Source organism: Beijerinckiaceae bacterium, assembly GCA_004564215.1.
GTDB lineage: Bacteria > Pseudomonadota > Alphaproteobacteria > Rhizobiales > Beijerinckiaceae > Methylocapsa.
Map to the genome: position 1 here is coordinate 2,518,114 of CP024846.1, position 57,671 is coordinate 2,575,784.

The 57,671-nt window shown below is 58.2% G+C and carries 46 protein-coding genes, 1 tRNA gene and 2 pseudogenes (2 of these 49 only partly in view); 24 read left to right on the forward strand and 25 right to left on the reverse strand.

Going from position 1 to position 57,671, the window contains the following annotated elements; all coding sequences use genetic code 11:
• Both CU048_11930 and CU048_11935 read right to left on the reverse strand, forming a co-directional pair.
• Nucleotides 1-1,303: the 5' portion of an MATE family efflux transporter gene (locus CU048_11930; protein QBR71861.1), read on the reverse strand. The gene continues 158 nt to the left of window position 1, outside the view; only the first 1,303 of its 1,461 coding nucleotides appear in the window; it begins with the start codon at nucleotides 1,301-1,303; the stop codon falls past the left edge of the window.
• Nucleotides 1,300-2,427 (reverse strand): N-acetyltransferase, encoded by a 1,128-nt coding sequence (locus tag CU048_11935; protein QBR71862.1) that lies wholly within the window; start codon nucleotides 2,425-2,427, stop codon nucleotides 1,300-1,302. Before CU048_11935 ends, CU048_11930 begins: the two co-directional genes overlap by 4 nt.
• Nucleotides 2,428-2,794: 367 nt before the next feature.
• Here CU048_11935 and CU048_11940 point away from each other — a divergent pair, with 367 nt between their 5' ends.
• The 5 genes from CU048_11940 (at nucleotide 2,795) to CU048_11960 (ending at nucleotide 12,564) form a co-directional block, all read left to right on the forward strand.
• The gene (locus CU048_11940) at nucleotides 2,795-6,856 is read left to right on the forward strand and encodes a non-ribosomal peptide synthetase (GenBank protein ID QBR72893.1); all 4,062 of its coding nucleotides are present in this window, start codon (nucleotides 2,795-2,797) and stop codon (nucleotides 6,854-6,856) included.
• Nucleotides 6,853-8,175: a lysine 6-monooxygenase gene (locus CU048_11945; GenBank protein QBR71863.1), complete on the forward strand. Its 1,323-nt coding sequence runs from the start codon at nucleotides 6,853-6,855 to the stop codon at nucleotides 8,173-8,175. The genes CU048_11940 and CU048_11945 overlap by 4 nt, the downstream gene beginning before the upstream one ends.
• Before the next feature lie 276 nt (nucleotides 8,176-8,451).
• Entirely contained in the window at nucleotides 8,452-9,357 is a 906-nt protein-coding gene (locus CU048_11950) for an outer membrane protein assembly factor BamD (protein QBR71864.1), read from the forward strand.
• 158 nt (nucleotides 9,358-9,515) lie between these two features.
• Entirely contained in the window at nucleotides 9,516-11,180 is a 1,665-nt protein-coding gene (gene recN, locus CU048_11955) for a DNA repair protein RecN (protein ID QBR71865.1), read from the forward strand.
• 76 nt (nucleotides 11,181-11,256) lie between these two features.
• On the forward strand, nucleotides 11,257-12,564 hold the full coding sequence (locus CU048_11960; protein ID QBR72894.1) for a nicotinate phosphoribosyltransferase: 1,308 nt from the start codon (nucleotides 11,257-11,259) through the stop codon (nucleotides 12,562-12,564).
• Between the two features lie 20 nt (nucleotides 12,565-12,584).
• Here the strand turns inward: CU048_11960 and CU048_11965 are convergent, their stop codons facing one another.
• From CU048_11965 to CU048_12005, 9 genes are all read right to left on the reverse strand, one after another.
• A complete protein-coding gene (locus tag CU048_11965) occupies nucleotides 12,585-14,111 on the reverse strand; it encodes a pyridine nucleotide-disulfide oxidoreductase (GenBank protein QBR71866.1) in 1,527 nt (508 codons plus the stop codon).
• A gap of 197 nt (nucleotides 14,112-14,308) precedes the next feature.
• A complete protein-coding gene (locus tag CU048_11970; protein QBR71867.1) occupies nucleotides 14,309-15,310 on the reverse strand; it encodes an adenosine kinase in 1,002 nt (333 codons plus the stop codon).
• A 478-nt stretch (nucleotides 15,311-15,788) separates the two neighbouring features.
• Nucleotides 15,789-16,784: a cysteine synthase A gene (cysK, locus tag CU048_11975; protein QBR72895.1), complete on the reverse strand. Its 996-nt coding sequence runs from the start codon at nucleotides 16,782-16,784 to the stop codon at nucleotides 15,789-15,791.
• Between the two features lie 260 nt (nucleotides 16,785-17,044).
• On the reverse strand, nucleotides 17,045-17,680 hold the full coding sequence (locus CU048_11980; protein ID QBR71868.1) for a peroxiredoxin: 636 nt from the start codon (nucleotides 17,678-17,680) through the stop codon (nucleotides 17,045-17,047).
• 165 nt (nucleotides 17,681-17,845) lie between these two features.
• Entirely contained in the window at nucleotides 17,846-19,159 is a 1,314-nt protein-coding gene (locus CU048_11985; GenBank protein ID QBR71869.1) for an O-acetylhomoserine aminocarboxypropyltransferase, read from the reverse strand.
• Nucleotides 19,160-19,249: 90 nt separating this feature from the next.
• A complete protein-coding gene (gene cysE / locus CU048_11990; GenBank protein QBR71870.1) occupies nucleotides 19,250-20,110 on the reverse strand; it encodes a serine O-acetyltransferase in 861 nt (286 codons plus the stop codon).
• A 205-nt stretch (nucleotides 20,111-20,315) separates the two neighbouring features.
• Nucleotides 20,316-22,616, reverse strand: coding sequence for a DUF3772 domain-containing protein (locus CU048_11995; protein ID QBR71871.1), 2,301 nt, complete (start codon nucleotides 22,614-22,616; stop codon nucleotides 20,316-20,318).
• Between the two features lie 451 nt (nucleotides 22,617-23,067).
• Complete coding sequence (locus tag CU048_12000; GenBank protein QBR71872.1) at nucleotides 23,068-24,195, reverse strand: lysine-2,3-aminomutase-like protein; 1,128 nt, start codon at nucleotides 24,193-24,195, stop codon at nucleotides 23,068-23,070.
• Nucleotides 24,192-25,256: an EF-P lysine aminoacylase GenX gene (locus CU048_12005; protein QBR71873.1), complete on the reverse strand. Its 1,065-nt coding sequence runs from the start codon at nucleotides 25,254-25,256 to the stop codon at nucleotides 24,192-24,194. Before CU048_12005 ends, CU048_12000 begins: the two co-directional genes overlap by 4 nt.
• Before the next feature lie 187 nt (nucleotides 25,257-25,443).
• On the opposite strand from CU048_12005, the gene efp reads away from it, so the two are divergent.
• The 3 genes from efp to CU048_12020 all read left to right on the forward strand — a co-directional run bounded on the left by efp (nucleotide 25,444) and on the right by CU048_12020 (nucleotide 27,241).
• Complete coding sequence (efp, locus tag CU048_12010; protein QBR71874.1) at nucleotides 25,444-26,013, forward strand: elongation factor P; 570 nt, start codon at nucleotides 25,444-25,446, stop codon at nucleotides 26,011-26,013.
• Nucleotides 26,014-26,171: 158 nt separating this feature from the next.
• Complete coding sequence (locus CU048_12015; protein QBR71875.1) at nucleotides 26,172-26,594, forward strand: hypothetical protein; 423 nt, start codon at nucleotides 26,172-26,174, stop codon at nucleotides 26,592-26,594.
• 422 nt (nucleotides 26,595-27,016) lie between these two features.
• The gene (locus CU048_12020; protein QBR71876.1) at nucleotides 27,017-27,241 is read left to right on the forward strand and encodes a hypothetical protein; all 225 of its coding nucleotides are present in this window, start codon (nucleotides 27,017-27,019) and stop codon (nucleotides 27,239-27,241) included.
• Between the two features lie 118 nt (nucleotides 27,242-27,359).
• On the opposite strand, the gene CU048_12025 is transcribed toward CU048_12020, so the two are convergent.
• Entirely contained in the window at nucleotides 27,360-27,665 is a 306-nt protein-coding gene (locus tag CU048_12025) for a BolA family transcriptional regulator (protein ID QBR72896.1), read from the reverse strand.
• A 117-nt stretch (nucleotides 27,666-27,782) separates the two neighbouring features.
• Between CU048_12025 and CU048_12030 the strand changes: the two genes are divergently transcribed.
• The 4 genes and pseudogenes from CU048_12030 to CU048_12045 all read left to right on the forward strand — a co-directional run bounded on the left by CU048_12030 (nucleotide 27,783) and on the right by CU048_12045 (nucleotide 32,662).
• The gene (locus tag CU048_12030) at nucleotides 27,783-28,388 is read left to right on the forward strand and encodes a molecular chaperone DnaJ (GenBank protein QBR71877.1); all 606 of its coding nucleotides are present in this window, start codon (nucleotides 27,783-27,785) and stop codon (nucleotides 28,386-28,388) included.
• A 120-nt stretch (nucleotides 28,389-28,508) separates the two neighbouring features.
• A complete protein-coding gene (gene cobS / locus CU048_12035; GenBank protein QBR71878.1) occupies nucleotides 28,509-29,498 on the forward strand; it encodes a cobaltochelatase subunit CobS in 990 nt (329 codons plus the stop codon).
• Between the two features lie 37 nt (nucleotides 29,499-29,535).
• Nucleotides 29,536-31,485 carry a cobaltochelatase subunit CobT gene (cobT, locus tag CU048_12040; GenBank protein ID QBR71879.1) on the forward strand — a complete coding sequence of 650 codons (1,950 nt, stop codon included), beginning with the start codon at nucleotides 29,536-29,538 and terminating at the stop codon, nucleotides 31,483-31,485.
• A 217-nt stretch (nucleotides 31,486-31,702) separates the two neighbouring features.
• Nucleotides 31,703-32,662: pseudogene (locus CU048_12045) on the forward strand (amidohydrolase).
• Nucleotides 32,663-32,675: 13 nt separating this feature from the next.
• On the opposite strand, the gene CU048_12050 reads toward CU048_12045, so the two are convergent.
• The 5 genes and pseudogenes from CU048_12050 to CU048_12070 all read right to left on the reverse strand — a co-directional run bounded on the left by CU048_12050 (nucleotide 32,676) and on the right by CU048_12070 (nucleotide 40,880).
• Nucleotides 32,676-34,469 (reverse strand): arylsulfatase, encoded by a 1,794-nt coding sequence (locus CU048_12050; GenBank protein QBR71880.1) that lies wholly within the window; start codon nucleotides 34,467-34,469, stop codon nucleotides 32,676-32,678.
• Nucleotides 34,470-34,577: 108 nt separating this feature from the next.
• Nucleotides 34,578-35,090: pseudogene (locus CU048_12055) on the reverse strand (hypothetical protein).
• Between the two features lie 328 nt (nucleotides 35,091-35,418).
• Nucleotides 35,419-36,372 carry a preprotein translocase subunit Tim44 gene (locus CU048_12060; protein ID QBR71881.1) on the reverse strand — a complete coding sequence of 318 codons (954 nt, stop codon included), beginning with the start codon at nucleotides 36,370-36,372 and terminating at the stop codon, nucleotides 35,419-35,421.
• An 89-nt stretch (nucleotides 36,373-36,461) separates the two neighbouring features.
• Complete coding sequence (locus CU048_12065; protein QBR71882.1) at nucleotides 36,462-38,471, reverse strand: hypothetical protein; 2,010 nt, start codon at nucleotides 38,469-38,471, stop codon at nucleotides 36,462-36,464.
• Nucleotides 38,472-38,555: 84 nt separating this feature from the next.
• Nucleotides 38,556-40,880, reverse strand: coding sequence for a hypothetical protein (locus CU048_12070; protein ID QBR71883.1), 2,325 nt, complete (start codon nucleotides 40,878-40,880; stop codon nucleotides 38,556-38,558).
• A gap of 38 nt (nucleotides 40,881-40,918) precedes the next feature.
• On the opposite strand from CU048_12070, the gene CU048_12075 reads away from it, so the two are divergent.
• From CU048_12075 to CU048_12095, 5 genes are all read left to right on the forward strand, one after another.
• A complete protein-coding gene (locus CU048_12075) occupies nucleotides 40,919-41,443 on the forward strand; it encodes a beta-hydroxydecanoyl-ACP dehydratase (protein QBR71884.1) in 525 nt (174 codons plus the stop codon).
• A gap of 80 nt (nucleotides 41,444-41,523) precedes the next feature.
• A complete protein-coding gene (locus tag CU048_12080; GenBank protein QBR71885.1) occupies nucleotides 41,524-42,747 on the forward strand; it encodes a beta-ketoacyl-[acyl-carrier-protein] synthase I in 1,224 nt (407 codons plus the stop codon).
• A 31-nt stretch (nucleotides 42,748-42,778) separates the two neighbouring features.
• Nucleotides 42,779-43,573 carry an enoyl-[acyl-carrier-protein] reductase FabI gene (locus CU048_12085; GenBank protein QBR72897.1) on the forward strand — a complete coding sequence of 265 codons (795 nt, stop codon included), beginning with the start codon at nucleotides 42,779-42,781 and terminating at the stop codon, nucleotides 43,571-43,573.
• A 103-nt stretch (nucleotides 43,574-43,676) separates the two neighbouring features.
• Nucleotides 43,677-43,766: transfer RNA gene (locus CU048_12090), tRNA-Ser, on the forward strand.
• Between the two features lie 167 nt (nucleotides 43,767-43,933).
• Nucleotides 43,934-45,139 (forward strand): integrase, encoded by a 1,206-nt coding sequence (locus CU048_12095; protein ID QBR71886.1) that lies wholly within the window; start codon nucleotides 43,934-43,936, stop codon nucleotides 45,137-45,139.
• Nucleotides 45,140-45,158: 19 nt separating this feature from the next.
• Here the strand turns inward: CU048_12095 and higA are convergent, their stop codons facing one another.
• The gene (gene higA / locus CU048_12100) at nucleotides 45,159-45,449 is read right to left on the reverse strand and encodes an addiction module antidote protein, HigA family (protein QBR71887.1); all 291 of its coding nucleotides are present in this window, start codon (nucleotides 45,447-45,449) and stop codon (nucleotides 45,159-45,161) included.
• A gap of 13 nt (nucleotides 45,450-45,462) precedes the next feature.
• Entirely contained in the window at nucleotides 45,463-45,744 is a 282-nt protein-coding gene (locus CU048_12105) for a plasmid maintenance system killer protein (protein ID QBR71888.1), read from the reverse strand.
• A gap of 278 nt (nucleotides 45,745-46,022) precedes the next feature.
• Between CU048_12105 and CU048_12110 the strand changes: the two genes are divergently transcribed.
• Both CU048_12110 and CU048_12115 read left to right on the forward strand, forming a co-directional pair.
• Nucleotides 46,023-46,217 carry an excisionase gene (locus CU048_12110; protein ID QBR71889.1) on the forward strand — a complete coding sequence of 65 codons (195 nt, stop codon included), beginning with the start codon at nucleotides 46,023-46,025 and terminating at the stop codon, nucleotides 46,215-46,217.
• 53 nt (nucleotides 46,218-46,270) lie between these two features.
• A complete protein-coding gene (locus CU048_12115; GenBank protein ID QBR71890.1) occupies nucleotides 46,271-46,873 on the forward strand; it encodes a hypothetical protein in 603 nt (200 codons plus the stop codon).
• Nucleotides 46,874-47,196: 323 nt separating this feature from the next.
• Here the strand turns inward: CU048_12115 and CU048_12120 are convergent, their stop codons facing one another.
• Nucleotides 47,197-47,382, reverse strand: coding sequence for a hypothetical protein (locus tag CU048_12120; protein ID QBR71891.1), 186 nt, complete (start codon nucleotides 47,380-47,382; stop codon nucleotides 47,197-47,199).
• Here CU048_12120 and CU048_12125 point away from each other — a divergent pair.
• From CU048_12125 to CU048_12140, 4 genes are all read left to right on the forward strand, one after another.
• Nucleotides 47,382-48,275 carry a hypothetical protein gene (locus CU048_12125; GenBank protein QBR71892.1) on the forward strand — a complete coding sequence of 298 codons (894 nt, stop codon included), beginning with the start codon at nucleotides 47,382-47,384 and terminating at the stop codon, nucleotides 48,273-48,275. The genes CU048_12120 and CU048_12125 overlap by 1 nt on opposite strands.
• Nucleotides 48,276-48,280: 5 nt before the next feature.
• Nucleotides 48,281-49,513 carry an AAA family ATPase gene (locus tag CU048_12130; GenBank protein QBR71893.1) on the forward strand — a complete coding sequence of 411 codons (1,233 nt, stop codon included), beginning with the start codon at nucleotides 48,281-48,283 and terminating at the stop codon, nucleotides 49,511-49,513.
• Nucleotides 49,514-50,275: 762 nt separating this feature from the next.
• Entirely contained in the window at nucleotides 50,276-50,557 is a 282-nt protein-coding gene (locus CU048_12135) for a hypothetical protein (protein QBR71894.1), read from the forward strand.
• 687 nt (nucleotides 50,558-51,244) lie between these two features.
• Entirely contained in the window at nucleotides 51,245-52,657 is a 1,413-nt protein-coding gene (locus CU048_12140) for a hypothetical protein (protein ID QBR71895.1), read from the forward strand.
• Nucleotides 52,658-52,695: 38 nt separating this feature from the next.
• Here the strand turns inward: CU048_12140 and CU048_12145 are convergent, their stop codons facing one another.
• Both CU048_12145 and CU048_12150 read right to left on the reverse strand, forming a co-directional pair.
• Nucleotides 52,696-53,661 (reverse strand): hypothetical protein, encoded by a 966-nt coding sequence (locus CU048_12145; protein QBR71896.1) that lies wholly within the window; start codon nucleotides 53,659-53,661, stop codon nucleotides 52,696-52,698.
• A gap of 363 nt (nucleotides 53,662-54,024) precedes the next feature.
• A complete protein-coding gene (locus CU048_12150; GenBank protein ID QBR71897.1) occupies nucleotides 54,025-54,501 on the reverse strand; it encodes a hypothetical protein in 477 nt (158 codons plus the stop codon).
• Nucleotides 54,502-55,152: 651 nt separating this feature from the next.
• On the opposite strand from CU048_12150, the gene CU048_12155 reads away from it, so the two are divergent.
• Nucleotides 55,153-55,578 (forward strand): hypothetical protein, encoded by a 426-nt coding sequence (locus tag CU048_12155; protein ID QBR71898.1) that lies wholly within the window; start codon nucleotides 55,153-55,155, stop codon nucleotides 55,576-55,578.
• 334 nt (nucleotides 55,579-55,912) lie between these two features.
• On the opposite strand, the gene CU048_12160 is transcribed toward CU048_12155, so the two are convergent.
• The 3 genes from CU048_12160 to CU048_12170 all read right to left on the reverse strand — a co-directional run.
• Nucleotides 55,913-56,290, reverse strand: coding sequence for a hypothetical protein (locus tag CU048_12160; protein ID QBR71899.1), 378 nt, complete (start codon nucleotides 56,288-56,290; stop codon nucleotides 55,913-55,915).
• A 281-nt stretch (nucleotides 56,291-56,571) separates the two neighbouring features.
• The gene (locus CU048_12165; protein ID QBR71900.1) at nucleotides 56,572-57,465 is read right to left on the reverse strand and encodes a hypothetical protein; all 894 of its coding nucleotides are present in this window, start codon (nucleotides 57,463-57,465) and stop codon (nucleotides 56,572-56,574) included.
• A 2-nt stretch (nucleotides 57,466-57,467) separates the two neighbouring features.
• Nucleotides 57,468-57,671 carry the 3' end of a hypothetical protein gene (locus CU048_12170; GenBank protein ID QBR71901.1) on the reverse strand. The gene runs 282 nt beyond the window's last position, so the window shows 204 of its 486 coding nt (coding positions 283-486); its start codon lies beyond the right edge, outside the window; the stop codon is at nucleotides 57,468-57,470.

Below are 57,671 nucleotides of genomic sequence, written 5' to 3' on the forward strand. Positions count from 1 at the left end.
GCCCCCAGAGACGAGGGAGAATGAGCAGCGGCGGAATGAGCAGATAGCCTTGCGGAGCAAGGCTTACGATGGCCGCCGACCGTCCCTTGTCGAGCGACTGCAAGAGCACCAGAACCACGAGTTGCAACCCGGTCAGGCCGAAAAACAAATGGAAAGCTATGACCGCCTGAGTCCCCAGCGCAAGTACGGACGGATCTTTTGTGAACAGCCCGACAATGGCATGCGAGAACGTCAGGATCACAACCGAATGTGCAACCGCGAATGCGGTGGTGACAAGAAGCATGAATCGGGTCGCCGACAGCACGCGCAGCGGAGCTTTCGCGCCCCAGGCATAACTGAGCACGGCCTGCGCGCCGATGCAGAAACCGACCAGCGGGAGTTCGCCCAGCGTGAACACCCGCAGCGCAATGCCGATGGCGGCGATTGCGGCTTCGCCACCATAGGCGCCAGCGGTCCGGTAGATCAGCGTGAAGGTAATCGCAGATAGAGCGGTGGTGAGCGTCGCCGGCAGTCCGACGCTGAAGATGGGGCGCAGGATCGCCACCGTCGGGCGGAACAGACGCCAGTGAACCCGAAGATTGCCGGCGGATTTTTTGAAATAGAGAGCAAAGGCGGCGAGCGCCGCAAGCTGCGAGGTCATCGTGGCGAGCGCCGCGCCGGAAACGCCCAGATTGCAGCCGAAGATGAAGATCGGGTCGAGAATGATGTTCAGCGTAAACCCTCCGATCAAGGTCCACATGCTGAAGCGCGTATTGCCCTCGGATATGACGATGAAATCGCAAAGGATCTGTAGAAGCGTGAAGGCGCAGCCGAAGGCCAGGACTCCGACATAGTCCTGAGCCGGCGGCAAAATGGCCGGGGTTGCTCCGAATAGGCGGAGAAGCGGCGTCAGCCATATAAGCAAACCGACCGTGCAGGCGACGCCGACCAGTCCAGCGAGCCCCAAACCGATGGTTGCCGTGGAATTGGCCTCGTCCGTATTGCCCGCGCCGAGGTGGCGTCCGATCGACGCGGCACAGCCGACCCCCAAACCATGGCCGATCGCCGAAATAAAAAGGAAAATCGGAAAGACCACGCTGACGGCGGCGACCGCCTCCGGCCCGACGTTTCCGATGAAGGCCGCGTTGACGACATGGTGCAACGCATGGATCGACAAGCCGCAAACCGACGGCAGCGCGAGCCGCATGATAAGCGAAAACAGCCGCGGATCCGCAAGATCGCTCGGCTTCAGAAGCGATTCTTCGAAGTCCGGTGTGACCGGTGCCGGAACCGGATCTTCAAGTGTCGACAAGGGGGCATTCATGAAACCGCCACCTGCTCGCCTTGGAAACTGCGCTCCGGAGAGGTCGAAGGCGCCTCCAGCTTCTCGGCACCCCTCTCGTTGGGAATCCACAATCGGTCGCCGAAATAGCGTTCGCGCAGCAACATCACCAAGAGCGCTCTTTTGTGCGGAAAATCGAAATGCTTGATCTTGGCGAATCCCGACCTTTCGAGATTACGAATCTGCTGGGCGTGAGCGGCGCTCGGCTCTCCGACGATCCGCTGCGTGCGGGGATCGTCGAGAAACATGAAATGCATCAGGGACGGCAGCCAGGCGGTGATCCACGCCTTGCCTCGAAAGGCAGGCTCGCCCACGGCCACATGCCATCCACGGTCATAGTCGTCGGCGTCATAGTAGGGGCCGAGCCGGTTTTCCTTTGCCCAATAGATTTCGAAATAGGCAAAAGGCTGATCGTCGAAGCACCCGATCAAGGGAAGCATATGCGAGTCGGCGATACGCTTCTGGAGATAGGCGCGGTGGCGATCGAGATCGCCACCTTCCTCCCAAATTTTGTCGACCTGGGGATCGTTCATCCATTTATTAAAGCATTCGAGATCGGCTGTCGGATCCAAAGCGCGAAACGATAAGACCTGGTCGAGCCAAGGAATGAAGCGGGCATAAACCAATCCCTTGGGCTTTTGCGGGCGCAAAGGGTGGCGCTTGCCCTCCGTCATCACATGAATCTGCGGAAACACCACGCCGGCTGGCTTGGCGAGCCAGGGCGCGGGCAGCTGCCAAAACATTTCCGGAGCGACTTCGAGATCTTTGCCGCGATCGAGGGCGATCCCTGCCGCGATCAGATTCGCGCGGAGGCCTGGCATGGCATCGATCTGGAGGCGCAGGCTTTTGAGATCAGGGTCGCGCGCAAATAGCGCCTCGATGGCCGCCAGCAGAATATTTTCGGTTTCGGGGTTCGGCGTGTCCGCCGGCCTTCCGATGGAGACGAGTGTTGTTGGCTTATGATCGAGACGAAATGCCGCAACTTCCCGATCGGCTTTTCTGATCGACAGCGAATCCGGCGCAACAGTCACAGACAACTTGCCTACCGCATCGGTGTTGAAAGCTGAAAATGCGTGGTCACAAGAGGTTTGTTGCGCAAGATACATCCATTACTCCGCTTCCGGCCAGATAAATGCGGCCAAGACGATTAGAGGCTTTCGATTCGGCGAGGTTTGCCACCCGCCGAACGAAGCTCTCCTTGGCTAAGACGAATGGAAAGGCCCGCGATTTAGCACCGCCGGCGATTTTCAGAACAGCAACGCCTTTTGCCATCGCCGCTAAATTTTGTGGACGCTCGTCCGTCCCACAAAGGAAGCCATCGCGTGAGCGCATCGGATCGACCGTCTCCTTTTTAAGGCATTGGGTACGTTCGATGACATTGTCGCAAAGCGGCGCAACTCCGCGCTGCTTTCCGAGATCTCGAAGGAAACCGATTCATTGGCGGGGGAGAGTGTTGTGAATATCCCAGTACCCATGAGTTCAGCCGAACCGGCGGCAACGCCGCTTTCAGCGGCTGGCCATCCGCTCACGCTGGCCCAGCGGCGGATCTGGTCGCTCGCGCAAATCGGCAATGACCATGTCATGCACCGCTATTCATTGAACCTGCGGTTGCAAGGTCCTCTGGATGTCAATGTTCTCATGCGGGCGATACGGCTCATCGGCGAGCGTCATGGCGGATTGCGCATGCGCTTCCTGCGCTCCGCCGGTGGGCACGTCGATCAGCAGATCGATGGTCTCGCGACGCTTGCGGCGAAGTTGGTGGATCTCAGTGCCATAGAGCCGGCGCGCCGGGAGGCCGAGGCTACCCGTCTGATGCAGGCCAATGAATCGTTCGACCTCGCGGATGATCTACCGACTCGGGTCCGCATTCTGCGGCTTTCGAATGACGAGCATATCTTCGCGATGACCGTCCATCCCATTGTTTGCGATGCGGCTTCGCTGCGCATTCTCGGGCATGACCTCATTGAAATTTACGCGGCCCTCGCCCATCACCGGGTGCCCGAGCTGCCGGCGCTCTCCGACGACGCGATGCAGGCGGCTGCGGAGCAAACTTGGCTTCGTTCCGAGGCGGCACGCAAGAGGTTGGACTTTTGGTGCGATCTGCTCCCCGCAGCACAGGAGTCCGCGGTTTTTCCGGTGCGGACGATGGATGGCCGGGTCCGCACGGGGGAGCGCGGCATCCACGGTTTTAGCCTGGGAGCAGAGCTCAGCGCGGGATTACGGCGCTTGGAGCGTCGCACAAACTCGCCGCTGTCCAGCTTGCTTTTGACCGGCTTCAACGTGTTGCTTCGCCGCTACGACGATAAGCCCGAGTTCACCCTCGGCGTGGTCGTCGAGAACCGCACCGAAGCCAATCGGCAAAGCATGTTCGGGCGTTTCGAGGATATCGTTCCGGTCGTGACCCGCCTGACGACCGATATGAGTTTCTTTCAGGCCATTGAGCAGGTTTCCGCAAAACTGGAAGAATCCCTGTCCCATCAGGTCCCTTTCGAGCGGCTCGCGCAGGAAATCTCGGATCGGGATGGCGAAGCGGGCAAGACTTTTATCCGGGCCTTGTACGAGCACCGGCCGCCCTTGATCGACCTGGCGCGCTCCGATGTGGGGTTGCGGGTCGAGAGCATCAAAGCCAATGGGCTGCGCGGCGATGCCGATATTGTCGTCCAGACCTCCGAGAATATGGACAGGGAGATCGAAGGCACCATCGGCTTCTCCAAGGATATGTTCGACGGCAAGACGATCGAACAGGCCATGGTGCATTTCGTCAGAATCCTCGAAGCCGCCGCCGCCGACCCCCGAATTCTGATCCGTGACATCGCGCTGCTCGACGCGGAGGAACTCGATTTTCTGTCCGCGCCCTATCCCGATGGCGAGACGGACGATGATCGTCCGATCCACCAGCTCATTGCGGAGCAGGCGCGCCGCCGTCCAAATGCCCCCGCCATTTTCCAAGGCGATTTCTCTTGGTCCCACGACCGGCTGGAGAAAACCGCAAATCGACTTGCGCACCGTTTGCGTGCTGTAGGGGTGGGCCCCGAGGTTTGTGTCGGCGTTGCATTGCGGCGATCGCCGGAGGCAATCGCTTCGATTCTCGCTGTCCTTAAGGCTGGCGGCGCCTTCGTTCCGATCGATCCGGATCATCCGTCGGCGCGCAACCATCATGTCCTGAATGATGCAGGCGCACGGGTGATCGTCACCCAAAGCGGGCTGCGTCAAGCTTTGCCTCACGGCTTCAGCGGTTTGATCTTGGAACTCGATCAAATCGAACTCGATGGCGAGCCCGACGTTGCGCCCGAAATCGACATTGCGCAGGACCAGCTTGCCTATGTGATTTACACCTCCGGCTCGACGGGGGTTCCCAAGGGCGTTGCGGTTGAGCATGGCCCGTTGACGAGGCACTGCCAAAGCACCGCACGTATTTACGAAATGGAGTCCCAATCCTGCGAGTTGGCGTTCCTGCCCTTCAGTTCGGACGGCGGCCATGAACGCTGGATTGTTCCGCTGCTGGTTGGCGGCGCCGTCGTGCTCCCGGATCGCCTTTGGACGCCCGAAGAGACCTTTGCCGCGATGCGCCGGTATGGCGTCAATAATGCCAGTTTTCCGACAGCCTATCTGCAGCAATTGGCGGAATGGGCGGCGGCGACCGGCGATGCTCCGCCGCTTCGGCTTTATTCGTTTGGCGGCGAGGGCCTGGCGCAAAAGACCTTCGACCTCTTGTCGAGCGCGCTCAAGACCAAATGGCTGATCAACGGCTATGGTCCGACCGAAACCATCATGACGCCCATGGCTTGGAAGGCGCCAGCGGGCGCACGCTTCGAAGGCATTTATGCACCGATCGGACGCCCGGTCGGCCGCCGAAGAATTTACGTGCTCGACAAGGATCTCAACCCGGTTCCGATCGGTGTGACCGGCGAGCTGTTCCTGGGCGGTGACGGGGTCGCCCGAGGCTATGTCGGAAATCCGGCACTTACCGCCGACCGTTTCATCAAGGACCCCTTTGATAACGGAGGGGGCAGGCTCTACCGCTCGGGCGATCTCGCGCGGTGGAGAGAGGATGGCTCGGTTGAATTCGTGGGCCGGATCGATCATCAGATCAAGCTTCGCGGCTATCGCATCGAATTGGGAGAAATCGAGGCCGCGCTTGGTGCGGCTCCCAACGTCGGCACTTGCGTCGTCCTGCTGCGCGCCGACGAGGGTCGCGCGCCAGCCCTTGTCGGCTATGTGGTGGCCTCGGATGGAGCGGCGCTCGATCCGCTCGAACTGCGCCGACATCTTGCTCGCCAATTGCCCGAATATATGGTCCCCGCCGCCATCGTCGTGCTCGACCGGCTTCCGCTCACCGCCAATTCGAAACTGGATCGCGCGGCGCTGCCTTCTCCGCTTGCCTTCACGGCTGACCTCGAACCGCCGAAGACAAAGCGGGAGGAGGAACTCGCGTTGATCTGGCGCGAGGTTCTGGGCCTCCCAGCGGTTGGGGTGAACCAGAATTTCTTCGAAATCGGCGGCCATTCGATCGCGGCGCTGCGAATTCTGAGCCGCATCAAATTGCTGAATCCGTCGAGTGATATCGGGATCGCCGATCTATTTAATCATCAAGACATAAGGTCCCTGGCTCCGGTGATCGATCGGAAACGGGAAGGACCGGTGACCGCACAGGTCGTTCGGCTGCGCGCGCGCGGCGAGCGGCCGATGCTTTACTGCTTCCCCGGTCTGCTCGTCAGCACCCGCGAATATATGCGGCTTGTCGACTACCTCGGTCCAGATCAGCCGGCGACCGGCTTTCTTTGCTATTCGCTGTCGGAAGAGAAGAAGATCGACGCCTCGGTCGAAGAAATCACCGCCCATTATGTCGAGCGCATTCGGGCCGAGAGCAAGGGACAACCCTGTTTCTTTCTGGGTTGGTCTTGGGGCGGACTTCTCGCCTATGAAGCGGCGCGCATGCTGAACCATGACGTCGACGTGCGCATGATCGGCATGGTCGACGTCTGCGACATGGACACCGACTTCGCGGTCGGTGCGATTCCTCGATTTGTTCCCGGCGAACGCGAGGACCTTAACTGCCGCATTCTGAACTGGTTGGAACACACCAAGATGCGCTCCGATTGGGACCGGCTTCTCAATTCCATGGATGCGCAGGCCTTCGACCAGTTCCTGCGGTTCGTCGGCAACAGCGAGGAAGATCTGCCCGTTGACGGCCCTGACATTGGCAGTCGCGAACACACATTTTGGGTACTGATCGATAATGCGCTGATCTTTCGCCGCTATCACATGAAGCCGTTTGATTGCCCAATCCGTTCCTGGGCTGCCGAAGACTCCTTGAACCGGGGTCTGAACCTGATCGACTGGCGCAGTCTTTCCCGCGACGCGGGAGCTGCGGAAATCGTCGCCGGCACGACTCATCTTCACATTATCGGGGCGTCGGCTTTTCACGCCCGGTTGGCGCTTCGCATGGACGAGGCGCTCGAGAAATTGCGTCCGGGTTCAACCAAATCAAGGACCGGAGACGTTCCACAGATCATGGAGTTTGGCCACCAATGAATGAAAACACTCTTGATCTCGCGGGAATCGGGATCGGACCTTTCAATCTCAGTCTTGCGGCTCATCTCGACGCCATACCCGATGTGAAGGCTCGCTTCTTCGATCAGCGGGAACGTTTAGATTGGCACCCAGGGCTGATGTTGCCGGATGTCGAGCTGCAAAACTCGTTTCTCAAGGATCTCGTTACGGCGACCCATCCCACCAGCCGATGGTCCTTCCTCTCCTATCTCGTCGCCCACAAGCGATTTTATAAATTCATGAATGCCGATTTCGGGGCGGCACCGCGAAAGGAATTCGCAAAATATCTCGAATGGACGGCCAACGGATTGAGTCAATTGCAATTCAATGCGCGGGTCAAAGAGATTTCATTCGGTCGGACCGCGTTCACGGTCAGGTTGGATGACCAAACCTATTCGGCGCAACATGTGGCGCTCGGCATCGGCCACGTGCCCTATGTTCCGACCTGGGCGGGTCCGCTGCTGGGAAACAATTGTTTCCATTCGTCGCAAACGACAGATCGTCTGCCCGACATGTCGGGCGACCGGGTTGTCGTGATCGGTGGCGGCCAAAGCGGCGCCGAAGTTCTTCTCCATCTCATGTCCTTGGGGGCTCGGGCGCCAAAAGAAATCAAATGGATCAGCAGACGGCAGAACTTCGAACCGCTGGACGCCACCTGCTTCACCAATGAACTTTTTACGCCGGAATATGTCGATTGCTTCCGGCGCCTCGGCGAGGAGCGCAGGCAAGGTCTGCTTTTTCACCACAAGCTTGCCAGCGACGGCGCCTCGGCGTCGACGCTGCGGGCGATCTACCAGCGGCTTTATACGTTGCGCCATTTGGACCAGAGCGACATGGATGTCACTTTGCTTCCCCATCGCGATGTGATTCAGGTCGACCGCCACAAGGACGAGTTCAAATTGGTCATGCGCAATGGTTTCGACGGCGGCATTGAAATCGCTTTTGCCAATGCAATCGTCCTGGCCACCGGATACGCCTTCAAGGTACCGGAGTTCCTGGCGCCGCTGAACGACAGGATCGGGTTCGACCGCGCCGGCAATTTTGTGCTGGCCGACGATTTCTCGGTAAAATGGGATGGGCCTCGCAATAATCATATCTTTGCGCTGAATGCCGGCCGCCACAGCTACGGGATTGCCGAGCCGCAATTAAGCCTCATGGCCTGGCGTAGCGCTGTCATCGTCAACGCTCTGTTGCGCCGGCAGCATTTCGATCTGGATATGCCGCCCTCCATGATCCGTTGGGCGACGAGCGAAGATGGCCGCGCCAAAGCCCTGGAGTCGAGCCTCCTGATTGCCGGCTGACCGGCCGGGCGGCTGGCAAAAGTACTCTGACGGCTCGTCCGCCGGGCGCAATCATGGCTAAAATCGGGCAGGGCGCCTTGCGCCTTGCGCCTTGCTCGATTCTTTGTGTGGCCCCATTTACGCCCTCACCGTCGGGGCACCTCCGAGGAGGAAATTAAGAAATTCTCGCCACATTAATGCTTTTTTGCGAACCCACACGGATGCTGGCGCAAGGGCGATGGTTGCGATAAAACTATCGCGAGTATTGGCTTTGCTGGCAATGGACGGGCTAGGCGCATGAACGATGTCTGGGGAAACACGGATGGGGCGCGGCAGGGTGCTGCGGTCGGTCTGCTGTCGCGGCTTGCAGTGACAGCGGCTCTGACCCTGTCGGTCGCGGCGTGTTCATCGGTGGATTCGCTCAATCCGTTCAATTTGTTTGGCGGTGAAAAATACGAAACCAAGATCGTGCCGGACGTGCCGGCGGACGATCTTTACAATCAGGCCCTCGCCCGGCTGCAATCCAAGGATTATGACGGCGCGGCCAAGAAATTCACCGAACTGGAAAAGCAATATCCTTATTCGCAATGGCAAAGGAAGGCGGTCTTGATGGCCACCTTTAGCCAATATCAAAATGGCAGTTACGACGACGCCATTGCCTCGGCGAAACGCTATATTGGGCTGTTTCCCTCCTCGCCGGACACGCCCTATGCCTATTATCTTGAAGGCATGTCCTACTACAATCAGATTCCCGACATAAGCCGCGATCAGGAACGGGCGGCCAAGGCCGCCGAAATATTCAGTCAGCTTATCGAGAAATATCCGAAGTCCGAATACGTCGAGGATGCCCGCTATAAGCTTCAAGTGGCCCGCGATCAGCTCGCCGGAAAAGAGATGCTCATCGGACGTTATTATCTCAACCAGAATAATTATGCCGCGGCGATCAATCGGTTTCGCGAAGTCCTTTTTAAATACCAGACAACCCGGCATGCCGAAGAAGCTTTGATGCGGCTGACCGAGGCCTATATGTCTCTGGGTATTACCAACGAAGCTCAGACCGCTGCCGCCGTTCTGGGCCATAATTTCCCGGACTCGATCTGGTACAAGGACGCCTATTCGCTGTTGCAGAAGGGCGGGCTGGAGCCAAACGAGGACCATGGCTCGTGGATTTCGAAGGCATTCCACAAAATGGGCCTTGGCTAGAGAGCTTCGGCCAACGGTCTTGGTCGTGGAATAAGGCTATCGGGGCCTTTACGAACATTGGATGGCGGCGTTTAGTCGGAGTGCTTTTCTGCAACCCTAGAACATGACAGAGTTCTGGCCGCGCCATTTCCGGGCGCACCGGGGAGCACATCAACCCCATGCTCGTCCAACTGTCCATTCGTGACATCGTTCTGATCGACAAGCTCGATCTCGAATTCGACCGGGGCCTCACAATTTTGACCGGCGAGACCGGGGCAGGTAAATCGATTTTACTCGATGCGTTTTCGCTGGCGCTCGGCGCCCGGGGCGACGGCGGTCTGGTTCGTCACGGCGCGGCCCAAGGTGAGGTCAGCGCTGTCTTCGAGCTTGCGGCGGACCATGCCGCGATTTCGGCCGCGAGAGCGCAGGACATCGAATCGGACGGCACACTCATTTTGCGACGTTTGCAATTGGCCGACGGCCGCAGCCGCGCCTTCGTCAATGATCGACGGGTGACCCTGCAAGCGCTGTGCGCGATCACCCGCGAATTGGTCGAAATCCATGGGCAGCACGACGACCGGGCGTTCGTCAATCCGGCGATCCATCGACAATTGGTCGACGCCTATGGGGGCTTGAGTTCCGAACTCTCTGAAGTGCGCGCCGCCTTTGCGCTTGTGCGCGATATCAGCTCGCAGCGCCAGCGGGAACAGGCGCGGATAGAGAAAGTGCGTGCGGATGCCGACTATCTGCGGCACGCCTTCGCCGAACTTACCAAGCTTGGGGTGCAGCCGGGGGAAGAAACCGAGCTTGCCGAGCGCCGATCCACCATGATGCAGGCGGAAAAGGTCGTTGGTGAACTCCGGGATGTTCATGGCACGGTCATCGGCGAAGCTTCGCCGATGCCGGCCCTGTCGGCGGCGCTGCGCCGGCTTGAACGGCGACAGTCTCAGGCCCCCGGTCTCATCGCACCCGCCGCCGAGGCGCTCGAAGCGGCGCTCGGGGCTCTCGATCTTGCCGGACAAGCGCTCGAGCAGGCCTTGCGGGATGCGGATTTCGATCCGCGCGAATTGGAGCAGACCGAAGAGAGATTGTTCGCCTTGCGCGCCGCCGGGCGCAAATTCGCGGTTCCCGTTGATGAGCTTCCGCTCCTTGTCGAAAAATTCGCCGCCGAACTGGCCGAACTCGATGCCGGAGAAGCAAGGCTTCTGCAATTGACGCGGGACCTCGAAGCCGCGCAAAGCGCCTATGCCTCCGCGGCGCGCCTGATGTCGAAGGCCCGCGCCAAAGCAGCCAAAGCGCTTGAGGCCGCCGTCAACGCGGAATTAGGCCCCTTAAAACTCGACGGCGCACGATTTACGACCCAAATTCGCATGGAATCCGAAGGGCCCGACGGAATCGATCAGGTCGAGTTCTGGGTGCAAACCAACCCCGGCACAAAGCCGGGTCCTTTGATGAAGATCGCCTCGGGCGGCGAACTCGCGCGTTTCATGCTGGCCTTGAAAGTCGTCCTGGCCGATCGGGGGTCGGCTCCGACTCTCGTCTTCGACGAAATCGACACCGGGGTAGGCGGTGCGGTGGCCGACGCGATTGGCCAGCGGCTGGCAAGACTGGCGTCGCGGGTCCAGGTGCTCGCCGTGACCCATGCTCCGCAAGTTGCCGCGCGCGCGCTCGGCCATTTCCGCATCATCAAAGACGCGGCCGACCAGGGCCGCCGTGTCGCGACACGAGTCACGATTTTGCAACAGGACGCAAGGCGCGAAGAAATTGCCCGCATGCTGGCCGGTGCGACGATCACCGACGAGGCACGGGCGGCCGCCGCGCGCCTCCTGGAGAGTGCGCGATGACATCGGATCGCTGTTCGTTCGTGGTGAGAAGTCCTGGCCCGCGTCCGCGCCGGCAAACGCTGCGGACAAGGGCTGCATGATCACGGACCTATCCACCCGGGTCTATAATCATTCGTTCCGGATCGATCCGATCATCCGCACTTTGCTCGATACGGATTTCTACAAGCTCTTAATGCTGCAAATGATCTGGCGGCTTAAGCCTGAGACGCGGGTGACCTTCGGGCTCACGAACCGGTCGCCTTCGATCAAGCTCGCGGAAAATATTGACGAAAGCGAGCTTGTCGCTCAGCTCGATCATGCGCGGAGCCTGCGCTTTCAGAAGAACGAGCTGATTTGGCTCGCCGGCAACAGTTTTTACGGCAAGACCAAAATCTTCGAACCGGGCTTTATCGACTATCTCGCGTCGTTTCGGCTGCCCCCCTATCGACTTCACCGGCGTGACGGCGATTTTGAACTTTGCTTCGAAGGCCTTTGGCGGGAAACCACCATGTGGGAAATTCCCGCGCTGGCGATCTTGAACGAATTGCGGGCGCGTTCGGCCATGCGAAAAATGAGCCGTTTCGAACTCGACATTCTTTATGCGCGCGCCAAGGCGAAGTTGTGGGCCAAGGTCGAGAGATTACGGGTCTTGGCTCGCGAAGGACCGCTGCGGCTGTCGGACTTCGGGACTCGCCGGCGCCATGGTTTCTTGTGGCAGCGCTGGTGCGTGGAAGCGCTGCAGGAAGGGCTCCAGGAAAACTTCATCGGAACGTCCAATGTTAAGCTTGCCATGGACCTCGGTCTTGAGGCGATCGGCACCAATGCGCATGAATTGCCCATGGCCTATGCGGCGCTGGCCGACGATGACGTGGCGCTTCGTCATGCGCCTTTCCATGTTCTCGAGGATTGGGCCAAGCTCTATGAGGGCAATCTCCTCATTCTATTGCCCGATACATTCGGGACGACCAATTTTCTCGCCAGCGCGCCGGATTGGACCGCCGATTGGACCGGCGCGCGGCCGGATTCAAAGCCGCCGATCGAAGCGGCGGAGGAATTGATCGCCTGGTGGAAACACAAGGGCCGAGATCCGACGACCAAGCTCATCATTCTTTCCGATGCCATGACCATCGACTCGATCGAGGCTTCGGTCCGCCATTTGCGCGGCCGGGCGCAGGTCTCGATCGGATGGGGAACCAACCTCACAAACGACTTTGCGGGCTGCGTACCCTATGGCGCGGGAGCCGATTTAGCACCGCCCTCCCTCGTCTGCAAAGTAACGGAAGTTGAAGGCCGTCCGGCGGTCAAACTTTCCGATAATCCGAGCAAGTTCTTGGGGCAAAGGGACGAGATCACGCGCTACGAGCGGGTGTTTGCCTATCGGCCCGGTTTGGCACGGCCCGCCTAGACCCAGCCGGCCGCAACCTCTTATTTTGTCCGTTCGAGCTCCACCTCCGCGCGAAGGCTTTCGAGATCGCGGCCGAGGGTAACGACAGCCAATTTCTTGCCGTCTTGAAAATAGCTGATCGCGCAGTCGCGGGCCTCAAGGCTTCCGTCAATTTCCAGCCTGTCCCATCGTTCGGCGTGGCCGACATAGGCAAGTGTAAGATCATATTGTTCGGTCCAGAAAAAGGGGACCGCCTCGAAAGCTTCCCGCGCGCCAAGGATATTGCGCGCGGCGGCTTGCCCTTGTCGCTCGGCGACAACGAAATGTTCGATGCGGATGCTTTGCCCGGTGTGTGGGTCGGGCCAGCGTGCAATGTCTCCCGCCGCGAAGACGCCGGGCACACTCGTCTCAAGATATTCGCTTACGGTTACTCCGCGGTCGGTCGCGAGCCCGGCCTGTTCAGCCAGTCCGATGCTCGGACGCACACCGACGCCGACAACGACGAGATCGGCCTCGAGCCGTTCTCCATTCTTCAGCGTGACGTCGTTTTTGGAGATGGACGTCACCGTGGTGCCGAGGTGGAATTTGACTCCATGCTCCTCATGCAATCGCCGAATGAATTTCCCGGCCTCCGCCCCCAGGACCCGCTCCATCGGAACAGCCTCGGGTGCAACGACTTCGACTTCGATATTTCGCGCCCTGAGGGAAGCTGCCACTTCGAGGCCGATAAAGCTCGCGCCAATCACCACAGCCCGCTTGGAATCCTGGATTTTGGCGATGATCGCGCGGCTGTCGGCGAGCGTGCGCAGATAACGGACATGCGCAAGATCGCCGCCTGGGATGTCGAGCCGAACCGGTTCGGCGCCGGTGGCGAGCAGCAACGCATCGTAAGCATATTCTCGTCCATCGGCGAGCCGCAGCCTCCGGTTTCCGGCATCGAGGGCGGTGACGCGCGCGCCGAGTTCCAGATTAATGTCATGCTCCTTGTAGAATTCCGGCGAGCGCAGCGGAATCCAGTCTTCTTCTGCCGAGCCCGCGAGAAAGCCTTTCGACAGGTTCGGGCGATCGTAAGGCCCGCAATCATCGGCGCTCAAGATCGTGATGATGCCGCGGTAGCCCCCTTTTCGGAGTGTTTCCGCTGCGGCATTGCCCGCGGCGCCGCCACCGACAATGGCGATCGCCTCGGGGAGGTGACCTTTCACCGGCGCCGAGCTGGATGCCGGGTGTTCAAGCTTTTCTCGAACAAAAATCCTGCCGCCTTGGCGCTCGACCCGCCAGCATGAGACCGGGTTCAGGGCAGGGGCCCGAAGCGCTTCGCCAGTGCGGAGGCTGAAACAGGCATGATGCCAAGGGCATCGCAAAGTGTCGCCGACCAGAAGCCCTTCGGCGAGAGGCGCTCCATAATGGGTGCAGACGGCTCCAATCGCGAACACCTCTTCCCCGAGGCGCGCCAATAACACGGGCTCGTCTTCGATATGTCCCGCGAGAATTGCGCCGTCGGCGAGATCCTCGTCTCCAATCCCCTCCCGAAAATCCGGACCCATTGAGTTGGCGGACTCCGCGCTCATGAACGGCTCCCTCGTTCGCTGCTTCGGGTTTGCAAGCCCGAAGCCGCACCCCCGGGCCATCTTTTGAGGTGATGGTTCCCCGAAGTTTAGACGTTCGCCGGGCTCAATGGTTCCATCGAGCCCGGCGCGGGACGCCCCGCGCAGGTTTCGCTTGCTGCGGACAAGTCAGGGATTTTGATGCGCGAGGGCACGAAAACTCAGAGCGCCAGGCCGTTTTGCGCGGCGAGTTGCCTGAGGTCGGCGATCGGCCGCGCCCCGATGTGCTGGATGATCTCCGCCGCGGCGAGGGCGCCGAGCCTCGCGCAGGTTTCAAGCGACTTGTTTTTGCTGAGTCCGGAAAGAAATCCGGCCGCGAAAAGATCGCCCGCGCCGGTTGTATCGACAACCCGCTCGACCGGGAAAGCAGGAACCGCGATCATTTCGTCGGGCGTTACAATCAGCGATCCCCGTTCGGATCGCGTGACGACCCCGAGGATGTTTTCTGCGCGCAATTGGGCCGCCGCGGTATCGAAATCGGCGGTCTGGTAAAGCGAGTGCAATTCGCTCTCATTGGCGAACAGGATTTGCACCGAGCCGGAGCGAATAAGGCCCAAGAATTCGTCCCGGTATCGGTCGACGCAGAAGGAATCGGAGAGTGTCAAAGCGACCTTGCGCCCAGCGGCTCGCGCGATTTTGGCGGCCTTGACGAAGGCTGCCTTGGCGGCGGGCGGATCCCACAAATAGCCTTCCAAATAGACGATGGAGGACTGCTTCACGAGGTCTTCCTCGACATCCGCTTCGGTCAAGTCCTGGCAGGCGCCCAAGAATGTGTTCATCGTTCGTTGACCGTCAGGTGTCACGAGAACGAGACAGCGGGCACTGGCCGCCCCATCCGCGGCGAAGCTGGTCGAAAACGCGACCTTGGCCGCACGGATGTCATGCGCGAAAGCCGAGCCTGCCGCATCGCCCTTCACTTTGCCTATGAAGGCGGCAGAACACCCAAGGCCCGCGGCGCCGATAATCGTATTGGCGGCGGATCCTCCCGACACGATCGTCGCAGGCCCCATCGCCTTATAAAGGGCCTCGGCGCGAGCTTCGTCGATCAAAGTCATGGCGCCTTTGGTCAATCCCTGCGCTGCCAGGAAATCGTCGTCGGTCGTGCTGATGACATCGACGATGGCGTTGCCGAGACCAAGGACGTCAAATTTTAGAGATGGCATAAGATTCCCCCAAAAGCGGCGAAGATTGGCAAACCGCTCTCACCTGCAACGAGGCGCGCAATCCGCGCTCGTTTGTATGCGGGTTCAAAATACCGACGCAAGGGGGAATAGGGGAGAAACGAGGCTCGGCTCGGGGAAGGGATGAGCCGAATGAGGCATGCGCCAGGAAATGGAACTTGCAAGTCGATAGAGCGACCGGAAACAGCGAAGCTCAACGCTGTTTCCCCGACCGCCAAGGGTCAATCCAAGACTCGAACTAGCGGCGGCGGTTGGCGCGCACCCGGACAGGCTGGACCGCAGAGCGCGGTTTATGGAAGACAAGGCCGAGGAGTCCGACAACCGCGACACCGAGCAAGGCAAGTTCCGACATAGGAGAACCTCCGATTTGGTCTCAAGGCCCATGCAACATCCAGGCCAATATCACGGCTCGGCGGCATATGATCTAAACCAGCTGTCCTTGGAAAGGTTCCAGCCGGCTTCAAAGCCCTTCGAACAAGGCCGTAGAAAGATAGCGCTCGGCAAAAGAGGGGATGATGAGCACGATATTTTTGCCTTCGAACTCCGGACGCAGGCCGACTTCCACCGCGGCGGCGACGGCGGCTCCCGACGATATTCCGACCGGGATGCCTTCCAAACGCGCAACCAGGCGCGCCGTGTCGAAGGATGTCTGATTGCCGACGGTCACAACCTCGTCAATCAACGACCGGTCCAGGATCGAGGGAATGAAACCCGCGCCGATCCCCTGGATCTTGTGAGGCCCAGGCTGGCCGCCCGAAAGCACAGGCGAATCTTCCGGTTCCACCGCGATGATCTTGAGGCTTGGCCGCCGAGGCTTCAAAACTTGCGCCACGCCGGTAATGGTCCCGCCGGTGCCGACGCCGGAGACGAACACATCGATTTCGCCCTGGGTATCGTTCCAGATTTCCTCGGCGGTCGTGAGGCGATGGATTTCCGGATTGGCGGGGTTTTCGAATTGTCTTGGGATAACCGCGCCGGGCGTCGATTCGGCAAGTTCCTGCGCCTTGGCGATCGCGCCTTTCATGCCCTGGGGCGCCGGGGTGAGGACCAGTTCGGCACCCAGCAGCGCCAACATCTTGCGGCGCTCAATCGACATGGATTCGGGCATCACCAGAATGAGCTTATATCCTCGCGCGGCCGCAACGAACGCCAGCGCGATGCCGGTATTGCCGGAGGTCGGCTCGATGAGCGTGGATTTGCCGGGAGAAATCTTGCCGGCGGCTTCCATGACCGTAATCATGTGGACGCCGATACGGTCCTTCACGCTTGCAATCGGGTTGAAGAATTCGAGCTTGGCGAGCAGGTTGGCCTTGACGCCCTTCGCCTCGGCGATTTTCTTCAACCGTACCAGCGGGGTCTCGCCGATCGTGTCGGTGATGGAGTCATAGATACGGCCGCGTCCCGGTTTCGGCGCGGCATCGGGGGTATGTGCATGCTTGGCGGCTGTTTGGGCCATGACCATTCCTCAAGATAGGAGGCTCGGGGATTATCCGAACCAAGTTCGATCGCATCCTCAGCCGTCGCGTGGAAGACCCCGACAAGGACCTTCCCGCGATCATAATCCAGTATCGCGATCAAGCAAGTGAGGAATTGGACGAGCTTTGATCGGAAACGCGGAGAAAACCCTTTAGCAATGGCTCTGAACAGGACCGCGATTCAGGCGCGATCCTGTCGTCTTTCACAGAGTCTCGACCAAAGTCCCGGGCTGACCTCGATTTAGTCACGCGGTTGCGGCACGATCCGAAGATAGGGCCGAGGCGCCTTCCAACCGTTTGGATATTTCTTCTTGGCGTCGTCATCCGAGACTGCCGGGACAATAATTACGTCCTCGCCAGCCTTCCAATTGACCGGTGTCGCGACTTGATGCTTCGAGGTGAGCTGAAGGGAATCGATCACCCGCAGCACTTCGTCGAAGTTGCGTCCGGTGCTCGCCGGATAGGTGAGCGTCAGTTTGATTTTCTTGTCCGGCCCGATCACGAACACCGAGCGTACAGTCAGCGTGTCGCTCGCGTTGGGATGGATCATGCCATAGAGATTGGCGACCTTGCGGTCCGGGTCGGCGATTAGGGGAAAATTGAGCGCGTAGCCTTGCGTCTCTTTGATGTCGTTCGCCCATTTCTCGTGGCTGTCGACGGGATCGACGCTAAGCCCCAAAACCTTGACATTGCGTTTGTCGAATTCGGGTTTCAGTTTTGCCGTGTATCCAAGCTCTGTCGTACAGACCGGCGTAAAGTTCTTTGGATGGGAGAACAGAACCACCCAGGAATCGCCGGCCCATTTATGAAAGCTGATGTGCCCCTCAGTCGTGTCGGCTTCGAAATCGGGAGCGGTATCGCCAAGTTGAAGTGTCATGTGAATTCTCCAGAACATTAACTGCGGTTCGGCGCCGGCAGTTTTTCTTGTACGTAGGAAGGTGTTGCACCCGGCGCGGAGTTTATGCGTCCGCGCCAGGGGTTAGAAGGTCTTTTTTCGACTCCCTATTCTCATGGCTTTCGTCGAAACTCCGGGAGACCCAAATTATGCGGCGCGGGCGAGACCGCCCACAGCTGCCAGGGCCTTATCAATATCGGCGATGATGTCGTCGATATGCTCAATGCCGATCGAGAGCCGCACATATCCCTCCGAGACACCGGTTGCGAGCTGCTCCTCGGCGGAGAGCTGAGAATGTGTCGTTGTGGCGGGATGAATGGCGAGGCTTCGCGAATCGCCAATATTGGCTACGTGATAAAAGAGCTCGAGGCTGTCGATAAACGTCCGGCCCGCGGCGGCTCCGCCGAGCAGTTCGAAGCCGACGAGACCCCCATAACCGCCCGAAAGATATTTGTCGGCGCGCTCGCGGGTTACGCCGGCCTGCAGCGAGGGGTAAATCACTTTCGTGACTTCCGGCCTCTTCAATAGATGCCGTGCGACCGCGTCGGCGTTTTTGGAATGGCGTTCGATCCGCAGAGCCAGCGTCTCAATGCCTTGCAAGATCAGGAAGGCATTGAAAGGAGCCAGCGGCGCGCCGAGATCTCGCAGCAGCGTGGTGCGTGCCTTGATAATATAGGCGACGGGACCCAGCGGCTTGACCGCCTCTGTCCAAATCGCGCCGTGATAGCTCGGATCGGGCGTATTCAGGGCTGGCTGGCGTTCTTTGTGTTGCTCCCAGTCGAAATTGCCGCCGTCGACAATCAGGCCGCCGATCGAATTGCCGTGGCCGCCAAGATATTTTGTTGCCGAATAGACGACGATCGCCGCGCCATGTTCGAGCGGACGGCACAGGATCGGCGAAGCCGTATTGTCGACAATAAGCGGAATGCCGAATTCGCGGCCAATGGCGGCCACTTCGGCGATCGGAAAGACATTAAGCTTCGGATTGGGCAGGGTTTCGGCGTAATAGGCGCGGGTGCGCGCGTCCGTCGCGCGGCGGAAAGCGGCAGGGTCGAGCGGATCGACGAAGCGAACTTCGATTCCCTGATCCTTGAGAGTGTTGGCGAAAAGATTCCACGTCCCGCCATAAAGATCGGTCGAACTTACGATGTTGTCGCCGACACGCGCGAGATTTTGCACGGAAAAGGCAGACGCGGCCTGGCCGGAGGCGAGCGCCAGCGCGGCAACGCCGCCTTCGAGCGCCGCAACCCTCTGTTCGAGAACATCCACGGTCGGATTCCCGATACGGGTGTAAATATTACCGAGTTCCTTCAATGCGAAGAGATCGGCCGCATGTTGGGTATCGCGGAACTGATAGGAAGTCGTTTGATAGATGGGAACGGCAACAGCCCCGGTCGTCGGATCGGCACGCCACCCGGCGTGCAGCGCAAGAGTTTCCGGATTTCTGGTCTTGGCTGTCATCGCCTTGTCTCCTCAATAATTTCACTTGAATCTAACGCGCGGCCGACGCGTTGCAAGAACGGTCGCGGCCTCGTCAGGGTGGGTGGCGGGTCAGATCGTGTAAGTGAAGGAATCATAAGCGAGTTGGCTTAGGATTTGATTCATGGTGCGGGCGGGTTCGGCGCAACCGGCGCTTCCCACCGCGCGGGCCGGAACTCCCGCCATCGTCGTGTTGGGCGGCACCGAATGCAGGACAACGGAGCCCGCGGCAATCCGCGAGCAAGCGCCGATTTCAATATTGCCGAGAATTTTCGCGCCGGCGCCGATCATCACCCCGCTCCTCACCTTCGGGTGCCGGTCGCCTCTTTCATTGCCGGTGCCTCCAAGCGTCACATTCTGCAGGATCGAAACATTGTCGTCGATGACGCTGGTCGCGCCGACGACAAGCCCCGTGGCATGATCGAGGAAGATGCCCCTGCCGAATTGAGCCGCCGGATTGATGTCGGTTTGAAACACGTCCGACGAACGGCTTTGCAAATAAAGTGCAAAGTCAGTGCGGTTATTGGTCCATAGCCAATGTGCGAGGCGGTGCGTTTGAATGGCATGAAACCCTTTGAAGAAAAGGAATGGCTCGATCAGCCGCTCACACGCCGGATCCCGATCAAGAACGGCCATAATATCAAACCGGAAGGCTTCGCCTATGGCCGGGTCGTTGGCGAGCGCTTGAGCAAACACGTCATGAATTAAATAGGCCGGGACGATCTCATTGCCGAGCCGTATTGAAATCCGGTGGGAGACCGCGTCCTCGAAGCTCGAACGGTTCAAGATCGAATTGACAAAAAGCGGCGCCATGACCGGTTCGCTCGAAAAGGCGTCTTCGGCCTCCTGGCGGAGCCGCGCCCAAAGCGCCGCGGAAGGGTCCAACGAAGCTTTTGAAGCTTGGTATTGATCGAGATGGGTGACCACTGACATTCGGTTATTCCGTCAGGCGCGATGGGTCCGCCGCGGAATCTGTCCCGCGTGGCCAAGATTATAGTTGATAAAATTAGTGGAGAAAAGAATTTTTGTGGGCGCGGCTCCGTTTGTCCGCGATGCGCTTCAGCGCTGCTCTACGGCGTCAAGCGCGGCAGATCGGCGGCGTGGCCTTTGAGGCAGGCCGCACCGCCCACGCCAGATCCTATGCGGCGCCGCGTTTATCCGCCATCGATCCAATCGGCTTCAAGAAGCTTCCCAATTGCTCGAAGCCGGCAATCTCGATTTTGGTGGCCTCCGGTCCCGGCGTGTCCAGGAATTTCTCTTCCTTGAACCGTTTGAAAATCGCGAAATGCAGATCGCTTCGGACCCGGAACATGGTTTCCACATCGCTGACGAAGGCGGTGAGTTCGAAATTGAGCGCACTCGCCGACATGGCCGCGAACAGCACTTGCGGGGCGGGAATCTTCAACACGAACTCATGCGCCTTCGCGACCGCGACAAGAACCTCGCGAACTTTTTCCGGATCCGCGCAGCCAGCAACGGTCAGCGGAATCACGAGCCTTCCGGTCCGGTCATTGCGCACAAGGTTTTTGACGACCCCGGTTACAAGGCTCGAATTCGGTATGATGACTTGCGAACGGTCGAAAGTCTCGATCTCCGTTGAACGGACATTGATCCGGCGGACAAAACCTTGGTCGGTGCCAACGACGATCCAGTCGCCGACCCGCACGGCGCGTTCCCACAAAAGAATAAGACCCGATACGAAATTATTGACGATCGATTGAAGGCCAAAACCGATACCGACCGACAAGGCACCCGCGACAATGGCGAGTTTTTCGAAATTGAGGCCCAGATAGCTCAGCGCCAGGCCGGTGGCGACCATGAAGCCGACATAGCCGAGACTCGTCCGGATCGAATTGCGGAGGCCAAGGTCGAACTTTAAACGCGGCAGCAGCTTGGAATCCATCCATTGCAGCACCGCATGAAAAATCGCGAAGGCGCCCGCAAAAATGCCAATGGCGATGATGATGCTGACCGGAGAAATCGTGATGTCGCCCACCTTGAAGCCAAAGAAGGCGGCGCGAAGATCAATCGGGACATCGCTGGATTGCAAGCCCCAAGGCGCCAAAACCAGGGCCGTGGCGACGACGAAAAGCGCCAGCCGCACAATGCCCGCGACCAGCACGCCGACAAGTTCCAGCGAGTTCCGTTGGAGGCCGATGCTGGTGACGAGCCGCTGGCCCAGGCGCGTGGTCGGGGTTAGGCCGCGACCGATCGCTTCGTCGACCAATATGATCGACATGTACAATATGCAGCCGACGGCACCGACCCAAAACAATTGATCGACCAGGAAGCTCGCAAAAGCGGCATAGCCGATCAGAACCGAGATGACGATGACGACGGCGACCGCCCAGATCGCGACGCGCAGGAGTCCGAACCAGTCGCGCTGACTGGCGACCTGCGGGCCAAGACAATCGTCGGCACTGATGGCACTGCCCCATCGCCATAACTCGATGCCGAGAACCAGCGCCGCGATGATCGCGGTGGACCCACGCATCGCGACGGCCAACGGCAAGGAAGCGCCGAGGATTTCATTGAGACTTTCAAACAGGCTCGTCATCGAGACAATGAACGCAAGTGCGATCGCCGCGCGAACAATGCCCGCCGCGACATCATCCGGGGCCTTCGGGAGTCGCCAATTGGGCCGGTTGGGGGCCAAAAGGCCGCGCGCTATTCCAATGGCCACGGCAATCCGAATGATCGATGTCCCGACCTCCTGGACGAATGGTTGCAACTGCGCATTGGAAAGGGCAAAGGCCTGGAAAATCAGGCCGATGACGAAAACGATCGCGACAGCGGGAACCGCGATGACCAAAGCAACCCACCACGCGCCGAGAATTTTGTGAAACTGGCTTGGTCCCACCACTTCGGGGTCGCGGACGAGGACGCGCCGCGAGAGCCACAGGAGCGGCAGACACAGCAAAACGATCAGGGCGGGGACGCCTAACAAGACCAGCGTCCGATACCCATCGAGGCGTTTGTTGAGGCCGGCGACCCATTCGCCGAAGATTGCTTTCGCGGCCGCGGCGTCCACGGGGGCTTCGCGCCCGACATTGGTCCAAAGGGTCGGATTGGCGATGCTCATGGCCCGCGCGAAAAGGGAGCGGGTAAATAGAGCGCGGCGCCGCGCGGTAATGTTGGCGCTGGTCTGATCGGCCTGTACCGCGAGAAGGCGGCCGCGTTTCAACAGTTCATCGGTGTCATTATAGAGCTTTTGATGGTCAGCTCGTGCGGCCGTGACCGCCGGGCTTTCGGGCGGCGCTTGGTCGTCCGGTTTGGGGCCGAGCTGATCGAGCTGGGTCTTGATGCTCTCGAGCAGGGGCCCCAGGCGGTCGAGCGCCCCGCTGAGGTCGGCCGAAATCGGATCGATCTGCTGGCGCAAGGACTGGAGGTCGACGTCCGTCAGATTCGGGGCTTCGAGGCTTTGTTCGATTTGTCGCAAACCAACGCTGAGCTTTTCCAGCTCCGGGCCGATCGGCGTTTGTTCCGGGAGGGGATCGGCGGGCGGCGGCGGAGCGGGGGGCCGGCAACCTCTAAGACTTGCCCGTCCGGCGCGGCTTGCTCTTGAACCGGCGGGGTTTTTTGCGCGGCCGGGGTAGAGCCCTGTTTCTGGACTTGCGCCGGTTTTGCCGAGGGTTCTGCCTTGACAGGCGTGCTGGCCGCCATTGAAAGCAGGGCTATAAAAGCGATCGGACAGGCAAAATATTTTAACAATGCTTCCCCCGGACTGAGCCTAAGGTGATCAGGCAATCCCCTCATGATCCGGAAAAATGCAACGAAATCATGTCCAAGATTTTGTTTATGCGCGACTTTTGACCGTCGTCGGCGGGTTGCGTCGGGGCCCGATCGATCTCAAACTTTGAATCTCACATAAAAATTACCAAATCCCTTATTTAACAACGGGATCTGGTTTCCTCGGCTTGATCGGTATCAAGCATCCGCTCGGGACGCGCCGGTGCAACCGGCTTTTTGGGCGGATAAGGGTGAGAGCGGCCGCTGTAATCGACGACGCGGTAGCTCTGCCCGTTTGCGGTTTCCGTCAGATAATTCGGGCCAATCGGGGACTTGCCGTGACCGCCGGGAATATCAAGCACATATTCCGGCTGGCAAACGCCCGACACGCGGCCTCGCAATTGCCGCATCAGATCGCGTCCTTTCGCGATGGGCACCCGAAAATGCGCGGTTCCCGGCGCAAGATCGAGCTGATGCAGATAATAGGGCTTGATTCTGGCCTCCACGAAGGCGCGCATGAGATGGGTCAGAGTCTCAATGTCATCATTTACGCCGGCCAGCAGCACGCTCTGGCTGAGCAGAGGAATTCCTGCATCCGCCAGCCGCGCGCAGGCTGCCCGCGCGGGTGTGGAAAGCTCCCTCGGATGATTGGCGTGCAAGGCAACGTAGACTGTTTTGCCGGAAGACCGCAGACAGTCGATAAGCCGGGCGGTGATTTTGCCGGGGTCGACAATCGGCACGCGGGTGTGCAGGCGGATGACCTTGACGTGGTCGATCGTTTCCAGCCTTGCCAAAATATCGGTGAGCCGGCGCGTTGACATCGTCAAGGGATCGCCGCCGGTCAAAATTACCTCCCAGATCTCGCTATGGTCCGCGATATAGGCGATGGCGGTCGCGAGCGCCTTCGGAGCAAGATAGGCTGGGCTATTCGGTCCGACGACCGAGCGGCGGAAGCAAAACCGGCAGTAGACCGGACAGATATGCAGCAATTTTAGGAGAACGCGGTCCGGGTAGCGGTGGACAACCCCTTCGACCGGTGTGAAGGCCATGTCGCCAATCGGATCGGCCCTTTCGTCCGGCTGCACGGCGAGTTCGGCCACATCCGGAATAAACTGACGGGCGATCGGATCATCGGGATCGGCGGCATCGATCAGGCCCGCGACGGATTCCGTGAGAGCAATGGCATAGGCTTTTGAAACAAGCTCGATCGATGCCCTCTTTGGCTCGGGGAGGAGGCCCGCGGCGATAAGATCGGCGGCACTCCGTAGGGTTCCCGAAGATTTCTTCATTTCGGCAGGGCGCCCTGCGCGACTGGGGTCCATATCACCTGTTCAATGTGGGCAGCGCCGGTGGCGAGCATGACCAGCCTGTCGAACCCGAGCGCAATCCCGCTTGCAGCCGGCATGATCGTCAGCGCTTGCAGAAAATCTTCGTCGATCGGATAGGCTTCGCCATAAATCCTGCGCCGTTCAGCCATTTCGACCTCGAAACGTCGGCGTTGTTCGGCGGCGTCTGTCAGTTCCCCGAACCCGTTGGCGAGTTCGACGCCGCAGGCATAAAGCTCAAATCTTTCTGCGAACCGCCGGTCCTCCTGCAATCTCGCGAGGGCCGCCTCGCTTGCCGGATAATCCATGAGGATCGTCGGGCGGCCATGGCCGAGATTCGGCTCGATCTTCTCGGACAGAATTTTGCTGAAGACATCCGACCAACTGTCGTCTTCGGTGGTTCGGATTCCATGGGCCCGCGCCCCTGTGGCCAGGGCATTGCGGTCGGCTTCGGATCCGGAGAGCGTGGCAATAAGATCGATTCCCGCATATTGGTCGAAGGCCTCCGCGACCGTCAGAATTTCCGGTTCCTCGAAGGGATCGGCGATATGACCGCCAAAGCGCAGGTCGCGACTGCCGGCGGCGGCAACGGTGCGTGCAAGAAGCCCGGCACAATCCTCGATCAGTCTCTGGTAGGGCTCGCCCGCACGATACCATTCGAGCATGGTGAATTCCGGATGGTGAAGCCGGCCCCTCTCGCGGTTCCTGAAAACATGCGCGAAGCTGAAAATCCGCTCCTCGCCGGCGGCCAGCAATTTCTTGGCCGCGAATTCGGGCGAGGCATGGAGGTAGAGCTTGGTTGCGGCACCGCTTGCATCGACGAATTCGGTGCCGAAGGCGCTGATATGGGTTTGGTTCCCGGGCGAAACCTGAAGAATCGCCGGATCGACCTCCAAGAAGTGCTCGGAGTTGAAGAATCCGCGCGCGGCCTCGACCATCTTGGCACGGCTTTTCAGAAAGGGACGCCGGTCCCGGTGAACATGAGGGTGCCACCAGGGCGAGGGTTCGGGCGGGAGCTTGCTCATTTGTCCTGTTTCACTCGATCTGCGCCTTGGAAGGGCCCACGTTGTTTGTCTTGACGCTTCCGTTTCCGCGCGCCAAGGGTCGATCCGCGAAAATGCTCTGGCGAAACGCCGCAAGATGGCTATTGTGCCGCCCGTCATCAATTTGCAAGCCAGCGCTTCAAGTTACTAATCGTATAGAGGAAAGCCAGTGAAAGTCATCGCCAGTTCAATTCGGAAAGGAAACATTATCGAGAGGGACGACGGTCAACTCTATGTCGTGCTGACCGCGGAGAGTTTTCATCCGGGCAAAGGCACGCCGACCACCCAGATCGATATGCGGCGCCTGTCCGACGGTGTGAAAACGACCGATCGCTACAAGACCACTGAACAAGTCGAACGCGCTTATGTCGAGGATGCGAATTTCAGTTATTTGTATCAGGATGCCGACGGCTACACCTTTATGAACTCGGACAGTTACGATCAGATCATCGTGCCCGCGGAGGTCATCGGGGACCAGTCGGTCTATTTGCAAGAGGGCATGAATTGCGTGTTGTCGATCTTTAACGGCGTCGCCGTCGGGATCCAGCTTCCCGCCAGGGTAACGCTCGAAGTTGTCGAGACCGAGCCCGCGATGAAGGGCCAAACCGCATCGTCTTCTTACAAGCCTGCAAAGCTATCGAACGGTGCCAGGGTCATGGTGCCCCCGCATATTTCTCCAGGCACACGGATTATCGTACAGACCGAAGACGGGTCTTACGTGGAACGTGCCAAGGATTGAAATCCGCCCGCCGGCAGGCTTGGCAGCTGGTGTTCGCGCACTCATTTTTTGATCTTTGCCGATTCCTTTCATTCAACCCCAGTGGAGGAACCAAGATATACCGGCGACGTTTGCGAGCCGACCCCAACGTGGTGTCGCAACATTAAAGGAGACCTCTTATGTTGAAGACGCTCGCCTTGTCCGCCTCGGTTCTCGCTCTCGCCGGCGGCCTAGCTTTCGCAGAAACCACGATGACCAAAGATCCGCATACCGGCCGCTCGGTTGTGACAAATCCGTCGTCGTCGCTGTCGACCAACCGCTGGCTCGCATCCGACGTCTATAAGGCGGATGTATATGATGCTTCCGAACATAAGATTGGCGACATCGTCGATTTGATGATCGACAACAATGGCAACGTTACGTCGGCCATCATCGGCGTCGGCGGGTTCCTGGGCGTCGGTGAAAAGGACGTCGCGATTCCCTTCAAGGAGCTGAAGGTTTCGACCCGCAATGGCAAGGATTGGCTGGTCCTTAATCGCACGAAGGAAGATTTGAAGGCCGCGCCTGCCTACGACAAGAAGATGGGCACAAACAAGATGTGATCTGGGGGAATGAAGGCCGCGATCGGAGCGGCTTCAGCTCTCCCTTGATCTTGGCAGGTCAGCCCTTCCTGCGCTTTCTCTCCCCTTTTAAGCACAAACTCCGGAGAGCTCGGCTCTCCGGAGCCCGCCGGCCAAGCCTGTTCCGGGCAAGTTCGGGGTGGAATTATGTCGCGGGAACAAAATGGAAGATCGAGAGTTCAGGCGTCGTAGGGGATCCTCTGCGAATTGCCTGATTTGGTCGCGCTCGGAGGCGATGAGTGAACAATAGATTACGCCCCAGTCCCGTGATCGTTAGTCCGATCTTAACTATAAGCGACGACCAAGCAAGAGCTTAACAGAGTAGTTTTTAAGGGTTTAACCTGGAAGTAAGTAAAATCAGGTCTAATTATCGCTTGGTCCGGCAGCATTAAAGTACAAATACCATGAACGCCAACCCCAATGCTCACGGCTTTTTCGACGGCTCGTTTTCCCGCCTTGAAAGCAGGTTCGAGAAGGTCGACACGGGGACCTTTGTGGAGCGTTCTGTCCAGGCGCAGTTCGGGCGCAGCTTGCGAAAGCTTTATCCTTTGCCTTCGGTGCACTCCGAGCCCAACGAGGTGCATATTTTGCTGCAAAAAATCCAAGCAAAGCTCGGGGAAAATTTCTAAACTCCCTTCTTAGGAAGTGAATTCCCCGACGTGGCGCGTCCTGATGACGCCTTGCTCCGAGGGTGCGGCTTCCGATTTCCGGCGAATTGATCCCTCTCAGAGACCAGAAGACTTGCTCCTATTCGCCGGGGGCCTTCGCCTCAATCGCCAATGCATGGATTCCGGCATTGAATTCTGGCGCCAAGAGCTCGTTGATGGCACGATGGCGATCGACCCGGCTCTTGCCTCGGAAGGCTTCCGCTATCACCTTAACATGAAAGTGGGTCTCGCCGGAGTGGTCGGCTGTGCCGTGGCGCGTGACAACATGCGCATGTCCGGCATGTTTGTCTGACTCATCCTTAATTTCGATCGATTCTGGGGAAAAAGCGGCTTGTAATTTTGCCTTGATGCGATCGCTCATTGTCGTCTTGCTCTGATCCTTCATGTCAAGGTCGCCTTCGAAAAAAAATCTCGCCCGGTTCATCAGCCCAAGCAGGTCAATTATTATTTTAACGCTTCGATTCGCTTGCGGCTATCCCAAAGACATTCATAATGCGGGGCTATGAATTTAAACTCACGTCTCTTCGACCGCATCAGGGTCAAGTCAAAACAAAAAGAGCCGCAGCGCCAGCAATGGATACGCTGCGAGCATCCAGGCTGTAGCGAAGCGGGCGAGTTTCGCGCGCCAAAAGGCCGCCTGCGGGAAGGCCAGTATTTTTGCTTTTGCCTTGACCATGTCCGCGAATACAACGCTTCTTATAATTATTTCAACGGGATGACTGCCGAAGCGATGGCCGATTATCAGCGCGACGCACTGGTTGGCCATCGACCGACTTGGTCGATGGGCGCCAATCGCGGCGCGAAGAATTTTCGGGAAGAGGGTGACGATCCGTCGCATTCGGGCGATCCACTTGCGATGTTCGCGGCAAACGGTCGGCCTTATTCTAGGGAAGAACCTCGCAGGCCCCGCTACGGGCTCGCGGCGATGAAAGCCCTGGATCAGTTGGGCCTCGACGACAGTGTGGACATGGTCGCGATCAAGGCCCGTTACAAGGATTTGGTGAAGCGCCTTCATCCCGACGCCAATGCCGGCGACCGGTCGAACGAAGATAAATTGCGCGAGATCATCCGCGCCTACAATTACCTGAAGTCAGTGAAGCCTGCCTAGGGAGTTCGCGGTGCCCGTCGATTTTCAGGGCATTTTTGGAAGCTTTCGCGAACGACAGCTTGACGGCCGCCGACCAAGCCTAAAAAGTTCGGCCGGCATGGAGGACGAATGCAAGGTATTATGATCGACGAAGGCGCCGCCGTTGGCGGCCTGCCCGACATGAAGATTTCGGTGCGCCAGGTTTTTGGCATCGATACCGATTTGGAGGTGCCGGCCTATTCGAGCGCCGATCCGCACGTGCCCGACCTCGACCCGGATTATTTGTTTGATCATGACACGACGCTCGCCATCCTGGCGGGCTTCGCAAAAAATCGCCGCGTCATGATCACCGGCTTTCACGGAACCGGCAAATCAACGCATGTCGAACAGGTTGCGGCGCGGCTGAATTGGCCTTGCGTGCGGATCAATCTCGACAGCCACGTTTCGCGTGTGGATCTGATCGGCAAGGATGCCATTGTCGTCAAGGACGGTATGCAGGTGACGGAATTCAGGGATGGGATTCTGCCCTGGGCCTTGCAGAACAATGTCGCCCTTTGTTTCGATGAATATGATGCGGGCCGCCCCGACGTGATGTTCGTCATCCAGCGTGTCCTCGAAGTGTCCGGCCGTCTCACTTTGCTCGACCAGAGCCGGGTGATCAGGCCGCATCCGGCCTTCCGGCTGTTTTCGACGACCAACACGATTGGCCTCGGCGACACCTCTGGGCTCTATCACGGAACCCAGCAGATCAACCAGGGGCAGATGGACCGCTGGTCCATCGTCACGACGCTGAATTATCTGCCGCACGACAAGGAAGTGGACATTGTCCTGGCCAAGGTGAAGCGGTTCCAGGCCAATAAGGAAGGCCGCGATACGATCAATAAAATGGTTCGCGTCGCCGATCTGACCCGCAACGCTTTCATTGCAGGCGACCTGTCGACCGTGATGAGCCCGCGCACGGTGATCACCTGGGCGGAAAATACCGAAATCTTTGCCGACGTCGGCTTTGCCTTCCGGCTGACTTTTCTCAACAAATGCGATGAATTGGAGCGTACCCTCGTTGCGGAGTTCTATCAGCGCTGCTTCGGCAAGGAACTTCCAGAGAGCGCGATCAACGTCGTGATGAGCTGAGCCGATCGGCGCAGATGAGGGTGCAATAGGTGTTGCCTTGACCGGCTCGAACCAAAAGCCACCGGGCAAATCGCCGGCCGCGCAGGAGCCGTTCAAGAGAGCCGTCGCGGCCTGCATGCGCGCCTTGTCGAGGTCGCCGCAGCTCGAAGTGACCTATGCGGCCGAACGCCCGAGCTTGATTCTGACGGGGGCGAGCGCCAAGGCGCGTCTGCCCGAACCCTCGCGCAAACTCGATGCGCGTGAAGCCGCGATCCTGCGCGGGCACGCCGATTCGATGGCTCTGCGGCTGACCTGCCATAATATTGATGTGCATCGGCGGCTCACCCCGCCAGCCCCTGCTGCGCGGGCGGTTTTTGATGCTGTCGAACAGGCCCGTGTCGAGGCGATCGGCTCGCGGCGGATGCAGGGCGTGGCCAGCAATCTGGATGCGATGCTCGATGACCGCTGTCAGCGCGCCCACTATGCCGATGTCGCAACCCGTGCCGAGGCCCCACTCGAGGACGCGCTCGCGATGATCGTGCGCGAACGTCTCACTGGCCTCAAGCCGCCCAAGAACGCCCAAAGAATTGTCGATCTCTGGCGCCCTTGGGTCGAGGAGCGCGCCGCCGCCGATCTCGACAAGCTTGGATCGGCGATCGAGGATCAGCGTGCCTTCGCCGTCGCCGTTCACAAGCTCCTGACCTCTCTCGAAATGATCGAAGAGGGCGCGCTCGACGGCAATCCCGAGGAAGAAGAAAGTGGTGGCGACGAGCAGGACGCCGGAGCGGAAAACGAGACGGAGGAAGGCGCGGAGGATCACACCGGGGATTCGAGCCGCAGCGAGACCGTCGAGGCCTCCTCCGATCCGACGGAAGAAGACGATACGGAGTCGGCCGATGCGCCAACCGGGGAGTTCGACGAAGAGGCCGAGCTTTCCGACTCCGAAGAAGCTGCCGATCCACGCCGGCCGCCCTCGCCGGCCAGCACCGACCCCCGCGCCTCGGATTATAAGGCTTTCACCAAAAAATATGACGAGGTGGTCGCCGCCGAGGATCTTTGCGACGCGGAGGAGCTTGAGCGGCTGCGCTCTTATCTCGACAAGCAATTGAGCAACCTCTCCTCGATTGTCGCGCGGCTGGCCAATCGTTTGCAGCGCCGTCTCATGGCGCAGCAGAGCCGGTCCTGGGAGTTCGACCTTGAGGAAGGCATTCTGGATCCGGCAAGGCTTCCGCGGATCATCATGGATCCGCAGCAGCCGCTGTCGTTCAAGCGCGAGAAGGATACCGAGTTCCGCGATACAGTGGTGACGCTCCTCATTGACAATTCGGGTTCGATGCGCGGGCGGCCGATTACGGTTGCGGCCACCTGCGCCGATATTTTGGCTCGAACGCTGGAGCGTTGCGGCGTCAAGGTCGAGATCCTGGGTTTCACCACCCGTGCGTGGAAGGGCGGTCAGTCGCGCGAGGCTTGGCTGCAGGCGAACAAACCGCCGGCGCCGGGCCGTCTCAACGATCTCCGCCACATTATCTACAAATCGGCCGATGCGCCTTGGCGGCGATCACGCAAGCATCTCGGCCTTATGATGCGCGAAGGACTTCTGAAGGAAAACATCGATGGCGAGGCGCTCGATTGGGCGCATCGCCGGCTTCTCGCGCGGCCCGAACAGCGGCGCATATTAATGATGATTTCCGACGGCGCGCCCGTCGACGATTCGACGCTATCCGTCAATCCCGGGAATTATCTCGAAAAGCATTTGCGGTTCATGATCGAGGAGATTGAGACGCGTTCACCCGTGGAGCTCATTGCGATCGGCATCGGTCACGACGTGACCCGCTATTATCGCCGCGCTGTGACAATTGTAGATGCGGAAGAACTCGGCGGCGCGATGACCGACAAGCTGGCCGAACTGTTCGACGAGACGGCGCGGCCGAAACGGGGCGCGCTTCGTCAGCGAGGGGGAGCGGCGCAGCAAGCACGCGCAAGCGCCGCGCGTCGCTTGTTGCATTGAAGTCTGGCCGACCGGCTCACCGGCGTCGGAAAGCGGTTGGGATCATTTGTCGCTCTGAGCCGTTTCCCGCCTAGAGCATGTTCCGAAAAAGTTGACCGACTTTTTCGATCAGAACATGCTCCAACTCGTTGAACTTGAGCGATTCCTTTTCGATCAGATGATTCCATCCGATCGGGAAGCGCTCTAGCCGGCGTCTTCGATCGAAGGCTTTCTGCACATGATGAAGATTGCTCTCGAAGAACATTTTATTTTTCCGAATTTCCTCGACTATCTGGCGCAGGGAATGCCGAAGGTCTCGACAGAGGCCTATGCGCAGCTCGTGGCGCAATTGTCGGATTTTGGCGAGGGGAGGCTGGCTGCCATGGGTGCGGCGGGCGTCGAGCTTTCCGTTCTCTCGCTCTCCGGCCCCGGTGTGCAGATCGAGCCGGACGCGGCAATTGCTGTGAAGCTCGCACGGCAGGCCAACGATCTTCTCGCCGTGGAAGTGCAACGCCAGCCGAATCGCTACAGTGGCTTTGCTCACCTGGCCATGCAGGATCCGGCTGCCGCCGCCAATGAGCTTGAGCGTTCAGTGCGCGATCTCGGCTTCGTCGGCGCTATGGTCAACGGTCACACCAACGGCATCTATCTCGACGAGCCGCGCTACGCGCCATTTTGGGAGCGAATGCAGGCCCTCGACGTGCCGCTCTATCTTCATCCTGCCGACTCGTACATCAAGCCTTACGTTTTGGAGGGCTGAGACGAACTGCTGAAACCCACCTGGGAATGGAATATCGAGACATCCTCGCATTTTCTGCGGCTTGTCTTTGCCGGTGTTTTCGACCGCTATCCCGGTCTTAAAATTATACTCGGGCACATGGGCGAAACGCTTCCCTATGTGCTGTGGCGGCTCGACAGCCGCGCCGCGCTCATTGTCGACAAGCGCCCGCTGGAAATGCCGCCATCGGCCTATCTCAAGCGCAATCTTTACGCCACCACCTCAGGTCAGTGCTCCGACGTGCCCTTGATTGCGGCGCTCTCGGGGATAGGCGAGGATCATGTGTTGTTTTCGGTCGACTATCCCTATGAAGATTCTGCGACCGCGGGACGGTTCCTCGATGCGGCGGCGATCGACGAAAAGATTCGCGACAAGGTTGCCCGCCTCAATGCGGCCAGCCTCATGAACCTCAAGCTGTAAGGGTCGCGAACTCTTATCGATCCTTGGCGCTCGGAAAGAACCACCTGCCGTTCCTGATCGGCAGAAAGCTCCCATCATCGACCCCGACCTCTTCATCGATCCGCGCATTGAGCTTTGCATTCATGGCCATGACGAGCTCCCCATTGTTTTTCTTATCGTCAGCCAGATTGGTAATTTCTTCCGGATCGGTTTTTAGATCATAAAGCTCGATGTCATTTTTGCTGACCAATTCCTCCCAGGTCGTGGGCCGGTTGAAATCGATCTGCCCGAAATAGCGGCTAAAGCGATAACGTCCATCGAACACGCTGCGAATCGCGCAGCGGTTCTGGAAGTTGGGTTCGTTTTTTTGCGCAGCCTTGATTTTTTTCTGCGCTGGCTCATGGGAGTCCATGAAGAACACCATCTTATCAGCCCATTTAATGTCCTGGAAGGTGAACATGTTGTAATTGAAGAGGGAGGCCGGGCGCAGCGTATCGACGCTCGCCGTCTGGGGTGCGCCCAGCAGCTTGGAGAAGTCGCGTCCCTTAAGATCGGCGGTTGCCTTGGCGAGCTTTTCGGCCGGGGCTCCCGTCAGAGCGAGCAGCGTCGGCGTCAGATCGATCTGAGAGGTCACAGCCTTGCATTCGGTTCCGCCCGGATAGGCGGGATGAACAATCATGAGCGGCAGATGGTTCTGCTGCCTGTAGGTGCAGTTTCCTTTGCCGCGCATTTGATGGTTGCCGCCAAGCTCGCCATGGTCGGCGGTAAATACGATGATCGTGTTCTTATCCATGCAGGATTGCTTCAAGGCCTCCAACACGGCAACGACCTGGCGATCACAGTCACGAATGCAGTTGAAATAATAATTCCTCAAGAGCCGCCAGCGACGGTCTTCATTGGGCCACTGGCCGACCAGCAGGTCCTGGACTTCCTGGTAGATCTGATGGGCCTTGGGCCGGCCAGGGGCGTCGAGAGACTGGCCCCGGGTGGGGGGCAGTGGAACCTCGTCCCATTTTGCCCGGTAAATTTCATCATCCGGGGTGCGCATGATGGGCATCGCTGTTTTCTTGCCCTGCACGGTCTCGTCCGGCAAATCCGAATTGATGTACATGACATCATGCGGGTTGACGAAATTGACCGCGAGATACCAAGGCGTTCCCTCGGCTTTCAGTGCCTCTCCCTTGGTGCGCATCCAACTCGTCACGGCGGCGGTTGTCGTATCGTCGTAGGTGTATCCGCCAAGGCCCTTGTCGATGATATCGCCCATGCCGAAGAAATCGGCGAATCCATAGGATTGGATGATCTCGCGATATTTTGGGAACGGCGCGTCAATCGCGTGCGCGACAACATCCAGATTGGCGCTTAAGTGCCATTTGCCTTGATAGGATGCATAATAGCCAACTTCCGCCATTCGGTGCCCGACGGTCAACACTTTGGTCGACATGTCCGGCTGCCAGGGGCTGTTCAGATTATCGAATATGCCCGAGTGCTGAATGTGCTGCCCGGTATATATGGTCGAGCGGGCAGGAGAGCAGACGCAAGACGCCGCCTGATGATTTTTAAAGGTGATTCCGTTCTTCTTGATCCATTCCCGCCCCGGGACGGGAAAGGGCCATGGATCAAAGAAATGCTCCTGATCGACCAAGATGAATAATATGTTGTACCCGCCGGGCGGCGCATCTGGCGGCAGGATTTTTTGCGCGGGAGCTGCGGCTACCCTTTCAGCCTGGGTCGCCTCCGGCAAGACATTGGCGCCGAGCAGGGCGGCTCCGCTCGCCATGAGTGCGCGGCGGGATGGATGGGCGACGCGGTCGGAAGAATCTGTCATGTGCTTGCTCACAGCCTGGCCGGATTCTACAGAGCCTCAGCGTCGTTTGGACCGCAGCGTCGGCGAGGGGACATAATCTTTCGCGCCGTGGCCGAGCATGAGCGTCTTGAGCTCCCGCTCGCCGATCACGCGGCCAAGCTCCCTGAAGCTAAAGAACGGAATCAGAGCAACACAAACGATTGTCGCCGCCGAAACGATTCCGCGCAGGCTTCCGCCGCCGATTTCCGGGAAGCTCTCTGCAATCGTCTTGCCTTCGACGACGCCGACAAGCACTCTTTCGACGATGTGAAAACAGATCAGCAGCAGGGTGAAGATGACGGAGCGGTACACAATGGGATAGACCAGGGGCCGATCCTTGAACCGCTGCCCAAGGTGAAAATTTTCTGCAACAAGCATGACTTTTGCCAGCATGAACGCATTGATGGCGGCAAAACCCTGCATTTTGAAATTGACGTGATGCTCGGCCAGAACGATCGAGTCATTGAGAGCGAATAAACCGAACAGAACCCAAAGATAGAAAAAGATCCCGAGAAATCGCCTGAGCTCATCGAGGGCGCGTTCTTTTACCGTGGGCTTGATTTCCTTCACAACGGGCTTGGGTTTGCCCAATCTTCGTTTCACCGCCACGTCGCTGCTCCAGGTCTGCCCTCACGCCGAGTGGCGCGCTTGCACGATCCATCGGCGAGACAATGTTGCATGGCGGGATAGGATTTGTCAGCAGCCTCTTCGCTTCACGGCCGACGGTAAATGATGAAGGGGCAGAGGCAGGGCGAACCGAAGTGACTGAAGGCTCAATGCACGGCTGAAAACAAGTCAGCCAGATCGCAAGGCGCTCGCGCTCGTCATAATGATTGCTCGGAAGGCTGCCGGAGCCGTGTTCGGCGGCGAGGAGATCAGCAGGGGAGGGATAGGCTCTGGAGAGAGGGGCGCCGGAGCCTATCCCTAAACCTCAGGCCTGCTGGATCGCCGACAATTTCCAGTCGCCGGGACCGCCGCCGACGGGACGGGTAAAGGTCCAAACCTCGGTTGCCTCCTGCGGCACCGCCGGATCGCCGGAGACGATCTTGTTGGTATTGCGATCGACCATCGTATCGATCATGGAAAACCGCATGGCAACGGTGGCAAACTCGCTCTGCGGCTCGCGCCAAGCCTCCGACAGGTCGCCTTGCAGAAAATTCACCGCGGAGATTTTATTTACCACACCGTTTTTGGCGTTGCTGGCGACCTCCTCGGCAAAATAAGAAGCCATTTCCGGGGTCGACAAGGCCCGCAGCGACGCGATGTCTTCCGCCCCGAACGCCGTTTCAAGAGCGCTGAGCCTTTGCTCGAACACGGCGAAATCCGCAGGGGTGACATCGAGTTTGGTGCCTCTGTTTACGCCTGCTTGTCCGCCTCCGAAGCCTGGGAAGCCGCCTGGCGCTCCAGCTCCCGTTTGACCCAAGCCGGATTGAAAGGCCGAAGCGCCCTGCATGGCGGGACGACGTCCGCGCAGAAAGCCCATCACTAATTTAAACAGGAGGAACAGAAGCCCGATTTGAAGCAACAAGCCCAGGATCGACATGCCGCCGCCGAGGCCGCCAAACATCCCATGCCCGAACAGCATGCCGAAAAGCCCGGCGCCGATAAAGCCGCCGAGGAGGCCGCGCCCGAAGCCGCCGGAAAGAAATCCGCCCGAATTGGCTGCGGGGCGGCCGAAAACGCCTTGGTTGGGAGACGTCATGGACCTCTCCATCGGTGCGGCCCCCCGTGGCGCCGTCGGTGTCGACCAGGGCGTGCTGAAGGTACGCCCGCCGCGGCTGCCGAAGGAGGAGCCGTTGCCGGCGCGGGCAAAAGCGTCCCCGGCGAAGCCCAGCGCAAGCGTTGCAGCAAGGGTCAAAATCAAGGTTTTCTGGCGAAGCGCCATCGATTTAATCCTAACGTTGCGCGGACGCACTCCCGTCCGCACCGGCTATATGGGGAGCGTTCGGCTATTCGGCAAAGGAAATCGGAGGATTACGGTTCTTTTCGTTGGGAGACCGGCACTGCGGTGAGGCGGGTGTTGATGCTAGCCACCTCGTCCAGATAGCGAAACCGGGGATCGAGGACCGCGGTCGCCCGGAAATGGCTGCGATCCCGATAAAGCGGTGCGCCATCCCGGTCCGTCGTCGGGCAGCGATGCGCGTCGCAAAGATAGTTGGCCGGATCGACAAAGCTGCCGCCCACCGACGCCGCAAGCGACATTAACCGGCTTTTAATAGGGAAGAAGAAGTTCTCGAAACGGTCGCGGTCGAAATATTCGACCTCTGTTGTGTCGATTTGCAGGAATTTTCGTTTTGCAAGCTCCGCCGGCACATTCCATTTGCCGAAGGGCGTGGGCGAAACGATGACGACATCGCTTCCGCGCTTGCGCAACTCAAGCAGCCGGGATGCAAGCTGGGAAAATGCCCCATCGACATTGTCGTAATAGTTTACGCGATCCAATTCTCCGGTGCAGGACTCGCCTTTGACAAAGCAAATCTCGCCGCTGAACGGAATGAAGTAATCGTACCACAAGGATACGAGCACGATGCGTTTGAAACCGCGGCTCTCGGCAAATTGCAGCGCCTTGTCGATGAAGCCATTGCAGTTCAGCCGATCATGGACCATTCGGATGCCGGTGAGGGGCGGGCAGCCGGGCGATGTCAGAAAGGTGAAGGAGCTTTCCGGGTGAGTCTTTGCATATTCTGAAAAGCGGCTGAATATCTGCATGGCGAAGGAATCGCCGATGAAGAGGACGCCGGGATTCTGAGGTGAACCGAGCTGGCAGGGCTGCAGATTGCCGGCATCGTCCATGCCGTTGCAACTGCGTGGATAGCCCCAATCGGTGGCGGCCTTCGTATAAAGGGCAAATTGTCCTTGCCCCCCCGGCATGCGATTCCCCAGTCCGTCATTGACGGTGACGACCATCGCAAGGCCGACGGTGAGCGCCGTCGCGGCGCCGCCCAAAACCAGCCGGGGCCGTTTCTCCTGGCCGAAGGGCGTGTTCGAAATTCTCTTGGCCAGTGCCAGAAGAAGGCCGCCCGTGGTGATGATCGCCGCCAGGATCAGGATTTCGCAGATGATCTTTTGCGGCGTCGTCGTCGTGAAATCGAAGTAGATCGCGGCGACCGCCACCGGCCAATGCCAGAGATAAATGGAGTAGGACCATTTGCCGACCGTCTGAACGATGGCGTTTCTGAACGCATAGCCGTTCGCCCGGTTGGCGGCGATGACAAGGCACGTGCCAACCACCGGCAGCAGCGCCGAGTAAGATGGCCAGGCCATGTTCTTGTCAAAGTAGACAAGCGAGAGACCGATGAACGCCAGCCCGCTGGCCAGCAGCGGCCAGGAATAGCGCTGCTCGCTGTTCTTGAACTGCAAGGCGACGATCCCGCCGGCGAGCATTTCCCACGCCCGCTGCGGCAGCAGGTAAAAGGCCGAGGCGGGATAAAGCTTCGTCGACCAGATGCATAGCAGCACCGAGAAGACCGCCATCGACCAAAGAATGGGAACGATGAAGCGTCGGGTCCGCTCGAATCGATGCAGCAGCATCAGGATGATCGGATAGATCAGATAGAATTGCCATTCGACCGAAAGGCTCCAGGTATGCAGCAGCCATTTGGTGTTGCTGTCCTGATCGAAATATCCGGTCGCTTCCCAGAACCGGAAATTGGAAAAGAACAGAAGTGCTGAAATCGAGGTCGAGCCGAGGTAATGATAGGTTGTGGGCTCCAGCAGCAGATAGCCAGCCGCCAGCAAACAAAAGCACAGGCCGAGAAGTCCCGGGACGATGCGCTTGGCGCGGTCGTAATAGAATTCCCAAACGCTGAATCTATCCTTGGCCAATCTTCCCATGATGATCGAGGTCATGAGATAGCCGGAGATCACGAAAAAGACGTCGACCCCCACGAAGCCGCCGGGAACGAAATCAACCTTGTAATGAAAAAGAACAACCGCGGTAACCGCCAGCGCCCTCAGGGCATTAATGTCATTTCTGAACTTCATGGCCCACCAATTGCCAATAAAACTGCGGCCGTCCCGCGTCTTTCCTCACTGCGGGCGACAAGGAGCGGAGTTTCGGCGCTCTGCTTACGGACTAGCCGACGAGGGTAGGTTCGCGCTGAATTGCTCATTGATTCCCGCGGCATCATCCAGGAATCGGAAGCGGGTGGTCCGCACGGCGCCCGCCCGCAAATGTCCGCGATCTCGAAAATAAGGGACGCCATCTTCGTCGAAGGTTGGGCAACGATGGCCGTCGCAAAGAAAGTCGAGCGGGTCCACAAATTTGGCGCCGAGCGAGGATGCGAGGGTTTTTAGCCGACTCTTGACCGGCTGAAACCCTTGCTCAAGGTCATCCCGGTTGATGAATTTGATGTCGGTCGCATCGACGCCCCAGAACTGGCGCTTCAACAGCTCCAAGGGCACATCCCAACCGCCATGCGGCGTGGCCGATACAAAGACGATTTCAACGCCGCGATTTTTGAATTCAAGAAGCCGCGTCCGTAATGTTCCGAATGCCTCATCAAGATGTTGGAAATACCAGGAGGGATCCTCATTTAAGGCACAAGTGTTTCCGTTTGGAAAACAAACCGCGCTGTTCTGGGGGATAAAATAGCCGTTCCAGATGGAGGCAAGGACGATGCGTTTGAAATTGCGGGTCTCGGCGAACCGCAGCACCTTGTCGACGAAGCCGTTGCAGTGGAACCTGTCGACGATAATCTGGATGCCGGTGACCGGCGGACAGCTTGAAGACGCCAGAAAGGTGAACGCATTCTCCGGGTGGGTCTTCGCATGTTCGGCAAAGCGGCTGAAATACTGCATGGCGAAGGAATCGCCGATGAAGAGGACGCCGGGATTCTTGGGCGAACCGAGCTGGCAGGGCCGCAAATTGCCGGCATCGTCCATGCCGTTGCAATCGGTGGGATAATCCCAATCCGCGATCACCTTCCGATAGGTTTCCACCTCTCTCAACCCATCGGGCCGCCGGTTGGCGAATCCGTCATTGACGGTGACGACCACCGCGAGGCCGACGGTGAGCGCCGTCGCGGCGCCGCCCAAAACCAGCCGGGGCCGTTTCTCCTGGCCGAAGGGCGTGTTCGAAATTCTCTTGGCCAGCGCCAGAAGAAGGCCGCCCGTGGTGATGATCGCCGCCAGGATCAGGATTTCGCAGATGATCTTTTGCGGCGTCGTCGTCGTGAAATCGAAGTAGATCGCGGCGACCGCCACCGGCCAATGCCAGAGATAAATGGAGTAGGACCATTTGCCGACCGTCTGAACGATGGCGTTTCTGAACGCATAGCCGTTCGCCCGGTTGGCGGCGATGACAAGGCACGTGCCAACCACCGGCAGCAGCGCCGAGTAAGATGGCCAGGCCATGTTCTTGTCAAAGTAGACAAGCGAGAGACCGATGAACGCCAGCCCGCTGGCCAGCAGCGGCCAGGAATAGCGCTGCTCGCTGTTCTTGAACTGCAAGGCGACGATCCCGCCGGCGAGCATTTCCCACGCCCGCTGCGGCAGCAGGTAAAAGGCCGAGGCGGGATAAAGCTTCGTCGACCAGATGCATAGCAGCACCGAGAAGACCGCCATCGACCAAAGAATGGGAACGATGAAGCGTCGGGTCCGCTCGAATCGATGCAGCAGCATCAGGATGATCGGATAGATCAGATAGAATTGCCATTCGACCGAAAGGCTCCAGGTATGCAGCAGCCATTTGGTGTTGCTGTCCTGATCGAAATATCCGGTCGCTTCCCAGAACCGGAAATTGGAAAAGAACAGAAGTGCTGAAATCGAGGTCGAGCCGAGGTAATGATAGGTTGTGGGCTCCAGCAGCAGATAGCCAGCCGCCAGCAAACAAAAGCACAGGCCGAGAAGTCCCGGGACGATGCGCTTGGCGCGGTCGTAATAGAATTCCCAAACGCTGAATCTATCCTTGGCCAATCTTCCCATGATGATCGAGGTCATGAGATAGCCGGAGATCACGAAAAAGACGTCGACCCCCACGAAGCCGCCGGGAACGAAATCAACCTTGTAATGAAAAAGAACAACCGCGGTAACCGCCAGCGCCCTCAGGGCATTAATGTCATTTCTGAACTTCATGGCCCACCAATTGCCAATAAATGCGTCTAATTCTCGGCGATTTGTTGCGGGCCTCAGGGAAGGCGATGGCTTAATCTTTCGGCCCCGGTCTGCCTCGGGGCAAAAAAACCCCGAATAAATCAAAAACCTGCTCAAAGGCTCGGCACGCGAATCCCCGTGCGCGCTGAGCGCGGCATAGCTAGGGTTTGAAACTGGGCAAAATGATGGACAATTCGGCCATATTGAGGGGCCGCGCGTGAATGGCGCCTGGCCCACACCGGCTTTCGGCGGGCCCATCGGTGTGTTAGAAGGCCCGCGAACTTCGCCGGAGAAAGCCATTTCGGCTGCCGGGCGGAGAAGTTGAGAGTGAAACGGTCATGACAGAGCGGCGTGCAAATTTCGACTATGAGGATCTGATTGCCTGCGGGCGTGGGGAGTTGTTCGGTCCGGGCAATCCACAATTGCCGCTTCCGCCGCTCTTAATGTTCGATCGCATCGCCGACATTTCCGAACACGGCGGCGCCAACGGGAAGGGCGTTATTTTAGCCGAGTTTTCAATTAGGCCGGACCTCTGGTTCTTCGGGTGCCATTTCAAGGGCGACCCGGTGATGCCGGGATGCCTCGGTCTTGACGCGCTGTGGCAGCTTTTGGGATTTTATCTCGGCTGGCTGGGCCTGACCGGACGCGGCCGGGCCCTTGGCGTCGGCGAAGTCAAATTCTCCGATCAGGTCTTGCCGACCGTCAAACGCATTATCTATGGCGTTGATTTAAAACGTGTGTTCAAAACCAAACTGGTTCTCGGAATCGCCGATGGGTGGCTCGAGGCCGATGGAATACGCATATATGAAGCAAAGGATCTGCGCGTCGGCTTGTTCAAGGCGGGAACACCATCCGCCGCCTGAAGCTGAGCTGGTCCTTGATTTGGCCCTGGGGCCGCGGCGGGTCCGTCATCGGTTCCGCGAAGAGTTTGGGAGTTTGAGGTATGAGACGGGTTGTCGTCACCGGGATGGGGATTGTGTCGGCGATTGGGAACAATAGCCAAGAGGTGCTGGCCTCGTTGCGGGAGGCGAAGTCGGGGATTGTGAAGGCCGAGAAATATGTCGAGCTTGGGTTTCGCAGCCAGGTCCATGGGGCGCCGACGCTCAATCCGGAAAGCATGATCGATCGGCGCGCCATGCGGTTTCATGCCGGCGGCACCGCCTGGAACCATGTCGCGATGGATCAGGCGATCCTGGACGCCGGGCTGACGCCGGCCGAAATCTCCGATGAGCGCACCGGCATCATCATGGGCTCGGGCGGGCCTTCGACGCGGACCCTTGTCGAGGCGGCCGACACCGCGCGCAGCAAGGGGGCCAAGAAGATCGGTCCCTTCGCGGTGCCCAAGGCGATGTCCTCGACGGCCTCGGCGACGCTCGCCACCTGGTTCAAGATCAAGGGCGTCAATTATTCGATCTCGTCGGCCTGCGCGACCTCCAATCATTGCATCGGCAACGCCTATGAAATGATCCAATATGGCAAGCAGGACATCATGTTCGCGGGCGGCTGCGAGGAACTCGATTGGACCATGTCGGTCCTGTTCGACGCGATGGGGGCGATGTCGTCGTCCTTCAACGATCGTCCGGCCGTCGCCTCGCGCGCCTACGACAAGGACCGCGACGGCTTCGTGATCGCCGGCGGCGCCGGGGTTCTGGTGCTGGAGGATTATGAGCACGCCCGCGCGCGCGGCGCGAAGATTTATGCCGAGATCGTCGGCTATGGCCTGAGCTCGGATGGCTACGACATGGTGGCGCCGTCGGGGGAGGGCGCGGTGCGCTGCATGCGGATGGCGCTGGCCAACGTCACGACGCCGATCGACTACATCAATCCGCATGCGACCTCGACGGGGATCGGCGATCTGAAGGAGATCGAGGCGATCCGGACGGTGTTTGGGGCGGGCGAAAACTCGCCGCCGATTTCGGCGACCAAATCGCTGACCGGCCATTCGCTTGGCGCGACCGGCGTGCAGGAAGCGATCTATTGCCTGTTGATGATGCAAAGCGGCTTCATCTGCGAGAGCGCCAATATCGAGGAGCTCGATCCCGCCTTCGCCGACATGGACATCGTCCGCAAGCGCCGCGACGACATGAACCTGCGGACCGTCCTGTCGAACTCGTTCGGCTTCGGCGGAACCAACGCCAGCATTGTCTTCAAGCATGTCGACGCCTGAAGATAAAATGGCGCACAATCCTGAAGGCGTGATGCAGGGCAAGCGTGGTCTCGTCATGGGTGTCGCCAACGATCATTCGATCGCTTGGGGCATTGCTCAAAAACTCGCCGAACACGGCGCCGAACTGGCCTTTACCTATCAAGGCGAGGCGCTGGGGAAACGCGTCAAACCCCTGGTCCATAGCCTTGGCTCGACGCTTGTTCTTCCGTGCGATGTCGAGGACACGGGTTCGGTTGACGCTGTCTTTGCGGCGATCGAAAAATGCTGGGGGTCGCTCGATTTCGTGGTCCATTGCATCGCCTATTCGGACCGCGCCGAATTAAAGGGCCGCTATGCCGATACTTCGCGGGAAAATTTTTCGCGCACGATGCTGATTTCGGCTTTTTCCTTCACCGAAATCTCCCGGCGCGCGGCCGCCCTCATGCCGACCGGGGGCGCGCTGTTGACCTTGACCTTCTCGGGGGGGACAAGGGTCATGCCCAACTACAACGTCATGGGTGTTGCCAAGGCGGCCTTGGAAGCCAGCGTTCGCTATCTCGCCGCCGACTACGGTCCCCATGGGATTCGGGTCAATGCCATTTCCGCAGGTCTTGTGCGGACCCTTGCTGGCGCCGGAATCGCCGACGGGCGCGTGATGTTCAATTTTCAGAAGGCGCATGCCCCATTGCGCCGCAATCTCACGATTGCCGACGTTGGCGGTGCCGCGCTTTACCTTTTGTCCGATCTTTCAAGCGGCGTTACTGGCGAAATCCACCACGTGGACGCTGGCTACAATGTGGTTCTGATGCCCCACCCGGATAATTTGAAGCCGGATGCGGCGCTCTGATCCTGTGGGATGCGCACAGGTAAAGTCAGGCAGCCTTGAAGGGGAGGCGTGCCCATGCTATCTGCGCCGGGACATGTTTGAAGCCGCACGTGTCACGATTTTCGGAGAGGTGGCTGAGTGGTTGAAAGCACCGCACTCGAAATGCGGCATAGGTGCAAGCCTATCGGGGGTTCGAATCCCTCCCTCTCCGCCAAGATGGCTTCCACGTAGTTCCACCGACAACCGCCAGCCTCTCCAGCTCCCTGCTAAAACAGCGACTTACTTTCCACGGACGTCCACTGTGATATCTTGACATGTCCCTACTTCCACGTTACAAACTAGGGCCTGAACTTGGGCCAGTAGCGTGGAGGGGGAACGGCAGTGGCAAGGGCACGCAAGAAATTGACCGCGCGGGAGGTTGCGGCGCTGTCAACGCCCGGCTTGCACAGCGATGGCAATCGTCTTTATCTCGCGATCGACGGCCAGTCGCGGAAGCGTTGGATTTTTAGATACCAGACCAAAGGCCGGCAAAGGGACTTGGGCCTTGGCATCCCGCTTGACGTGTCGCTCGCGGACGCAAGGGCCAAAGCAGAGGGGGCCAATGCCCTGCTTCGGCAAGGTGTTGACCCCATCGACCAAAAGAAGCAAGTTGCAATCGCGCTGGTAGTACCGACCTTTGGCCAATACGTCGAAGAGTTCTTGGCGACAAAGGAATCCGGCTGGAGCAACCCAAAGCATCGCGCGCAGTGGCGGGCAACACTCGCGACCTACGCCACTCCGCTGAATGCCCTTCCGCTCGATAAGATCGCGACGGCCGATGTCCTCAAGGTGCTGCAACCCATTTGGGCCGAGAAGCCTGAAACTGCTTCGCGGCTTCGGGGGCGAATTGAAGCTGTGCTCGACGCGGCGAAAGCCGCAGGCCATCGGGTTGGCGAAAACCCGGCGGCGTGGGCTGGCAATCTCAAACACTTATTGCCGAAGCGCCAGGCAAGCCAAGAGCACCATGTCGCCGTGCCGTATGCCGATGTCCCGGCATTCACGAAGCGCTTGCGTGAGCAAGCTGGCCTTGGCGCACTGGCGCTTGAATTCACTATTTTAACAGCGGCGCGATCGGGTGAAACACGCGGTGCGACTTGGTCTGAACTCGATCTCGAAGCCAAAATATGGACCATTCCGGCCGTGCGCATGAAAGCCTCGCGAGAGCATCGCGTCCCGCTCTCCGACCGCGCGATCGAGATTCTGAAAGAGGTCAAGCCACTGGCTAACGGCGAAGCTGGGCTTGTGTTCCCTGGCCTTCGCCACGGCAAGCCTTTGAGCGACATGAGTCTGACAGCGGTCTTGCGGCGCATGAAGGTGAATTCGACGTGCCACGGTTTTCGATCAACGTTCCGGGATTGGGCGGGCGACCACACCGTATTCCAACGTGAAATTGTCGAAGCAGCCCTCGCGCACGTCGTCGGTGACAAGGCCGAGCAAGCCTACAGGCGCGGCGATGCGCTCCAAAAGCGGCGGGCTCTTATGGCGGCGTGGGCCAGTTATCTCGACGCCGTTCCAGCGAATGTCACCGCGCTGAAGCAGGCAGGCTAGCCGTGCGTGTTCGTGTGACTCACGCTGCCCTGTTGTCGCGCGTCGGGAGAACTGAATAATCGTGCGCGTTCTCCGCTTGCGATAGGTCATAAGCCGCTTGCAAATTTAGCCAAAAACGAGGGTCCGTTCCAAAATAGCGCCCGAGCCTAATCGCAGTATCGGCGGACACGTCGCGTCGCTGGCGAATGATATCCGTCAGGCGATTGCCGGGGACGCCGAGCGCTTCGCCTAAGGCCCGCGCCGAAAGTTCGAGCGGCTTCATAAATTCTTCAGCGAGCACTTCGCCGGGGTGCGTTCTCAGTCTGGGCATGAACTGGCCTCCATTAATGATAATCGACTATCTCCACTTGCTCCGGCCCGCGCGCGGTCCAGACAAAGCAAACGCGCCAACGATCATTGATGCGAATGCTGTATTGCCCGGCCCTGTCGCCTTTCAACGCCTCCAGCCGGTTGCCGGGTGGCGAACGCAAGTCGTCTAGCGTGACCGCCGCATCGACCATGTCCAGCTTGCGTATCGCTACGCTGGAAACAGCACACCATTTCGCCGGACAACTGCCGCCCTGAAAGAAAAGCTCCGTCTCGCGGGTGGCAAAGCCCTGGATCATTGTGTCAGATGATATACGATACGTATCTCATATTGTCCAGGGGTATTTGGACGCTTTCCCAATGCCGGTTTGCGTAAACCAGACCGCTTTTAGCAATCCTGCTATCACGGCCGCGTGATAGCAGGATTGCTAGCACGTCAAAAGTACATCTAAGCAATCACGCGGCCGTGATAGCAGCTTTGCTATCCGCTACTTCCAGTAGTCAAGTAGTAACTATTAACGCGTCCTGGATCGCATGGTATAGTAGGATTGTCTATACTTTAACCAAGGAGGTTCGCGTGGAAAACAGCGATCGGGATTCATATTCTTTAAAGGAGTTCGCCAAGCGCAATAGCATCTCGATAAGCTATCTATATCAACTACTTAAGGACGGAAAAGGCCCAAAAACGATTCGCGTCGGCGATCGGCGACGCTTGATTACCGCCAAGGCTGCGGCCGAGTGGCGCCAGCAACTTGAATCACGGGCGGCCTAAACCGCCGACCCCTCCCTCGTTCATCCCCAAAAACTCAAAGGAGAACCAGTTCCATGTCGTTGAAGTACGATACTGTTTTTATCGATCTTTTTACGAAGATCGCTTGCCGCCTGGCGAGGCATCCGCACGTTCTATTGGCCGTTGAAGTCTGCAAAGACGGTAAATTCGTGCAGGTCGAGGTCTTCCCTGCAATCGCGATCGAGGCAATCTCAAAATACGTCGCGAGCTTCGAGCGAGAAGAAAGGAGCGAAGTTTTCATCCACCTCGGCGCAATTCGACCCGATTTTGCCAAGACACGCTCACCGCAGCCAGATGATTTTCTCGAGGTCTTTGGCTTCGTGACGAGCGGTGACGGGGCGTCAATCGAGGCGGCTGCCAAGATTGCGAGGGCGCAGTTGGTCTTGTCAGGCGGCGACAACCTATCGGCCTTATTCGCTTTCGACCAGCCCATGCCGATCGCCGTATTGAAATCGCTGCAAGGGAGAATCGGGGATTTAGCTAAGCGGGGATCGCGAGGAGCTTCAACGGCGATGCCGATCGCCGGCACGGTCGCCTGGCCGACAAGAGACTACGGGCGGCATGAGGCGGAATTCGGAAAGCTTCTGCGAGCCCCTCGGCGGCGCGATCCCGCCATTATCACACCAGTCTTCGCCTGAATCCGATGGCCTAACCGGGGACGGCACGGCGTTTTGCTCCACACCCTCAATGAAAGTAGGCGGAACCGGGGACGAAATGGCTAACTGAAAGGAAAGAACTCGAATTATACTAGGAATATCAAATGGATATCACACCCGCCCCAATTCCCATGGAATTCCGTGACAAATGGTTAGGACCTGCTCGACCCGATGATGCCAGCTTCTTCAAAGTAAACCCAAAGAGGCAATTCTACTTTCGGCCGGCAGATTTAGGTGACACCAGACCAGGCGATGCGCCATCAAGTATCAATTCACCAATAAAATTTTGGGTTATTGTTAGAAAACTATCCCCACACGTGCATGCGACTTTTAAATTTTACGTTGGGAGAGGCCGAGACACGCCAATCCTTAATTTTAATCTTTCGGAAGCGGACCTGAAAATCTTCGCTAGCCGCGAATACCAGCGCGTGAACCGCTGACAAAAAATGGGCGCGGTCCCCGCCAAGGTCCGCGCCCCAAATCCGTATCAATGTCAAAAGTCCCTCAAACAAAAAGGAGAATTCCCTTAATGTCCGATGCGTATAGCCTACAGAATACCCTACAAGAAGTCAACCTCAAATCCAGTATCCTACCAGAAAAATCAAAGTTAGATTCCGCCCTCGACCTCGCTGCCCGCGGCTTTAGGGTATTTCCACTAGTGGAAAATGGCAAGCTGCCGCTTTTCGAAGGATGGCCCGACAAGGCCACCACAAATCCGGAGCAAATCAGGAAGTGGTGGACCGATGAGGAGTTCCATCTAGAACTCAACTACAATATCGGGATCTGCACCAATGACCTGATCGTCGTTGACATCGATGTAAAAAGCGAAAAGCGGGGCCTCGAATCCTTCGAGGGACTTGGCCTAAGCTTCGATTCGTTCACGGTTGCGACGCCCACCGGCGGAAGGCACGTCTTTTACTGGGGGCCACTCTGCGCCAACACTGTGGAAATACTTGGGCCGGGCTCGGGGTTGGACATTCGAGGGTGGCATGGGTTCGTAGTCGGCGCAGGAAGCGTCATAAACGGCCGTGCCTACGAGATCCTCAGAGACACTGACGTAGGGCCGGTTCCGGACATCCTGACGCCCTTTTTGCGACCGCCGGGCAGGCGTGCGCGCGGTGAAAACGAGTTCGCCGAGGATTCGGAGGGCGCCTGCGCCGAGGCCCTCCACTACTTGACCCACAATGCTCCAGTCGCGGTCAAGGGCAGCGGCGGCAATACCACGGCCTACAAGGTAGCGGCCCACCTTACCCGTGACCTCGGCCTGAGCGCAGACACCGCTTTGGCGCTGATGATGTCCAATTGGGCCGAACGTTGCATTCCGCCAGCCGGACGGAGGAGAAGCTCGGGGCGATCGTCGATCACAGCGCCTCTTATGGCCTGAACGCTATGGGCTCTGGCACGCTCGACGCGATTCTTGGGCCGGCGGGCGTGGCCGCGTTGGATTCGGTTATCGAGTCCGCACCGGCCCCAGCGGCCAAAGGCGCGCATGTTCATGCGGCGGGCTTGGAATTGCGCACGATGGAAGGTCTCAAAATGGAACCCATCTCCTGGCTTTGGGAAGGTTGGCTCGCAAAGGGAAAATTCCACCTAATAGCCGGAGCGCCGGAAGCTGGTAAAACGACGATCGGGCTGTCAATGGTGGCAACGATCACTTCCGGCAACCGTTGGCCGGACGGCGCGCAGGCAAAGGTCGGAAATTGTCTGATTTGGACTTCCGAAGATGGTCTCGCTGATACAATCATGCCCCGGCTACAAGCCATGGGTGCCGATCTTAAACGCGTGCACTACGTCGAAGGTAAGCGCGAAGCAGATGGCAAGAAGCGGCCATTCGATCCCGCGCGCGACATGCCGGATCTAGCAAAGGCCGTGGCCGGGATTCCAGGCGGAATTGATTTTTTGATGCTGGATCCGGTTGTTGCGGCAGTTGGCGCCAAGACCAATTCCCACAACAACGCCGAAACCCGCAACGCGCTTCAGCCGGTGCTAGACTTCGCGGAATGCGCCAATTGCGCCGTGCTCGGGGTCACGCACTTCACGAAAGGCACGGCAGGGAAAGACCCCGTCGAGCGAGTGACAGGGTCGATCGCTTTCGGCGCCCTTGCCCGCATTGTCATGATCGCAGCGAAAAACGAGTCCAGCGATTCCGATGCGCCCCGCATCCTGGTCCGCGCGAAATCTAACATTGGCACGAGCAGCGGCGGCTTTGGGTATGACGTTGTGGCTGGCCCGCTATATGAACGCCCGGACATCATCGCCACTCGCGTTGAGTGGCAGGGGCCGGTCGAAGGGAGCGCCAGGGCTCTTTTGGCCGAAGCGGAAAGCGATTCTGAAACCAGCGGCGGAATGTCGAAGATGGAGCAAGCGCATCAATTCCTGCAAGCCACACTTGCCATCGGGGAGCGCCCGCAAAAGGAAATCGAAGCCGATGCGAAGCAGGTAGGCATTGCGGAAAAAACATTGCGGCGTGCCGCCAAGGAGGTTGTCGCCAAGCGCAAGGGCGGCACGACCGGCGGCTGGTTTTGGAGCCTCAAAAACCAAGGATTCGAGGTGGGACTGCCGGGGTCTATCCCCAACCAAGAAGCGATCTTCGGATTTAGCGAGCCGGGGCAAGTGCAGTAGCAGGCGTGCTACTCAGTCGGGCCAGGTGCAATAGCACGGGTGCCACTCAGTCGGGCCAAGTGCAATAGCGCGAATGCTATTCGGCATGACTCCCGAAGATGGCCAAGTTTACAGCACTTCCCCCTGACAACTTTTATGACCATCTTCGAAGATGGCCAAGATGGCCAAAAAAAGAATGACGGGCAGGTTGGCCATCTTGATGGCAATCTTCGGGAGCGGTCCGTGGACAGCACAGGTGCTATTTCCATTGCGACCGGCCGGTTTTAGTGCCCGTGATCTTTTGAAGCGGAAGGAACGGCGGGACGCCAGCCTGCTGTTCCGGCAGATTGGGTGTCCCACTAGTCCGGGGCCGTGGCCCGCTGGCACCTATACGCGTGGTAGGAGATGGACCGCATCGGTCGCCCGCGCGCGCCCTCCGCGCCTGCAAAGGGACCACCTCGGGCGCCCTGGACTTGGACCTGGACAGCCTAAGATCGGCATGCGGCGCCGCCCCGCCGATGTTCGTGGCCCGCTGGCATGTATTGCCAATGAGTTGTTATGTATTTAACGCCTATAAGCCCCCTTATAGATGCTTAAATCTATAAGACCCACCCATAATAGATGCTATCGTATAGTAACAAGCTACAACAAAAAAGCATCTACAAAATATATATTTAATCATTATTACAATTATGTCTTGCAGATTAAAGAATCAGTGCTATAATACTTGTTCAGCGGTTCAAGCTTCAGAACGGCCCGAGAGCTGAAAAGGAAATCCACGCTATGTCACCTTTTGCTGACGCTTCAGACGACCGGGTTTGCATCGATGGCCCGATTTGGATCACGCGTGCCGCTCATGAAGTGCTTGAAGAACTGACGAGTACACGCGGCTGCGCACTCGCAGACCTTTTGGAAGGCCTGGTGCAGACTTTAGGAGACGATCTGGATTTGCTCAGCGAGGTGAGCGGGGCGAGGGATCCGGAGCACGAGCCCGAGGTCGAACTCTCGAAAGTGCTGCGTCGCCAGCTTCGCGATTGGCCCTCAAAGCCGCTGCGGGGCGGCTAGGCTCCCCTACGCGGCGTCCCCAACGGCCACGCCGTTAAACTCGGGCTCATATATGGCGCGAACCGGGCTCGGCGGCCGCTGGCTGGCCTCGCAGGCCGCAAGGACAGGGCGCGGTGCTCCCCGCAATACGGCAGGCCCGGCTCCCTCACTGCGTCGCAAAACAACCACGGCCGGCTTCCGCCCGTGCCGCGCTTGACCGGCCAGCAACAACCGGTTTGGTATTCAAGCGTGACAAGTCTCGGGGTGAGAGAGGTTCCATGCATTCTGCCGATATAGGGAAGTTCGCTATTTCTACAAGACGGCTTTGTAGATTAGGCCTGATTTGGCCAGGTTGAAGCGCAAAGATTACAAAACGGTAATGTGGAGGACGTTCTTTGCGAAGGCTGCGGGCGCAGAGTTCCACATAAATAATCTGTGAATAAGGGCTATTTTGCGCGCGAAAAGCCCCAACATTAACTTTTCGTAATGTTATATAGCCTAGCCGAAATCCGCGCATAGCCCGCACCAAACTCAGCAATAATATAGTGGCATCGATATAATAGGACTATGTGGATATATCTGGAACCATATTATTGGCCCGGTCTAGTAATCAGCAGTAAAGACGGATTATTCGGTAGCAACCGTGCTAAATCATGGGCGTTGAGCTCGATTTGGCCAATGTGCGATCGATGGTAAAAGGGCGGGCTCATGCCGATTTCGGATTTGTCGGAACTCATTACCGCGGGGAATGAAGATCTTAGGGTCGAGTTTAAGGCGTGGATGGATACCTCGCAGTCTGAGGTAAAAGCCAATCTAGCGCGCCACATAGCAGCGCTTGCCAACCATGGCGGCGGCTACCTGATTTTTGGTATCGACGACAAGACCAGGCAGCCGCAAGGCTCAACTGATCTCAGTCCTTCGCTGTTCAATCAGGATGCGATCTCCGCGATTGTGAAGCGCTACCTTGATCCGCGACTACAGGTTGTGGTCGAGCGAGTTCAATACTCCGGTGTGGCCTATCCTGTGGTCATCGTGCCCTCGCACGAAGCGCGACCTGTGATCGCGGTAGCAGACGGTCCGCAAGACGCCAAGGGGCGTGTCGGCGGCATTAGGAAAGGCACGATCTATATAAGAGCCGCCGGCCCCGAGAGCGTGGCGATAAGTGAGCCCGATGACTGGAACACGCTTCTTGAGCGCTGCCTCTCTCATCGCTCCGATCTCCTTGGCAAGATCCTTCGCCAGTCGATCGCCAAGCAGACCCAGCCAAGCGCCCGAAATATCGAGCTGCTTTTGGCTGCGGTGAACAACACCGCGGATGATTTTGCGGTCCAGATAGCTGCGCTAGCTGAGCGCGTCCCATCGAAGGAGCGGGAGCGCGTACGCGCTGCCGGAGGGCAGTTCTCCGCGCTCGGCTATGCCCTTCTTGATGGAGAGGGCGAACTCATGGAAATCGAGGATTTGCGTGGCATGAGTGACCGCGTTGCCGTAGCGATGCACCGCTATGCATACTATGGCTGGGCGTCATTTCTGCCGCTGACGTATCCTGAGCGCGCACCGCAAGTGCGGACGGGGACTCTCCTTGCTAAAGATCTCGGATACTTGGAGGGGATGCGACTGGAGAACACGGGGCTGCTGACGAGCGCATTTGACTACTGGCGAATCTATGAATGTGGAATCGCCGTTACGGTTGAGTCGTTTCGCGAGGATCGTTCGGGGTCAAGCGGCGACAAAGTTAGGCATCTCACCGCATTGCAGATTCTCATAAGGATCCATTCCCTGCTTGCGCATGCGCGCTTACTAGGCCAAGAAATACCGGGTGTTCACCAGGTGGTCGTTCGCATGGACTGGCGGGGCCTTTCAGGCCGCCAGCTGGCGTGGGACGAGATGCGTGTCGTCAGTCCGATTAAAGTCGCCGACGATAGGTTTGTGAAGACGGTGGCACTCTCCTGGAGCGACCTTCGCGACACATATTTTTCGGCCCTACGTCGTATAGCTCTTCCGTTTTTCAACCTGTTTAGAAATGCCGGGTGGCTTGAGCCGGATAAGTGGCTAACACGCGAGCTGGTCGAGCAGGAATTCGGGAAAATGCAGGGCGCAGCCTTGCATTTGTTCGAGGACTGAACAAGCGCGTCCGCTTTACCGCCTCATCCCCAACTGCCTCAATCAAACGGGCGTGAGAAACACTGGTCGTCCAAGAGCGTAGCGCCGCGCATAACGCTTGAATTATGTTGGAACATATACAGAAATTCGCTGTCACGCGCGTAAATCTGACGCATAGAATGCAGGATGATGCTTCCATTGATCTGCGCGACCAACAGATCGTCTGCGTCAATTTCGTCGTCATCGTCGTGGTCGCCCTCGAATGTCCCAATCATTGCCAGGTCGTTTGAGATTGGGAAAAGCAGTTGTGTTTTATGACGGCCAAGGCCGGGAGGAAATCCGCCACTCAATGCAAGGTCGGACCACATCAGACACATAGGATGATCTGACGTGACGAAGCCGCTTGATTTTGGTGACGCGCGGAACAAAACCCATTTACGCCTAAAGATGAGTGGCAGGATTTTATCGAAGGTTCTTAGCTCCATGTGCAAGTGCTGCGAGGTCGTTGTTTCAACCCTAAATTCACTCCTCTCGACAAATTTCCGCATCTTTTCATAGTCGGTATCGGTGCTAGCAGCGAGATAGCCATCCTTTTGGGCGCGACGAACGTGCGAGGCCCAGAGTTCTGGCGTCGATGTTACCAAATCCATAAATACTCGTTCGATATGTTCACGGAAGACGCGAAAATTCTCTCGCAGACGCGGGTTTTTTGTTGCCATTAGGCCGATGAGATTGAAAAGCATTACGCGGTCCTTCTCGCTTTTGATTGAGCGCGCGCTGACAATTTGCCTGAGGGCCCGGTCAAGCTTGGTTTCAAAGCCGGAAAACGCATTTTCGAGTGCATCCGGAGGATGGCCGTCAACATCAATTCTGTTAAAATCACGTTTGGTAGCTACATTGGCAGGGGCGGCGAGAAACGACTGGCGTTTCTCCGTGTTGATCACAAAGAGCTCTGGCTTCTCTCGTTCCGCGACGAACCCCCTAAGGTAACATTGCGGCACGTAGTGGTGTCGTCTGGCCGTCATGCCTGCAACCTTAGACTCATGCCGTGAGAAATGGCGTAGCTCTGCAATCTCGCGCACCGGCTCGCGATTCTCATATCGCTTGATGGAAAAACGGTTGTCCGGGCCTCTCGCCGGGCCGCCGCAATTGTTACGCGAAGCTCAATCGCATTCAATTTCTTTGGATGATGCGTTGACGGTAGGGTCTGAACAAACTTCCTCGCTATCCTTGATAACGGTCCAACCAGATAATTGTCCGGAACCAAAAACCCCAGCTGCCCATGCGCTTGCTGTTGCTCCTAAGAAAATGCCGATGGCCGCCCCCACAAGGATTTTTGCCATGATCGCTCTCCTGCTTCCAATAGGCACGCCAACGCGACGCCGTAGTTAACCATCTCGGGGGACGCGCGGCCCGATATTGGCAATGATTTCGTCAGCTGCGAACGAGCCAGATGGCAATGCTTCACCCTTCCTCGGAGTGAAAACGCGGACGTAAACATCCTTGCCGGGCTTGTGGATGTTGTAGACGGTCCCCGGCTGGTAAGTTGTCATAGCAGTGTTGCCGATGACGTTCGTTTGAGAGGAGCCCGCCGTTTGGCCAACCTGATCGGAACTCGCATCATCTGCACCGAGGATCGCGAAATGGGTTTGTCCCGCTGCTACCGCCGTCTCGGCCGCTTTAAGTAAGACATAATCCTGAATCGCGGTGCCGGAGGTGTACCCATTGCCCCGCGCAACAATCCTGTAGGTGTCGTTTGTGATTGCCTGAGCAGTAACACCTCCGCCGAATCCCATGTTCTGATATTTGGTAGCGCACCCAATTAGCCCGGCGGCCAGCAGAAACACTATTGCAACTTTTCGCATTTAGCTTCCCGTTCGCAACGTTGCTAAGCCTCAGATAATGGCTGAAAGAAAACAATAAAGCTCAGGTCATTGGGGGTCAATCTTGGGCAAAAACGAATGGCGGCTGACCTCGCTTAGCCATTTGTAATTATCTGATCCCCAACCGCCTCAACCAAGCTCGGGTTGTTGTCTCCCCGCCCTGATGTGTTAACCCGCTTCGAGACCGGCCACATGCGTAGAAGATCATTCCGCGCCGGCCGCCGAGCGGACCGTCGATGGCCTCTGGGACAAGACCGGCGCACTCCTGCCTGCTTTTACGCCGAGAGAATGCGAAAACTTCTTCGCCGCTGCCTCCCAGAGACGCTTGGCTTTCATACCCGTTGAGCAAGACTTACTTGAGCTTAACTTAGTATCTTCTACGTATTATCTAAGTAATATTAAAATATTATTGGCTTTCGTTTTGTATTTTACTTGCGTAATTATCGTAATTATGCTAGGTATCAAAGATGATTATCGGCGCTTTCGCCGTCCGGCCCCGCAAATAATATTCACGACGGCGGTAAGCAAACAGATGAGTGAAGATTATGGGTACAATTCTTGACCTTGCGAGCTTCGTTAGGACGCCGCTCGGCGCTATTTTGGCGGTCGCCCTCATAGCGGCTGCTTTTTATTATGGACGGTGGATCCTCGCAAATTGAGGAGCGCCATGCGCTCCCCGCAAGCATTCCGCGAGATGGCGGAAAAGCGCGCCACACCAGCCAAGGAAGCTACGAGAAGATGAACATCGCTACGACCGAAGCTGCCTATCTCATCAAAGCAAGTTATTTGACGACGGTTGAGGATGTGCAGGCTTACAACAACCAGTTTATCGAATTCGCTCAAGCGAACACCAACGCCGCTTGCGACTTTGTCCAGAAGCTGTCCGGCGTGAATCCGCCTTCGGAATTCATAGAACTTTCGACCGAGCATGCACGCCAGCAAATCGAGATGCTGACCGAGCAGACCAAGCAACTTGTTACGCTCGCCCAGAGGGTGACGCTCGCGACCTCGGAGCCATTCAAGACGGGCGTCGCAGACGCGTCCAGACACGCCGCCTGAGCTGAGCTGTCCTAAATTTTAGTGTCGATCGAAGCGGGCGCGGCAACACATCCCTTCAGCGTTGTGCCCGAGCCGTTGCGTGCTTCAAAGCCATCGCCGCCAAAGAACTGAAGATTTCGAAGGAGACGGTTCGTAATCGACTGAAATCCGTCTTCCTCAAGACGGATACGCACCGTCAAAGCGAACTTGTGGCCTTGCTTCAGCAGCTCAAGTGACGCTGTGGCTCCGACATTTTTGGTTTAGGTTTGGCATTTTCGCCTCCAAGTGCGCTTACCGCGGAGGCTCGTCGTCGGTGTCAGCTGCCCATCGCCTCTTTTTGCCAGCGGTGTACGGCTTAAAAACTCTTTCTCACGCCGCAGTGCACCAGATGATCGGTGCGCGCCTTGGTCTCGCTCGCCAGCCACTCCGGTCGTGCGGTCAAACACCACTGATAGTGGTTGCGATAATCGGCCTGCCAGCGCGGATTATCGGGGAGAAAGCACTGCTGAAACCGCCGCATCGTTGAATAATCGGAGACCGCGCCATGGGCATAGTTGGCACAGCGTTGGTTTTCGGGCGGAGGAAGTGTCTCTACCCTAGGCGGCGACAGTTGCGCTGTGTTGAAGCAGGCCGCGGCGTGGGAATTGTCGGCATGCACCGTGCTCGCGGTCAGCAGCGAGAGCGCGACCAGCAAAAATCTGAACGTACTGCAGGTCATCGGGATGGTTGACATTGATCATCGTCCTTTCCTGAGGCGACCCACTAAAGTGTTGAATTAGCCAACTATCAAGGGATTGTTTTCGAAATGCTACCAGGGACTTGTTGAAAGAAGATTTCATCCAGAAGTCGCCTGTGCCAGACGCGTCCGAGTGTCATCTCAAGTTCCTCCCTTGTGACCCCTTCACGTCCAGCATAGACGCCGATGAATACCTCGGCTGCTACGCGAGAATAAGCGTGCTCAGCGCTTCATCGTTCTCTGCCATATTGACGAGGAGCTGTGCAGGAAATGCAGCCTTACGCGGCAACCACCACCAGCGTGACATCATCATCATAACTTCCCTTTTGGCCTGCTAGGTCCATGTCGGGCGGCGAACCGGGCAGGATATAGGCGTCAGAAAAGCGACCACGAGCAAATAGCCCAAGGGCCGCTGTGATCGCTGCGGTGAGGTCGGCCTTAGCTTCGTGCAACGGCGGCGCCAAATCGTCGAGGACGCTCTGACTGAATGGACCCGATTCGACGGTGACGTGTGACCACCACGCCGCGCCATGAAGCTGGCCGTCGCGGACGAAAAAGAAAATATCGTAGCGCACCCAAGCCTTGTAGTCGGACCAGCGTACCTGCCCCAAGTCAATCTCAATATACCAGTCATCACCAAAGGGATTCCAAACCTTGATTCTAGTTTTGAGCGGGATGCGCACTTGAACTGTCAATTCCTGCTCGATCGTGGCAAAGGCCTTGTCTGCTTCGTAGTCGGGGAAGTAGGTCGCATACATCCGCGGGTCACCAGATCTCGAGACCGGCTTGCCTTGAGTTTTACTGTCGAAAATCGTGGTAAACTGCGAGGTGACGTTAGACCGCAGCGCGACCTCGGTCTCCTTGTCCTTCGAGGATCGGGCGATGATCAGCGAACTCGAGATCACATCGTTGAAGTCGTCTCCGAGATAAGTCCACCAAGCCGAGGAGAACTGACCGCCGACGTTGAGTGAGGCGAAGTGGCCATCGAAGTTAATATGTTCAAATGCATAGAAGTTGCCGCGGTTACCATTGTCCCAGGCCCGCATAGATGAGAACTCATCATTCTGTCCGGCCCCATACTTATTCCAAAAATAACGAAACTGACCCGAATCGGAAGTTGACGAGAAACCTCCGAAGTTGATGTGTTCCCAGAGCGTTGCCGTGACCGACATGTTTACTCCCCTCCCACTTGAGAAAACCCGGCGCGGCTAAGACGATCGGGAGCTTTGCTTCTCGGGAATATCCGGCCCAGTACGGCAGAACGAAGCTCGTCGTGCTCGGCTTGGCTAAGGCAGGATTCCACCGCCATCCAGATCTCCAGCAAACTTTGGCGTTTGCCGTCATCATCCTGATAATTGTCAGACGAGAACAACGTACG

Bases quoted from the DNA above. Each gene is read 5' to 3' on its own strand.
- CU048_12165 (QBR71900.1), bottom strand. From the start codon at position 57,465: ATGTCGGTCACGGCAACGCTCTGGGAACACATCAACTTCGGAGGTTTC.
- recN (QBR71865.1), top strand. From the start codon at position 9,516: ATGCTCGTCCAACTGTCCATTCGTGACATCGTTCTGATCGACAAGCTC.
- CU048_12135 (QBR71894.1), top strand. From the start codon at position 50,276: ATGTCACCTTTTGCTGACGCTTCAGACGACCGGGTTTGCATCGATGGC.
- CU048_12085 (QBR72897.1), top strand. From the start codon at position 42,779: ATGCAGGGCAAGCGTGGTCTCGTCATGGGTGTCGCCAACGATCATTCG.
- CU048_12145 (QBR71896.1), bottom strand. From the start codon at position 53,661: ATGACGGCCAGACGACACCACTACGTGCCGCAATGTTACCTTAGGGGG.
- CU048_12020 (QBR71876.1), top strand. From the start codon at position 27,017: ATGAACGCCAACCCCAATGCTCACGGCTTTTTCGACGGCTCGTTTTCC.
- CU048_12070 (QBR71883.1), bottom strand. From the start codon at position 40,880: ATGGCTTTCTCCGGCGAAGTTCGCGGGCCTTCTAACACACCGATGGGC.
- cysK (QBR72895.1), bottom strand. From the start codon at position 16,784: ATGGCCCAAACAGCCGCCAAGCATGCACATACCCCCGATGCCGCGCCG.
- CU048_11965 (QBR71866.1), bottom strand. From the start codon at position 14,111: ATGAGCGCGGAGTCCGCCAACTCAATGGGTCCGGATTTTCGGGAGGGG.
- CU048_12015 (QBR71875.1), top strand. From the start codon at position 26,172: ATGTTGAAGACGCTCGCCTTGTCCGCCTCGGTTCTCGCTCTCGCCGGC.
- CU048_11985 (QBR71869.1), bottom strand. From the start codon at position 19,159: ATGACAGCCAAGACCAGAAATCCGGAAACTCTTGCGCTGCACGCCGGG.
- cobS (QBR71878.1), top strand. From the start codon at position 28,509: ATGATCGACGAAGGCGCCGCCGTTGGCGGCCTGCCCGACATGAAGATT.
- CU048_12065 (QBR71882.1), bottom strand. From the start codon at position 38,471: ATGAAGTTCAGAAATGACATTAATGCCCTGAGGGCGCTGGCGGTTACC.
- CU048_12125 (QBR71892.1), top strand. From the start codon at position 47,382: ATGTCAAAAGTCCCTCAAACAAAAAGGAGAATTCCCTTAATGTCCGAT.
- CU048_12155 (QBR71898.1), top strand. From the start codon at position 55,153: ATGGACGGTGGATCCTCGCAAATTGAGGAGCGCCATGCGCTCCCCGCA.
- CU048_11980 (QBR71868.1), bottom strand. From the start codon at position 17,680: ATGACACTTCAACTTGGCGATACCGCTCCCGATTTCGAAGCCGACACG.
- CU048_12080 (QBR71885.1), top strand. From the start codon at position 41,524: ATGAGACGGGTTGTCGTCACCGGGATGGGGATTGTGTCGGCGATTGGG.
- CU048_12060 (QBR71881.1), bottom strand. From the start codon at position 36,372: ATGGCGCTTCGCCAGAAAACCTTGATTTTGACCCTTGCTGCAACGCTT.
- CU048_11940 (QBR72893.1), top strand. From the start codon at position 2,795: ATGAGTTCAGCCGAACCGGCGGCAACGCCGCTTTCAGCGGCTGGCCAT.
- CU048_12030 (QBR71877.1), top strand. From the start codon at position 27,783: ATGAATTTAAACTCACGTCTCTTCGACCGCATCAGGGTCAAGTCAAAA.
- CU048_12050 (QBR71880.1), bottom strand. From the start codon at position 34,469: ATGACAGATTCTTCCGACCGCGTCGCCCATCCATCCCGCCGCGCACTC.
- CU048_12150 (QBR71897.1), bottom strand. From the start codon at position 54,501: ATGCGAAAAGTTGCAATAGTGTTTCTGCTGGCCGCCGGGCTAATTGGG.
- CU048_12115 (QBR71890.1), top strand. From the start codon at position 46,271: ATGTCGTTGAAGTACGATACTGTTTTTATCGATCTTTTTACGAAGATC.
- CU048_12025 (QBR72896.1), bottom strand. From the start codon at position 27,665: ATGAAGGATCAGAGCAAGACGACAATGAGCGATCGCATCAAGGCAAAA.
- higA (QBR71887.1), bottom strand. From the start codon at position 45,449: ATGCCCAGACTGAGAACGCACCCCGGCGAAGTGCTCGCTGAAGAATTT.
- CU048_12130 (QBR71893.1), top strand. From the start codon at position 48,281: ATGGGCTCTGGCACGCTCGACGCGATTCTTGGGCCGGCGGGCGTGGCC.
- CU048_12105 (QBR71888.1), bottom strand. From the start codon at position 45,744: ATGATCCAGGGCTTTGCCACCCGCGAGACGGAGCTTTTCTTTCAGGGC.
- CU048_12005 (QBR71873.1), bottom strand. From the start codon at position 25,256: ATGAGCAAGCTCCCGCCCGAACCCTCGCCCTGGTGGCACCCTCATGTT.
- cysE (QBR71870.1), bottom strand. From the start codon at position 20,110: ATGTCAGTGGTCACCCATCTCGATCAATACCAAGCTTCAAAAGCTTCG.
- CU048_12140 (QBR71895.1), top strand. From the start codon at position 51,245: ATGCCGATTTCGGATTTGTCGGAACTCATTACCGCGGGGAATGAAGAT.
- CU048_12160 (QBR71899.1), bottom strand. From the start codon at position 56,290: ATGTCAACCATCCCGATGACCTGCAGTACGTTCAGATTTTTGCTGGTC.
- CU048_11970 (QBR71867.1), bottom strand. From the start codon at position 15,310: ATGCCATCTCTAAAATTTGACGTCCTTGGTCTCGGCAACGCCATCGTC.
- CU048_12000 (QBR71872.1), bottom strand. From the start codon at position 24,195: ATGAAGAAATCTTCGGGAACCCTACGGAGTGCCGCCGATCTTATCGCC.
- CU048_11960 (QBR72894.1), top strand. From the start codon at position 11,257: ATGATCACGGACCTATCCACCCGGGTCTATAATCATTCGTTCCGGATC.
- CU048_11950 (QBR71864.1), top strand. From the start codon at position 8,452: ATGAACGATGTCTGGGGAAACACGGATGGGGCGCGGCAGGGTGCTGCG.
- CU048_12075 (QBR71884.1), top strand. From the start codon at position 40,919: ATGACAGAGCGGCGTGCAAATTTCGACTATGAGGATCTGATTGCCTGC.
- CU048_11935 (QBR71862.1), bottom strand. From the start codon at position 2,427: ATGTATCTTGCGCAACAAACCTCTTGTGACCACGCATTTTCAGCTTTC.
- CU048_11945 (QBR71863.1), top strand. From the start codon at position 6,853: ATGAATGAAAACACTCTTGATCTCGCGGGAATCGGGATCGGACCTTTC.